This is a genomic window from Burkholderia sp. NFPP32, assembly GCF_900119325.1.
GTDB lineage: Bacteria > Pseudomonadota > Gammaproteobacteria > Burkholderiales > Burkholderiaceae > Burkholderia > Burkholderia pyrrocinia_C.
In genome coordinates this window covers 280056-337116 of record NZ_FPJP01000005.1, presented here as the reverse complement: position 1 = coordinate 337116, position 57061 = coordinate 280056, and the positions used below count along the sequence as shown (strand labels likewise).

Genomic DNA, 57061 nt, shown 5'->3' with positions numbered 1-57061 from the left:
GCTCCGAGGTCGCCGCGACCACCGTGCCGCCAGGGCACATGCAGAAGCTGTAGACGGCCCGCCCGTTGCTGCAGTGGTGGACCACCTTGTAGTCGGCCGCGCCGAGCTGCTTGTGGCCCGCAAACTTGCCGAAGCGGCTGCGATCGATCAGCCCCTGCGGATGTTCGATGCGAAAACCCAGCGAAAACGGCTTGGCTTCGATATACACGCCGCGATCGTGCAGCATCTGGAAGGTGTCGCGCGCGCTGTGGCCCACGGCCAGCACCACGTGGTCGCACCGGAGCGTTTCCCCGTTCGAGAGCTTGAGCGAGCGCACCTTGCCCTGATCGATTTCGATGTCGTCGACCCGGGTTTCGAAGCGCACTTCACCGCCCAGTTCGTGGATGGAAGCGCGCATTTTTTCCACCATGCTGACGAGGCGGAACGTACCGATGTGCGGCCGGCTCAGATACAGGATGTCTTCCGGCGCGCCCGCCTTGACGAATTCGTCGAGCACCTTGCGGCCATAGTGGTTGGGATCCTTGATCTGGCTGTACAGCTTGCCGTCCGAAAACGTTCCGGCGCCGCCTTCGCCGAACTGCACGTTGGATTCGGGATTGAGTACGCTCTTGCGCCACAGGCCGAAGGTGTCCTTGGTGCGCTCGCGCACGGCCTTGCCGCGCTCGAGGATGATGGGGCGGAATCCCATTTGCGCGAGGATCAATCCTGCAAACAGGCCGCACGGCCCCATGCCGATGACGACCGGGCGCAGGAAAGCGGTGTGCTCGGGGGCCTTCGCGACAAAGTGGTACGCCATGTCGGGCGTGACGCCGCAATGCGGCTTGCCGGCGAGTCGCTTGAGCGCGGCCGCTTCGTCCTTGACTTCGACATCGACGATATACGTCAGCTTGATGTCGGAGCGCTTGCGTGCATCGTGCGCACGGCGGAACACGGTGTATCGGACGAGCCCGTCTGCCGCCACGCCAAGCTCCTCGAGGCGCGCGCGAATCGCGGCTTCGAGAGCGCTTTCGGGATGGTCGAGGGGGAGTTTAATTTCGCTTAGCCGTAACATGGGTACTCGGATGCTGTCGCCACGACGTCGTGGCGGTGTTGAAACAGGCGGGGCAGGCATGCGGGTGGGGGCGTTGTTCGCCACGCGGGCATCCCGGATGCAAATCATTCATCGCTGGAAAACGCGGTACGACGGGCTGCATACTGACCAGGCCGGACAACTCGGGCAACTTCAGGACGGGAGCGTGAAGCGCGGGGAAGATTTTTTCGTCCCCGAACCATCGGAAGGCGAAAGTCGCTCCATCATCACGGTGCTGGCGAGTAGTTTGTCGAAAGCACGCCAGGCGGGCGTAGCGCCCTTGTCGTTCATGCCGGCCAACATAGCACATCGATATAGATGCCACGCAAAAATGCGGCCGCCAGAGCGAAAAGGGCGGTAGCGACGCACGCGACATCGCTTTGCCGACGGCCCGTGCCGCGTGAAGCGGGCCCGGGCCGTTGAAGCGCACCGCACCGGCGGGCGCAGCCGGGGCTTATTCGGCTGCCGGATGCACGCGGGTGTAGCGGTTCAGGATCGGGATCATCTGCGCGTAGATCTTCGGGTTCGCGGCGACGATCTCATGACGATGCAGGAAATCGGCATCGCCCGTGTAGTTGCCGACGAGGCCGCCGGCCTCGGTGATCAGCAGGCTGCCCGCCGCCATGTCCCACACGTTGATGCCCTGTTCGAAGAACGCGTCGAGGCGGCCGGCCGCGACGTTCGCGAGGTCGAGTGCCGCCGCGCCCGGGCGGCGCAGGCCCGTGCACGCCTGCGTCATTTCGGTGAAGAGGCGCGCATACGCGTCGAGGCCGTCCTTCTCGCGGAACGGGAAACCCGTGCCGACCAGTGCGTCGGACAGGCGGTCGCGGCGGCCGACGCGGATGCGGCGATCGTTCAGGTACGCGCCGCGGCCACGCGTGGCCGTGAACAGGTCGTTCTTGTTCGGATCGTAGACGACGGCCTGCGTGACGACGCCCTTGTGCTCGAGCGCGATCGATACGCAGTAGTACGGGAAGCCGTGGATGAAGTTGGTCGTGCCGTCGAGCGGATCGATGATCCACTTGAATTCGGATTCGTTCTCCGATTCGCCCGATTCCTCCGCGAGGATCGCGTGGTCGGGGTAGGCGGTCTTCAGCGTCTCGATGATCGCCTCTTCGGCGGCCTTGTCCACTTCGGTGACGAAGTCGTTCTGCTGCTTCCTGCGGATCTCGATCAGGTCGAGATCGAGGGACGCGCGATTGATGATCTGTCCGGCGCGGCGCGCAGCCTTGACAGCAATGTTGAGCATGGGATGCATGAGCCTGGATCCTGTAGCCGGCGGCACGGGCCGCCACGAAGTGGAACAACCGCCCGGGACGGCGCAAGCGTGCCGGGCGAGGTGAGACGCGAATTGACAAAGAGCGGGGTACGACCCGCGTCGCACGGAGCGCGACGCGTAAAGTCATGATTTTACCCGATTTTTGGCGGGTTCAGGCGACCGGAATGCGGGGAAACCCCCGCTGGCCGTCCGGACGAGTGGGTTTGCCGGAGCGATAGCGCTACCATACGGCCATTCTGATGAACCGAGTCGTATCGTAGTGGAAACCCCGCAGAACACCGCCGCGCCGTCCGAGTCGGGCGCGGACACGTCCCGGCCGCCGTCCGGCGGCTTCACGTCCACCCGTTTCGTGCTCGTCGAGCCGAGCCATCCCGGCAATGTCGGGGCGGCCGCCCGCGCGCTGAAGACGATGGGCTTCTCGCGTCTCGTGCTGGTTGCGCCGCGCGTGCCGCACGTGCAGAGCGACCCCGAGGCGATCGCGATGGCCAGCGGCGCGGACGACGTCCTCGCGTCCGCGCATGTCGTGCCGACGCTTGGCGACGCGCTGTCCGGCGTCCACTGGTCGATCGCGCTGACCGCGCGCACACGCGAATACGGGCCGCCGCGCCTTGCGCCGCGCGCGGCCGCCGCGCAGGCATGCGCGCAGGTCGGCGCGGGCGACATCGCGCTCGTGTTCGGCAACGAGCGCACGGGCCTCGCGAACGAGCATGTCGAGCAGTGCAGCGCGCTTGCGCACATTCCGGCGAACCCTGCATACAGCTCGCTGAACCTCGCACAGGCCGTGCAGGTGCTCGCGTACGAGCTGCGCGTCGCGTTTCTCGAGCAGGCGAGCGAGCCTTCGCCGCAACCGCCGGCCGAGGCCGGCACGCTCGCGCAGAGCGACGAGATCGAGCGGATGTACGTGCACCTTGAGAACGCGCTGATCGCGCTCGATTTCCTCGACCCGCGCAATCCGAAGAAACTGATGCCGCGGCTGCGGCGCCTGTTCGCACGCACGGGCCTCGAGCGTGAGGAGGTCAACATCCTGCGCGGCGTCGCGAAGCACATCCTGCTGAAATCGGGCAAGCCCGACGGCGACGCGTAAGCGGCCGGCGCACCGGCAACCTGGCGTTCAGGCGCGGCGTCACGGTCGGCCGGGCGGCGTTGCGCGGCCTCCGGAGGCGGCGGGCCCCGAGCGTTTCCGACCGGCCGCACCTCCCGCAAACACCGCGACAGCGAGCCTCCCGCCCGAATACCCGCGCCGGCGGCGGGGTGAACGCGCGACCTCGTGCGGCCGTGCGCGACTGGCCCTACAATCGCCGGACGTCATAAGCAAATTACCCGGCGCGATAACGGCCGGTCATTGCCGGCGGTGCGCGCCGGCCTTTTCCCCGATCAGATCATGTTCACGAGACTGCGCGAAGACGTTGCAACGATTCGCGAGCGGGATCCCGCCGCTCGAAGTGCCTGGGAAGTGCTGACCTGTTATCCGGGGCTGCATGCGCTCGTGCTGCACCGTTTCGCGCATGCCTGCTGGCGCGCAAAGCGCTACTGGCTTGCACGTTTCGCGTCGCAGGCCGGGCGGTTTCTGACGGGTATCGAGATCCACCCCGGTGCGACGATCGGCCGGCGCGTGTTCATCGATCACGGCATGGGTGTCGTGATCGGCGAGACGGCGATCATCGGCGACGACTGCACGATCTATCAGGGCGTGACGCTGGGCGGCACGTCGCTCACGCGCGGCGCGAAGCGCCACCCGACGCTCGAGGCCGGCGTGATCGTCGGCGCGGGCGCGAAGGTGCTGGGCGGTTTCACGGTCGGCGCGGGCGCGAAGATCGGTTCGAACGCGGTCGTCGTGAAGCCGGTGCCGGCGGGCGGCACGGCGGTCGGCAATCCGGCGCGCATCGTGATGCCGGCGCAGCCGAAGCCGCAGCCGGAACGCGCGGCGTTCTGCGCATACGGGATCACGCCGAACGCCGACGATCCGATGTCGCTCGCGATTCACGGGCTGATCGATCACGCGGCGAAGGAAAGCCGCCGCGTCGACGAGATCGTCGCGGCGCTCGAGCGGCTCGGCACGCATCTGGAAACGCTGCAGGGCGCCGATGCGGCGCGCCTCGACCTGCGCAGGCTGTCGGCGGTGCTGGAAGGAAAGGCGGTCGAGCGTCAGTCGTAATGCGATGCACGCCGACGGCTGCCAGTCGGCGAGACGGCAGCAGCGGCGTCAGTCGAGCGGCATCGCGTGAATGCCTTCCGCGTCGACGCGCAGGTAGCCGCCGCGCGGCGCACCGTGGTCGAGATCCCAGTCGGGCAGCACCCAGCGGATGCCGCCCGGTTCGGCGTGGCTCGCGGGGCGGTGCGTGTGGCCGTGAATGATCACGGTTGCGCGGCTTTTCCGGAACAGCGCGGCCACGCCTTCACGCGTGACATCGTAGATCGCCGAAGCAGGGCGCATCCGGCCCGCTTCGCTGTTCGAGCGCATGCGTTGCGCGAGCGCGCGGCGCCAGCGCAACGGCCATGCGAGAAACAGCCATTGCGCGACGCGGTTGCGTGCGAAGCGGCGGAACACCTGGTAGCCGCGGTCGGCCGTGCATTGCGCGTCGCCGTGCGCGAGCACGATGCGTTGGCCGAACGCCATGATCAGCGAAGGATCGGGCAGCAACATCGCGCCGGCTGCTTTCATGAAGCGCCGGCCGAGCAGGAAATCGCGGTTGCCGTGCATCACGTAGAGCGCGATTCCTCGTTCCGAGAGCGTGTGCATCAGCGCGGCCATGCGTGCCGCGAACGGATCGTCGTCGAGGATGTCGTCGCCGATCCAGTATTCGAAAAGATCGCCGAGGATGAACACCGAGTCGGCGCTGTCGGCGGTGTATTTCACGAAATGCTCGAACGCGGCGACCGTCTTCGGAATCGCTTCGCTCAGGTGCAGATCGGAGAGCAACAGGAACGGGCGTGCGGCTTGCGCGTATTCGCGCTCGCCCGGCACGCCCGCGGAGACGCTTCGCGGCGGACTCTCCTGCAACATCGAAGTGCCTCCGTTACCGTGCGTCAGACCACGACGGCCTTCTCGATCACGACGTCGTCGGTCGGCACGTCCTGGTGGAAACCGGCGTTGCCCGTCTTGACGCCCTTGATCTTGTCGACCACGTCCTGGCCTTCGACGACCTTGCCGAACACCGCGTAGCCCCAGCCCTGCGGCGTCGGCGACGAGTGGTTCAGGAAGTCGTTGTCGTTCACGTTGATGAAGAACTGGGCGGTGGCCGAGTGCGGATCGTTCGTGCGCGCCATCGCGACCGTGTAGTTGTCGTTCTTCAGGCCGTTGTTCGCTTCGTTGTCGATCGGCGCGTCGGTCGGCTTCTGCTTCAGGCCCGGCTCGAAGCCGCCGCCCTGGATCATGAAGCCGTTGATCACACGATGGAACACGGTGCCGTCGTAGTGGCCCTTCTTCACGTAGTTCAGGAAGTTCTCGACCGTCTTCGGTGCCTTCGCGGCGTCGAGCTCGAGCTTGATCACGCCGTGGTTCGTATGCAGTTCAACCATGATGAATTCCTTCGGTGAGGCGGTTTAAATGGCACGCGGCCGGTCGTGCGACGCGGCCGCGTGAGTCGCCGGACGTGCCGGCAGGTTCTTACTTCGAGACGATGCTGGCCGATTCGATCACGACCGGTTGCGCGGGCACGTCCTGCATCGGGCCGCGCGAGGTCGTCGCCACGCCTTCGATCTTCTTCACGACGTCGAGGCCCGACACGACCTTGCCGAACACCGCATAGCCGTTGCCGTCCGGGTTCGGGTAGTCGAGGCCGCTGTTGTCGACCGTGTTGATGAAGAACTGCGCGGTGGCCGAGTTCGGATCGCTCGTGCGCGCCATCGCGATCGTGCCCGTCAGGTTCTTCAGACCATTGCGGCTCTCCAGCGGAATCGGCGCGCGGGTCGGCTTCTCTTCGAAGCTGGTCTTGTAGCCGCCGCCCTGGATCATGAAGCCCTTGATCACGCGATGGAAGATCGTGCCGTTGTACTGGCCGGCCTTCACGTAATCGAGGAAGTTGGCGACCGACTTCGGCGCCTTCTCCGGGTAGAGCTCGACACGGATGTCGCCCTGCGAGGTCTTGAGCTGCACGACCGGGTGCGCGGTGGCCGTTTGCGCGAAAGCGGGCGCGGTCGCGAGAAGGGCGGCGCCGCCAAGCGCCAGCAACAGACGTTTCATTGCGATCCTCAGGTTGGGAGGGAAAGGGGGCCGCGCCGCTTATTTCGACGGCGGCGCGACATACGGCGCCGCCAGTGCGCCCGACGGACCGCTGAACTGGAACGTCGGCGACATCGGCAGCGTGGTGGTGCTCACGTTCGCGGCTGCGCGGTCGGAGTAGTCGCGGGTGGACGGCGCGACCGCGCGGGCATTCGGTGCGACCTTCGGCGGCGACACGATCTTCTGCAGGTCGGCGAGGCGCTGTGCGGTCGCGCCGCTCGTGCGGCCGAGCGATTGCGCACGCTTGTACGATTCGGCCGCGAGGCGCAGGTACAGGTCGCCGAGGTTCTCGTACGCGAGCGAGTAGCTCGGGTTCGATTGCGTCGCCGTGACGAGCGCGGTGCGCGCTTCGTCGTAGCGGCCGTGCTTCGCGTAGAGCGCCGCGAGGTTGTTGTACGGCTCGGGCAGTTCGGGGTACGCCTGCGTGATCGCGACGAACTGCTGGATCGCATCGTCGTCGCGGTTCAGGCGGGCCAGCACGGTGCCGCGCTTGAACTGCGCCTGCACGTCGCGCGGGCTCGACGCGATGCGCGCGTCGAGCTGCGCGAGCGCCTGCTTCCACTGCTTGCCGGCGATCGACGCGTCGATTTCGGGGGTGCCGTCGGCGGTGGCCGGGGCTTTCTGCGCATGCGCCGCGGGGGCCGCGAACAGCGTCAGCGCGACGCCCATGACGGTGGTCGCAACGAGGGTCGCAGCGCTCGGCGCGCGGCCGCGATGAGGTTTCATAGGCGTAAATCGGAATGTTATACTCCGAGCCATTCTAACAAAACGTCTGCGCGTTCCGGCGAGCCGCAGGCAGTCTTTCTTAGCCTCTCGTGGCCGTCACCGCTGTGCTTGCAGCCTGACCGCCCCATGTGATAGCGAGGACGCTCGGCCTGACGCCGCAGCAGATGGTCCGTCCGCTTCGCATGCTGGGCGAGCTTCGCCAGGGCGGTCTCCTTCGGCTCACGGTTCATCTCTATGGAATCACTGCGCATCTACAACACGCTCGCGCGTGACAAGCAAGTTTTCGTGCCGCGCCAGTCCGGCGAAGTGCGGATGTACGTATGCGGAATCACCGTCTACGACTATTGTCACGTGGGCCACGCGCGCATGCTGGTCGTGTTCGACCTCGTCCAGCGCTGGCTGCGTGCGATCGGCTACCGGGTCACGTATGTGCGCAACATTACAGACATCGACGACAAGATCATCCGCCGCGCGGTCGAGAACGGCGAGACGATCAAGTCGCTGACCGACCGGTTCATCGGCGCGATGCACGAGGATGAAGGCGCGCTCGGCATCCAGCGGCCCGACATCGAGCCGCGTGCGACGCAATTCATTCCGCAGATGCTCGGCATGATCGAGACGCTCGAGACGAACGGTTACGCGTACCAGGCGGCCGACGGCGACGTCAATTACTCGGTGCGCAAGTTCGCGAACTACGGGAAGCTGTCGGGCAAGTCGCTCGACGATCTTCGCGCAGGCGAGCGCGTCGCCGCGAACGACGCGAAGGAAGATCCGCTCGATTTCGTGCTGTGGAAGCGCGCGAAGCCGGAAGATCCAGAAGGCGCGTCGTGGGCGTCGAAGTACGGGATGGGCCGTCCGGGCTGGCACATCGAGTGCTCGGCGATGGGCTGCACGCTGCTCGGCGATCATTTCGACATCCATGGCGGCGGGCAGGATCTGCAATTCCCGCACCACGAGAACGAGATCGCGCAGAGCGAAGGCGCGACCGGCCAGACGTTCGTCAACTACTGGATGCACAACGGCTTCGTGCAGGTCGACAACGAGAAGATGTCGAAATCGCTCGGCAACTTCTTCACGATCCGCGAAGTGCTCGAGCGGTACGACGCCGAAGTCGTGCGCTTCTTCATCGTGCGCACGCACTACCGGTCGCCGCTCAACTACAGCGACGTGCATCTCGACGATGCGCGCGCGTCGCTCACGCGTCTCTATACCGCGCTGAAGGATGTCGAGGCCGACACGCTCGCGCTCGACTGGAACGAGCCGCATGCGCAGCGTTTCGCGGCCGCGATGAACGACGACTTCAACACGCCCGTCGCGGTGGCAACGCTGTTCGAACTGGCGGGCGAGGTGAATCGCACGCGCGACGCGGCGCTCGCGCGGCAACTGAAACAACTGGCAGGCCTGCTCGGCCTGCTGGGCCGCGAACCGCGCGCGTTCCTGCAGCAGGCGTCCGGCGCCGCGCAGGCGGGCGCGCTCGCCGCCGACGAGATCGAAGCGAAGATCGCCGCGCGCGTCGCGGCGAAGCAGGCGAAGGACTATGCCGAAGCGGACCGGATCCGGGCAGAACTGCTCGAGGCCGGCGTCGCACTTGAAGACAAACCGGGCGGATCGACCGAATGGCGTCGCGTATGAGCGCGGTGCGTTCCACTGACCGATCCGTCAGGTAGGAGGCAGGATGCCAACGGCCAGAAAAGCGCCGGTCAGGCGCGCGACCCCGGTCGCCGCGCGTCCGGCAGCCAAGCGCGTGCCGTCGAAGGCGGACGCGACGCGCGCCGCGCCGAACGGCGCGCTCAACGGTCATGCGCAGCCGGCGGCTGCGCTGCCGGCCGCCGACGCGGCCCGCAAGACGCGTGTGTCCGAAGCGGACGGCGAGGAGGTTGTCGTGCGTCCTGCATACTGGGACAAGGCATGCGCCGACCTCGTCAAGCGCGACCGGATCCTGAAGAAACTGATCCCGAAGTTCGGTCCCGCGCATCTCGTGAAGCGCGGCGACCCGTTCGTCACGCTCGCGCGCTCGGTCGTCGGCCAGCAGATTTCGGTGCCGTCCGCACAGTCGCTGTGGGCGCATATCGAGGACGCCTGTCCGAAACTCGCCCCGCAGCCGGTGATCCGGCTCGGCGCGGACAAGCTGATCGCTTGCGGGTTGTCGAAGCGCAAGACCGAATACATCCTCGATCTCGCGCAGCATTTCGTGTCGGGCGCGCTGCACGTCGACAAATGGACGTCGATGGACGACGAGGACGTGATCGCGGAACTCACGCAGATCCGCGGCATCAGCCGCTGGACGGCCGAGATGTTCCTGATCTTCAACCTGTCGCGGCCGGATGTGCTGCCGCTCGACGACCCGGGCCTGATCCGCGCGATCAGCGTCAATTACTTCAGCGGGGAACCCGTCACGCGTAGCGAGGCGCGCGAGGTCGCGGCCAACTGGGAACCGTGGCGCACCGTCGCGACCTGGTACATGTGGCGCAGCCTCGATGCATCCGACACCGACGCCTGAATGTTGGCTATCGGGTTTTAAACATCAATAGTTGAGAGCCGGTTTTGAGCGTCGCCCGCGCGGGTAGAATACGCGCTGCCGCAAGACCCAAGGATTCGAACACATGAAGACCACGTTTCTGGATTTCGAACAGCCGATCGCCGAACTCGAGGCCAAGATCGAAGAACTGCGATTCGTGCAGGATGACTCGGCTGTCGATATTTCGGAAGAAATCGAGCGGCTGTCGAAGAAAAGCCAGCAACTGACGAAGGACCTCTACGCGAACCTGTCGCCGTGGCAGGTTTCGCAGATCGCGCGGCACCCGCAGCGTCCGTACACGCTCGATTACGTTGCGGAACTGTTTACCGATTTTCACGAGCTGCACGGCGACCGCGCATTCGCGGACGATCTGTCGATCGTCGGCGGTCTCGCGCGCTTCGGCGGCCATCCGTGCATGGTGATCGGTCACCAGAAGGGCCGCGACACGAAGGAGCGCGCCGCGCGCAACTTCGGGATGCCGCGTCCGGAAGGCTATCGCAAGGCCGAACGCCTGATGCGTCTCGCCGAGAAGTTCGGGTTGCCGATCTTCACGTTCGTCGACACGCCGGGCGCGTACCCGGGCATCGGCGCGGAAGAGCGCGGCCAGTCGGAAGCGATCGGCCGCAACCTGTATGTGATGGCCGAGCTGAAGACGCCGATCATCACGACGGTGATCGGCGAGGGCGGTTCGGGCGGCGCACTCGCGATCGCCGTGGCCGACACCGTGATGATGCTGCAGTTCTCGACCTACTCGGTGATCTCGCCGGAAGGCTGCGCGTCGATCCTGTGGAAGAGCGCCGCGAAGGCGCCGGAAGCCGCGGAAGCGCTGGGCCTGACCGCGCACCGCCTGAAGGCGCTCGGCCTGATCGACAAGATCATCAACGAGCCGCTCGGCGGCGCGCATCGCGATCCGAAGGGCATGGCTGCGCTGCTGCGCCGCGCGCTCGCCGATTCGCTGCGCCAGTTCCAGGGCATGAGCATCGATGCGCTGCGCGAGCGCCGCTTCGAGCGCCTGATGGCCTACGGCAAGTTCAAGGAAACCACGCCGGGCGCCTGACCGGCCGCGTGCTCGATACGCGCGCCGCTGAGCGCGCGTCCCTCTCGTGATCCCACCGACCGAATTCTCCGCCGACCGCGTCGTACTCGACGCGGTCGGCGTTGCGCTTTCCGGCATGCCGTCCGATGCACGCATCGCGATCGCCTACAGCGGCGGCCTCGATTCGACGGTGCTGCTCGACGCGGCCGTGCGTGTCGCGGGCGCGTCGCGCTGCGTCGCGCTGCACGTGCATCACGGCCTGAGCGCGAACGCCGACGCGTGGGTCGCGCATGCCGAGGCGGTTGCGGCGCGGCTCGGCGTCGAATTCGAATCGATGCGCGTCGACGTGCCGCGCGACAGCGGTCTCGGTATCGAGGCGACCGCGCGCGAGCGTCGTTATGCCGCGCTCGACGCGATGTGCGAGCGCCATGGCGCGGCCGCGCTGTGGCTCGCGCAGCATGCGGACGACCAGGCCGAGACGGTGCTGCTGCAACTGCTGCGCGGCGCGGGGATCGCGGGGCTCGCCGCCATGGCGCCGCGCTACCGTCCCGACGGCGCGAGCGTCGAGCGCGTGCGCCCATTGCTGCGATTGTTGCGCGCGCAACTTGAGCGCTATGCGACGCAGCACGAACTCGAATGGATCGACGACGAATCGAACAGCGACACGCGCTACGCGCGCAATGCGCTGCGCATCGATGTGCTGCCGGCACTGGCCGTGCATTTCCCGGGCTTTCGCGACGCGCTCGGTCGCGCGGCCCAGCATGCGGCCGCCGCGCAGCGGCTGCTCGACGATCTGGCCGAACTGGATTTCGCCGTCGCCGCGCGCGACGACGGTCATGCGCTGTCGCGCGAGTCGCTGGTCGCGTTCGACGACACGCGCGGCGCGAACCTGCTGCGCTTCTGGATGCGCCGGCTCGGTTTGCCGGGCGCATCGGCCGCCCGGCTCGCCAACATGATGCGGCAGTTGCGCGCCGCGCACGACGCGCATGCGCTGCGCGTCGATCACGCGGGGCAGTGCCTGCGGCTCTATCGCGACGTCGTCTACTGGGAAGCGGGCGACAGCGCCGAACCGGCCGACGACGGCACCGGCACGCCGCACCCGGAATCGGCGCTCGCGTGGGACGGTCAGGAAGTCTGGCACCTGCCGGGATGGCGCGGCACGTACGTGTTCGCGCCGGCCGACGCGGGAAGTGCCGGCGCGGTGCCGGAGGCGCTGCTGCGCGCCGCGCCGCTCGCCGCGCGCGCCCGGGCGGGCGGCGAGCGGATGCGCACGTCGCCGGGCGGCCCGGGCCGGACGCTGAAGAACCTGTTCCAGGAGCGCGGCGTGCCGGCATGGCAGCGCGACGTGCCGCTGCTGTTCGCGGGCGACCGGCTGATCTACGTGCCGCTGCTTGGCGTGAACCGCGATGGCGAATTGTCCGACAACGGGCCGTCTGGCGGCGGCGCGTGGCGCCGGATCGAATGGCGTCCCGACCTGCTGATCGCGTAACGGCGGGCGGGCTTCCGGCAGTGCGATGGCGCGCCCATTTTCACCATTTGGTAAACAGCGCCGGAACGGCTGCGGACACGGCGAGCGGCTTGTCAAGCGGGCTTCTATCGGGTACGCTCGGACGTTTGCTCGGCTCGATTTTTGAGCGATTTGTGCAGGTTTCCCGCGTGACGTACCCGGTTTGCGCGGCCTGATCGGCCTTCCGGGCAAAATCCGTCACGCTTGCGTGTTGCGTCCCAGCCGTCCCCCTCGTCGTCCGTCCACAGCCACAAGCCGCGTGACCGAACGGCAACGCGGCCTGCCCAGCGCGCCCGTGCGGTCTCTCCTCCAGTTCAGAACGACAATGGCACTCATCGTACACAAATACGGCGGCACTTCGATGGGCTCGGTCGAGCGCATCAAGAACGTCGCGAAACGCGTCGCAAAATGGCATCAGGCCGGGCACCAGATGGTGGTCGTGCCTTCGGCGATGTCCGGCGAAACCAACCGTCTGCTCGGTCTTGCGAAAGAGATTTCGAGCCAGCCGAGCCCGCGTGAGCTCGACATGATCGCGTCGACCGGCGAGCAGGTCAGCGTCGGCCTGCTGTCGATCGCGCTGCAGGAAATCGGCGTCGAGGCCGTGAGCTACGCCGGCTGGCAAGTACCGATCAAGACCGACAGCGCGTTCACGAAAGCGCGCATCCACTCGATCGACGACGAGCGCGTGAAGGCCGATCTGAACGCCGGCAAGGTCGTGATCATCACGGGCTTCCAGGGCGTCGATCCGGACGGCCACATCACGACGCTGGGCCGTGGCGGCTCGGACACGTCGGCGGTGGCGGTCGCGGCTGCGCTGGATGCCGAAGAGTGCCTGATCTACACGGACGTCGATGGCGTCTACACGACCGATCCGCGTGTCGTCGAAGAGGCGCGACGCCTCGATCGCGTGACGTTCGAGGAGATGCTGGAAATGGCCAGCCTCGGCTCGAAGGTTCTGCAGATCCGCTCGGTCGAATTCGCCGGCAAATACCAGGTGAAGACGCGCGTGCTGTCGAGCCTGACCGATCCGCTGATTGCGCTCGACGAAGAAATGCGCTCGGGCACCCTGATTACTTTTGAAGAAGACGAGACCATGGAAAAGGCAGTCATTTCCGGCATCGCGTTCCAGCGCGACGAAGCACGCATTGCTGTGATGGGCGTGCCTGACAAGCCGGGCATCGCGTATCAGATCCTCGGCCCGGTCGCCGATGCGAACGTCGACGTCGACATGATCATCCAGAACCAGAGCGTCGAAGGCAAAACAGACTTCACGTTCACGGTCGGCCGCGGCGACTACCAGAAGGCGATGGACATCCTCACCAACCAGGTGAAGGGCCATGTGAACGCCGAGCAGGTGCAGGGCGACCCGAAGGTGTCGAAGGTGTCGGTCGTCGGCGTCGGCATGCGTTCGCACGTGGGCGTCGCGAGCAAGATGTTCCGCACGCTGTCGGAAGAGGGCATCAACATCCAGATGATCTCGACGTCCGAAATCAAGATTTCGGTGCTGATCGACGAGAAATACATGGAGTTGGCCGTCCGCGCGTTGCACAAGGCATTCGAACTCGACCAGGCATGATGAAATTTTCGTGATGCGTTGACGAAAATGCATCACGGAAATTGACGCGCGGTTCGAAACCCTATATTATTTCGTTCTCGTCGCACTGCCTCCCTAGTGCGAGCGAAAGTTTGGGAGACGTGGCCGAGAGGTCGAAGGCACTCCCCTGCTAAGGGAGCATCTGGGCCAAAACCTGGATCGAGGGTTCGAATCCCTCCGTCTCCGCCAAAAGCGGTGACAAAGCCCCGCAAGTTCTCGGACTTGCGGGGCTTTTTCTATTGTGGCTCGCGTTCAACCTATACCTACACCCACACCTACTAGTGCGCGCTAACAGCGCCACTGCCGCCGATCACGAACGATCGGGCGTCGTTGCCGGGCCAATCCTGTTGATCGCGACGCTTCCACCACCCAGCCTCTACGTTGCGAACGGGCAGTGCTTTAAGGACGCTTTCAAAGTGACTCTTGCGTCTTGCGAGGCTATCCGGAACGAACACGTGAACAACTTCTGGATCGCTATCGTACGAGACGAAGGCGAATGCAACGCCGTCAATTTCCACCAAGAGGGCGCGAGCGTCCCCTTCCCGGCGGATTTTGCCGTGAAGGCTGTGCGCCAGTGTGGGCAGTTTGGTCCGCAACGCCACCGCGGGCTGCAGTTCCGCAGGCGATTCTAAGTGCTCCGGACTCAAGGGGCGGATATTCATGGGAACACTCCCGTGACGCTAATTGGTACGGCTACGACATCATCGCCGGTGGGAAGAGTGAACGTCCGTGTGCCGGGTGTGCCGTCTGGCCACATAACAGCAGTCGAACCATGCCACGGGGCCACGCGCGGCGGGGCTACATTCGATACAAACTCCACTGCGCTGACCGTCTGGTTGACTTTGCTGGGGACGTGCGGCCCCGCAAAAGCCCTAGCGGACAGGCCACCAATACCAAAGGGGCCTGCTGTCTTACCCCACAATTCGCTAGATAGGACAATACTAGCTGCTGCCTGAGGCTTCGTGTAATGGTGGTACATTTTTCTTATCTTACAAAAAGTAAATTGCAGCAACCGTTGAGAGCAGCATACACGGGAGCCCGGCAACTCAAAAATGCGCCTGATTAATGTTGCGCCTAAGAGCTCTCGTCCGGCAACGTAGGGCTAGTCCCGTGTTTGACCGAGCTACTTGCGGGGCGTACCAGTCCAGCTCGGGTTTTAGCGAGTGCGGCAACAAGGTCGATGCCGCCTTCGGCAAGCGCTTGGGCGCGTTTCGCCTCACAAGAGGCCGCCCATTCCGCAGCAAGCCGATCAACCTCGGAACAGGTTTCGGCTCCGATCTTCACCTGGTCGAACTTATCGCGTGAACCGGACCTGAATGCGAGGATGCGGCGTGCATTTCGCAGCGATATTGGGCCGCGGTGCCAAGCCTCGACATGTGGAATCCAACGGGGGTAGTGTGCGCCACCGCTCGGGGGATGGTATAGCGGTGGCATCCAGCCCTTTCCGGGCTGAAGGATCAACGCTGCTTCCTCTAACCGATCTCGTGCGATCTCGAATACGATCGTCAGCGGGTGACAATGCGACAAGAATTGATGCCAATGTTGCGCTGCCCAATAAACGTCATCGAGTGCGGGCGAGTGGAAGTCGAACAGACACACGCCACCGAAGCGATAGCCTGCGTGGCCGATGTCCTCTGAAGTCGTGTATCGCGAGGGGAGCGTGCCGTCATTGGGGCGAATTGCCCCGTCAGCTAGGATCGATTTAAGCCCTGCAATGTCGGTTCGGTGCCATAGCGTACCGGGTTGCCGCAGTACCGGCATTAGGTGCGCGACGCGCTCACGCCCCTCGGCCACCGAGCTCCTATATTGGGCGTCGCTCATCATTGTCCCGTGACAGCCGATGCTGCCGCCGGCGCAGATGCTGACGCGGCCGGTTGCGCCGTAGTCGTTGCGTATCCACATTGCTTTGAAGATCGCAGGCTGTCGAGCGCTTGACGCCGATCGCTGGCGCTCTTCATCGCGGCGTTCTTCTCCATCACGTTTCCAATTCCGAAATCGCCAAGGAAGGACAGGACCGAGCGACCATCAAACTCACTTTCCTTGTCGACATGCGACGCGAATCCGTCGACGCGAGCGATCTCCAAATCGATCTCCCGACAGCTCATGGTGTTGCGTTCGTAGTCGGTCAGGCTGCCCATCCGCCCATAGTTCTTCGTCGCGCACCCCGCCAGTACAAGCACGGCCGCTACCGCAGCCAATCCCGTTGTTCTCATTCTTGATCCCCGAAAGTTATCGTTATTTGCCGTGTGTCGCAGCGAGCTCTGGCTGGCGGGACGTTCGCATGCCGGAAACGTACAGTCAACGCGCGCTGTCCCGAACGCCAGTCGTGTTTGACTGTAGATGCTCTCGTTCGAATGCCTCGAGCTCGGCAAGTGGGTACAAAACTTTCCGGCCCATCTTTATAAATTTGGGCCCGTGCCCCTGGACGCGCCAGTTTGAAAGGGTGTTCTTCGACACCCGTAGGCGCTCGGCGGCTTCCTCGGGCAGCAGATTAAGCGGTCGTTCCATTTCCCATCCCCTAAAGTGAAGCGCCGCGCAAGCCACAAAGCCAGCGCGGCGCGGTTGCGCAGGTGATTCCTACACCTGGACGCACGAACGGTCTGAAGCCTTGCCCGTCCTGATGCGCGATCGGTCGGGCTCAACCTTGGCAGCCTTGACGTGAACTCCCGTGCGGTCGCTGAAGGCATCGTCGGCGGCTTGGAACATCAACCCGAAAAATTCGTGGTCGCGCGGGACGTCGTACCGGAACCAGTCACCGGCGCGGATCTGCTCCATCTCGATCCGAGTCCACAAGCCGCCCGCCAACACCTCGTTCGAATAGAACTCGTCAGACGAATCATTGGTTTCTTCCCATTGCTCGCGCTTCATGATCAACCCCCGATTGGCCTATCCGGTCTGTCTAGTGACCGTGAAGTAATCATAGGTGTTGAGCGGTATTTGAGCAATAAAATTCTAACATACGTAGATTGTGTGGAATTTGTTGCTACATTCGCAACGTGTTGCGAATGTAGCAACACGGAACGCTAATTCGGACAGGTGACTGAACGAAAGCCACTGCCGAAGCCCAACACCAGGCATGTGCACGCCCACCTCGGATTCCCCGCTCCTGTGGCGGTGGAGATCGCGTGAGCCGTTAATGCATTGTCGAGAACGGCCAGTGCTTGGCGCCAGCGCCCGCTCACGGTAATTGATCGATGACGATCTGCACCTGCGGCGCTGAGCTGGACAGCGCGACAGCGCTACCGCTGTTCTGGAACGCCTTGCACGCCACCGTGTTGCCTGATGTCAGCGATAGCGTGGCGTTGGCCTGCACTGCATTGTTCGAAGTGGATGCCGCAGCCGGAGCATAGCCAGCACTGTCCGGCGTTCCGGCTGCGCCGATGAAAAGTCCCGCTGCGAGGACGTTGGAAGATGACACCGTCATCGCTCCCCACATAAGCTGACAACTGACGCGGTAATACGCGGTGGCCGGCGCCGTGAACACGCCGGTCGACGCATTGAAATTGCTGTTCGCGTCGTAGACCAATGTCCATGTCGTGACCGTCGTATAGGCCGAGTTGGGAATGCTCTGCGCGCTCGTATTGTTGTATTTCAGGTGCGCGAGCGAGCTGCCTTTCAACGTGGTGAAGGCCCCCGCGTTGGTGCCGCCCGTGAGCGCGGTCTGCACGTATGCCGTCGTCGCCACTTGCGTCGTGTTCGTGCCGGCGGTGGCTGTGGCGGCCGTGGCCGCGCCAAGGGCCGGCGCGCTCAAGCTCGTGATGTCGGTGTTCGCGCCACTGGCCGCTGCGCCGAGCGCGGTTCGTGCCGCGGCTGCTGTCGTTGAACCAGTGCCGCCGTTTGCCACCGGCAGCGGATCGGCCACGAAAGCGTACGCCCCGGCGCCCGTGCGCTTCAGGAATCCGGTCGACGCGAAACCCGTGATGTTGTCGAGGCATGTGCCGGATGCTGCGGTGCAGCCAGTTCCGCCCTTCGCGACGGTCACGACAGGTAGGTCCGACCCCACGAGCGCTCGGAACGTCGGTGCGCCAGATGCGGCGGCCGGCCCGGCGAAAACGGTGCCGGCCGACACCGAGGGCCAGGTCGGAACGGAAATCCAGTTGATGAGCGTCGACGGAACCATCGTGGCCGCATTCGCGGCCGCGGTCAGCGCGAGCAACGCGCCGATGAGAATCTTATTCATTGTGTGCCCTTCGTCAGGTGGGAAATGGTCAGCGCGTCGTAGTCATGCGGCCGAGTCTGCCGCCCAGCACAGCGTGACAACCGCGAAATCGGTCGGGATGCCTGCTGCGTTGACGGCGACAACATTCACTTGGGAGGCCGATTCGGTCGGTACCTGCGGGAGTCCGAACCCTCCGGTCACGCTACCGAAATACGCCCGCGATCCGGGCGACGGCTGGGCTTGCGCCAACGTTACGGTATAGGCCCCGGTCCCCGTCTTCGTTACGGAAAGCACTCCGAACGACTTCGCAATTTCACACGTGAGGCCGTTGAAGCGCACCCAACCGCCGAGATTCGATTCCGCACAAACCACCGACGCCGGCATACCGCCTGCGCCCGCGTAATTCGGCGCTTCGATTGAGCTCTGGTAGAAATTTGCCAAATCCACCACGGAAACCTTATCGGCCGGGTTGTACACCTTCACGTACGGTCGAGACGGTGACGCGCCGGGATAGCCGCCCATAGGGGGCGCGCTATGCCCGTTCCCTTCGAGCACAACCTTATGCCGCCGACCGCCGACCGTATCGATCAGGATCTGATTGGTACCGAACGTGGTGCCGCGATTGAATGTGCAGCCTTTGACTACAAGCGTCGATTCCGTTGCGTAATTCGCATACCAGAGATCGGCTTTGCCGATGCCATCCGTCGCACTGCCGTTACGTTCGAAGTAGGTGCCAACAAAGGTACCGCTCGCGGTGCCTTCGTTCACGGCGTTGCTATCCGTCAGCAGCCGACAGCCCCATACCGGGTTGTACGTGGACCCCGTGAGGTCGTTGTTTGATTCGATCGACCCACCGATATACGTGAACGTGTTGACGTTGATCGCATCGATACCGGCTTGCTTGTTATTGCCATACGTGCAGTTGTAGAACGACAGCGCATTCGGCAATGAGAAGTTCAGCCGCGCCGCATGCAAACCGGTCACGTTGTATTGCGCGTCGACGTTGGTCTGGATCGATTCCTGCACATCCTCGTAATCAATGCCCGTGCTCCAGCCGAGGATCCAAATGTTTTCCAACAGCAGATGCGCGTGCGACTTGAAAAACATTCCAATGGACTGCCCGTCATCCTTGATAACACTGAAATCCCGAAACGTTTGCATAGACGTCGCGGCGATTCCCGTGATTGAGCCGACGATTGAAAGACCGCCTTGCGGGCCGTTGTCCCAATGCAGGACAGAATTCTGCGGCCCCTCGCCGCGCACCGAGATTCGAAGCTGCGGGAATGTGGACTGGCCCGAGTTGTCGATATTGATTGCGTCAGTGAGACGGTAAGTGCCCGCCGGGATGAACAGCTCTTTGCCGCGCTCATTAGCCTCGTTGAACGCGGCCTGCATCGCGGCCGTGTCGTCGTGCACACCGTCCCCGACACACCCTAAATCCTTCGCGCTGATGTAATCGTGCACGCGGTTATACAGACCCGAACCGACTGCCGTCATAGCGTCCGTAACCGAGCCGATCGACGGCGCCCCGAGCGAAACAGTCGTGCCGGACGTCACGTAGACCTTCTGCACGCCTACCGGAATGGGGGCGGTGAAAGTCAGGACCGCGCCATTCAACGACGATACCTGATCCGGGCCTTGCCACGAAGCATCGAAGTGAATGCTGATGTTGTTGACCGTGCCGGGCGCCCGCGACAACGTAACGCTGGCCGACACGCCAGACGTAAAGTCCACGCCGGCGGTGAAAACGTCCGTGCGCAGATCGCCGGCGCCGACGCTCGAGGGCACCGGCAGGTATGTTGCGTTTCCGTTCGCGTCGAACCCTAGCATCGTGCTTGCACGAATGGACGCAGGCGGGACAGTTGCCTGCGGGGTTTCGTAGGTGGGGAACGACAGCGCGTGCGTGGCTACTTCATTGATCTGCTGCACTTCCATCGTCAGCTGATCCAGCGCTTGTTCGTGCGTGGCGGCCGGAAACGGATCGTTCGGAACGTAATGGGTCAGCTGCGTGAACGGGACATTGCGCAGGATCGTGATGCGCTGACCTGCAGTTGGTGCTATCGCGGTGATGATTGATCCGCCCTGTTGCACGCCCGCGCCGGACACGGTGTAGTCGGAATTGAGAACCAGCAGTGCCGTGGTCGGGGGCGTGGTGCTGAAATCCGTTCGCTGAACCTTGATGTGGGTCGGGTCGAGGAAATAGAACGGCACGGGGAACAGTGTGGTGGCACCGTTGCCGTTGTAATCGGCCCGCGAAGTGGAAGACGAGACAGTCATGTCGTGTCCTATACGTGCTGCGGGCCTTATCCATTGGGGGCTCCAGGTTGAGGAAAAACTATCGTTGCGATGAGTTCGGTTGGAGTGCTTTGCCAACCGTAGTAGCCGTCCCTACAGTTGCTGCACTTTGTGCAAGCGATCGTACGGCAGGCGCTGATTGCGCTAATGCACTTCCAACGGCCCCCGTAGCGGCGCCAGCGGCAGCGCCTGTTATATAGGACTTCAGAGTTTCGCCAAGAATGGGCTCAAACCGATCCCAAAAATCAGAAGGTGACTTAAAGTCGCCTTTCACATAAGCATCCATCAAGGTCATTCGCAATGCTGTAGGTAGGGCGAATGCTCCGGCCATAGCTGTAACCGCCGCACCAGGGCCGGTTTCCGAACCACCCAGAGCACCGCCAGCGGCGCCGATTACGGCTGCTGGCGCGTCTCCGGCGAACTGCGCGACATTGGCGGCGAAGCGCTTATACCAAGGCTGCCCCGGTTGCATCGAAACGTCCGGCGCTTTGCCACGGGCTACAAGTCCAGTAACAGAGCTTTGCCAACCCGCCTCAACAGCTTGCCCCACACTCATTTCGCTATTCCCCGTCGATTCTGCTGGCCACGTGTCTCGCGGGGCGTTCACTCCGAAATGGGCCGCAATCTCATCCATTGAAAATCCCGCGGTGTACAACTGCCTCATTTGCTTCGTTTGCCACTCGTCGATTTCATCGGAGCTAAAACCGGCGGCTCGAAATTGCTTGATCTGAGCGAGGCCCGACGGAATATCCTGACCTGGCATGTTGTCTTGGTCACTCATCGAATCCTCCGATTAACCGATGCCTGCCAACGATGCATTGACTGATACGCCGGTGCCGCCGCTGACGGCAGCGCGCACCACACATGCAGGCAGCGGGATGGGCGTCGCGACGTAAGGGAGCGTGGCCGTCGTCTGAATCGCAGCGCCACCGAACGCTGCCACGGCCCCCCAGGTTCCATCGGGCAACTGTGCCTGCAGGGAAACGGTGGCGCCGCCGGCAGTACCGTCCGCGACGAACGCGTAATAGCCTCCGCGGATCGGGATGCCGGCACCGGTCGCGGATAGTGCGGCGCCGAGTGAGTAGACTTGACTGTCTGCGCGCATATACGCCCCTTAACTGAAGATGTCGTAGTCGGTACCGCGAGCAACCCTCTCGCGGTTCTCTCGTTCATTTCGGTACGTTTCGCGCGACGGCTCGCCCCAACGCACACCAACTTTCATCGGATTGCGCTCGGGCGGGCGATCGTCACCAAGGAGGGGGTAGTCGACGTCGGTAGCCTGGCGGACGCGCGAACCCTGTCGGCGCTCCTTCCCGACTGCCAGTTCCGCGCCGCCCAGTCCAAGCACGCCGTACTGCAGCGCGTCTTGAATGTGGCTGTACATGTTCTTCGTCGGCGTATCGTGGAAGTGCGTACCGTTACCCGACTGCACCGGCTGGAAGCAATACTTCCCATTGAACCCACCGCGCAGCGTCTTGCACTTAGGCGATAGCTGGAAGCCTGGGTATCCGTCCACCGCCTTTTCCAGGAAGAACGTCACGGCTTCCGTGCGCAGCGTAATCTCGTTCGTCCTCGCCGGGCGCCACCGCCACGGTGTATTGGCGTTTAGGACGTCGAACGCGGTGCGCTCCGTGTCCGTGCTGCGCGCGCTGCCTGCGGGGTCACCGTATGCGCCAATCACGGTCAGGTGCGAGTAGTGCTGCTTCCAGTACGTGTCGAGCGTCTTGGCGAACCGGCTGATACCGGCGTCGGTCGCCACCAATTCATCGAAGACGACCACGCGGCCATCGGCCTGCTGCTGAAGGAAGGCCACGGCGGGCGTCAGTCCGAAGTCGATACCAAGGACCACGCCAAGATTCAGTGCCGGCATGATGTCGTTCTGTGGAACGTGGAAGGTGTCCCGAAACGCCGGGTAGACCACCTTACCGATCCGCTGCGCAACAAACTGCGCATGCACGAAGCGGCGGCACCAATCCTCGTCGTTGGAGTCGAGCAGGCGCTGGTAATAGCCGCGCGGGAGGTTATTCACGTTCTCCGCGTCGGGCTCCATACCACCGGGCTGGATGAAGAACTCCCACGACTTCGGGCAGCTCATCAGCTTCTCGTGCACCCAGTGGTCCGGGTCGGTCATGTTCGACGTGAGAAGCAGCCCCGACCAGTAACACCCGCCGTCGCGCACGCTCGGATAGCGGCCGACACGCCCGAGTGCTGCCTGGATGATCTCGAAGGGAACCTCTGATACCTCGTCGAACCATACACCCGTGAACTCAAACGAGCGCAGCTTCTCCGCATCTTCGGGCCGATCGAGCGGGAAGAACAGCACTTCGATTTCCAGATCCGACGTGCTGATGTTGTGGACGATCGGTGAGCCCATAGTCACGCGGCCGAAGTCGTGCGGCTGCCATGACTGCCACGTCTTGATGGTTGCGCCCACCAGGTCCCGATACGTCGGGCGGATCACTGCCCAGCGCGAGCGGCGCTTACCATCCGGCCCGATCGGTTGCAGGGATGACAACATCAGGATCGTCATTACTGCGGTGGAGGACTTGGCAGAGCCGACGGGGCCCATCAGCACACGCACGTCGGCCATGCTTTCCATGAAAGCGCGGGCTTTCGGGCCAGGGGGGGCGAACGAGATGACGCGGTTATTCATTGTCTGCAATCTCCGCGCGGGGCGCCTGCGGTGTAACTCCGTTGATGACGAACGTCACATTTCCGGCGCCGGCATTCGGGTCTTTGTCCTTCAGAAGGCCCGCTAGCTTCATGCGCAGTTCGGCCACGCGGGTGAGTGCGGTTGCGTTCTTCGTCTGCACCGCGAACGCCGCCGCCGTTTCAAGTTCTTTCATCGCTGCGTCGAAGTCGTAGCCTGCCTTCTCGCGCAGCTCGGCGCGGCGCCGGTCGAGTTCGGCCACGATCAACGGATTGCGCGCAAGGTCACTGGCGCGGCTTTCACAGAACCCCGCTTCCCGCGCCGCCACTGGGCCGGACTTGCCCGCGAGTCGGCCATCGATGTACTTGAGATGGCGATCGTTCAGCTTTACAAGGCGCGGCATCGTCAAACCTCAACGCGCTCGACAACACGCGCTGACATCGCAACCCAGACGCGCGCATGGTGGAGACTGCAATACGACGAACAGGGAACCGACGGCGCACCGCAGAAAGCCAGCAGGCCGGTACGTTCAAGCCGTCCGCCGTGGAACTGGCAACGCGGGTAGAACCGGTTCATGCGCGCCCCCGAGCCTTCGCCAAGTTGAAGATGGTCGTGATGAGCCACGGATTCGAGCCGAGTCCGCTCACTTCGAGCATGTCGTGGAGGTTCGGATTGGCTCTCGACATGCGTTGAACCTCCTGCTGCGCCGCCTTCAAATTCGCCTCGTAGTCGTTTCCCCACTGGCGCTGCAGCACGAGCTCCGCCTGCTGTGTGGCGACGTTGCGTTCTTCAGTAGTCGGCGGATTGGCGGCGGCGGCGTTCCACAATTGCCCGATGTGGTTCCCGATGCTGGCCGGCACGCCTTCGCTCACAAATAACTGGCGCACGGCCATGTCTTGGGCCTGGTCGACCTGGACACTGGGGTCTACGGCGCCGAAGTTATACGCAGCCGCATTGTCAGGGCCGGTGAATACGGCAGCGTCGATCGGGTCGACACCTTGCGGCGGGGCGGTGGGTTTGGATGCTGCAACGAGCGGATCGAAACCCTGATCGGGGCCGGCTACCGCATCGGCGGCGAGCATCGCGTCGGCCTGTTCCCGCGTCCACACGCCGCGGTCGACAAGCGCCGCGGCCATCGTCTGCTCGACGCTCTCTGCGCCAGTCGTTTGGATGTCGTCCATCATGCGGCTCCCAGAGTCGTCTGCAGCCACGCACCGATGCGTTTTGCCTTCACATCCAGCGACTCAACAAGGCGCGGTTCCGGAACCAGCGCCGCCCACGAACAGCCAAGACGCGCGAGCTCGGTTCGCACGTCGCCTGCCAGCTGCGACTCGCCCAAGTGGGCTGCCTCCATGTCGATACTTGCGGCACCATCGAGTGCGACGCGTAGATCGGTGTTCGCCTGCATGAGGTCACTGTATGCATCTGCAAGCGCGGCTGCCGCTGCAGCAACCGTGGCCATCTTGTCGGCCCGAACTGCAGCGAGGCGCGCGGCATCCTTCCGACGGCTTTTCCGCGCGGCCGCCTGCTCGGCGGCAACGGCTTCGTCGTAACGCTGCTGTGCCACCGAAAGCGCGCCGCGCAGTGCGTCCGCACGTTCACGGGCGTCGCCGGCCTCACGCAGCAAGGCCGCGACCCGAGGCGAGCCTACGCCGTCCTCAAGCAGAGCATCGGCATAGGCGCCTCGCGCTGCGGTGGCGGACTGCTCGGCAACCTGCTGCTCGTGCGACAACGCAGCGATTGTCTGCTCGAGCCTTTCCGGGGTTTGCTTTCCGAACATCGGCGGTTTCCTTGGTTGTTACGATTTTCGTAACACATTGAAAATAAACAACTTTCCGTGAATTCATTATGCCGATTTGCAGCCCCGTAAACAAGAAAAATTTTGTAGTCCTTGACAAGTTGTTTTCGCCGTCAGGATGAAATCTAAAATCGCGCGGGGACTTGCCCCCGACAATGCACGCGGCCGGCCGAATTCCGGCCCCACCCGGCACCGGCGCCCCCCGGAGGGTCGACGGGTCCCATCTGCGCTCCCTGGGTCGCCTCGACGTCGACGCAGCGCACAGCGCTGCAGGGCCTCGTAACACGAACGTGCAGGGCGTTTGATTGAGCATCAGAAGGCCGTAGGCTGGGCAGGCTTGTGCATCAAGGCTGCGGCCAGGGTAGGGCGCTCGCTGGTCGCACACTGGTCGCGTTCGGCGCGCTGGTGTGTAGGTACAGGTGCAGGTAACGGGGCCAGCGGCGCGGCGAGCCTTGCCGATCGGCCACGGCTTGCGGAAGGCCGTTCCGTCGTACCGGTCGAGAGCGTTGCACCGAGCGCCTCGCGCACGGCGATGCCATTGCGGGCGCAATGCCAGTCTCACCCACGTGGGGCGGCAGGAGCTCAAGCGTGCGCCGGATGATGTCATCCCAGATTTATGGGCAACATGGGCAACACGACACACACACTCTCTCTAACCCCTATGTGGTGGTGTGTTTACGTGTTGCCCATGGCTGACGAGAGGGTGGGCAAGTTCACGGGCAACACGAAAATGGTGGGCAACTCGTGGCTGTCAACTTGCCCATGGTCCGCTGATCGTGTTGCCCAGGATGGTCAACACGTGGATGTCAATGCCCGCAAGGGTTTGCGGTCAAGTTGCCCAACTTGCCCGTGCGTCGGGTGTATGGGCATCACGAGTGTGGAAAAGCCGCCCGAAGGCGGCCTGTGCATCGACGCGTCGATACTCAGCTGAAGATGTCGCCGGCTGTCTTTGCGCCGGCTAAATCAGCGGTTGAGCCCGGCAAAATCCACATCCATTCGCCGTTTTTCGAGCCTTCGGCTTTCTTTGTGATGACGCCCAGGGCTTCACGTGCGCGGCGCAGCGTCTTATCGCTGATACCCGCATCTTTCGCGGCGGACTGCACTTCCTTGCCCGGCTTCGGCCCGCCTTGCAGTTGCTCGTGAACGAAGCGTGCCGCGCGTCCCACGGCGGTATCCGTGTCGCGTGTCTTTTTCTTATCGAGTGCTTCATCTGCGCTGCGTTCTTCGGTGCGTTCTTGCCACACTGCCTTCGACGTGGCGATGCCGCTGTCGAGTGTCACGCCTTCGACCGTGAAAAAAAACGACGTGCGATCATCGCCCACGTTGTTCTTTGCCGGGCTCATGGTGCGCATAGTGTCATCGTCCGAATCACGGGCCACGATGTAGACGGCCCGCGCTTGCGCCGCGAACGCACCAGAGCCGGTCACGCGGTTCAGTGCATTCGATTCAGACGACTTGTTCAAGTGGCTGATAGACAACAGTGCGGCGCGGCGTGATTCGGCCAGCTTCGAGATCATCGAGAGTGCGGCGCGCACGTCGGCGTTCTTGTGGCTGTCCGTTTCGCCCATGAAGGCGCTAATCGGATCGACGACGATCAGACGCAAGTCCGACAGCTTGTCGGCTAATTGACCGAGCAGATGGACGTCGCGCGTCAGGTCGAAGGCGCGCATCCCATCCTGTCCGTTTTTCAGCTTCTCGGGCACGCCGTCGAGCACGTAGACGCGATTCAGGTCAGCGCCTGCAGCTTCCAGGCGCGGCCGAATGGTGTCCGCGATGTCATCCTCCATCGTGAGCATCACTACGTCACCCTGCGGGCATTTCGAGCCGTCAGGCAACGTGCCCCCAACGCTCACCGCCGCAGCCAGATAAATCGACAGCTGCGACTTGCCGAGCCCAGGCTGCCCGGCGATGATGCTGTGCTTGCCGAGCGCGAATACGTTGGGCCACAGCCACTCGATAGGGCGTGCCTGCACATCCGCCACGCGCGTCACATAGAGGGGCGGCAGGGTCGGTTTCACCGGCTGTTCGACTTTCTCGAACACGGCTTCGGCTGCCATGCTGCCCGGCGGCTCCTGCCCGTACTTGAACGCGTGCGCCACCTTGACCGAAAGTTCATCGGCGTCCCACGGCGGATTGCAGCGTTCGTTCCAGTGCTCAACCATGAGCTCTACCGCCTGCTGCTGTGTACAGCCGACGTCCTTCAGCTTGGCTGCCACCTTGTAGGTTATGGTGTCGCCACCTTCGCCCTCGATTGCCGCCGGGGCCGTCGACAAGTATGTAATGGCGCGCTGCTGCGCGCGATCAGCATCGACCCCCCTGGAGTGGCGCGCGATCGGCCGGCGTTGCTTCTGCGGTTGCCCCAGCGCCGCGTACGAGCCTATACAGCCACTCGGGCGCGCGCTGAATTCGTTTGTGAGGGTCGATGAACCGATAGGTGTGGCCGTCGACGGTTGAGCCCGGCGCCACGATATAGCCGTTGTGTCCGCGCACGTCGATGTGGTTGCCAACCTTCGACACCGAGCTGCCAACTGGGCCAGCTGCGTAGAAGATCATGTGCCGGCCGCGGCGCGTCTGACTTTCGAGTGTTGCTGGGAGGGGCTTATTCGCGGCGACGAGATCGGCTAGCGCGGCTTCACCTTCAGGCCCATCAATGTCGAGCACGAAGATGTTCGTGTCGTTGCACACATCGCATCGGATGCCGATATTGAAATTGTCCGTGCTGAACGCTTGGCGGATGCGGTGCGCGTCACGCGTCGCGTCCTTGAATCCGTTACTTCCGTGCGGCGGCTTCTTGGACCCGGGCGCGAGCGGAAACACGTTGAACCCGCGGTGCTGCGCGAGTGAAAGGGCTTGTTCACGCAAGCTCATGTAGCCTCCTTCACATCGTCACGGAAACGGCACGCGTCGATGAAAATTTCCGCTGTCGGCGGGACGGCACGCATCCAGTTGCGAGGATCGCTCAGCAGCTTGTGCACACGCTCGTAGGCGACGTGGACGCCCTCGGCATCGCCACATTGCGCGGCGTCGGCGAGTTCGTCCAGTGCCGTCAAGGTCAGCGTCGCGTCGACCAGCGGTCGCCAGCCCAAGATGAACACGTCGAGGCGGAACAGATGCGGCTTACCGATGAACACGCTGAGCTGGCAGCGGTTGCCCTCCGTCTCGACGTCGATGACGTCGACCTCAGGCGGCGCGCCATGCACCATCCATTGATTCAGATGGGTGCGCAACGATCGATCGTCATCCGTGATACGGACAGAATCTGAATCGCCGTACGCTGTGTTTTGCTGGGGCCGCGATGCGTATGGAACATCGCGGCCTGTTTCTTTCTCAGGCATGCTGCGCCCCCTTTGCGTCGCGTTCGGCAACGCGGGCGCGCATCCATTCTTCCACTTCAGTTTCGATCCATGCGGAGCGGGAGCCGAATTTTACGGGCCTCGGAAATGCGTTGCGACTGATGAGCAGATAGATGTAAGGCCGGCTCGCGCGGGTCTTGCTCATCACCTGCTTGAGGTCGAGAAAGTTCACGGACGTTCCTTTGAACGAGTGCGATCGTTCGAAGGCCGTAAACGAGAAACGCCCCGAACGATCACAATGTGATCATTTCGGAGCGTCCGTTGCTCGAGCTTATCCTAAAATTCGACGCGGCTACCACGCATCGGCACTCAGGGGGCCCGGCGTCAATCGCTGTATCCGTCCTGGTAGCGTGCGCCGACTATAGCAAGCCAAGAAAATCCAGCGCAAACTATTTTTGCTCGTTGTAGCGATTTTCGTAACGTCAGCCGACTGCACGGATTGCATGCACGTTGTCCGTCGACGCCGGCGCCTTGACTTCGCAGTACGCGGCCCACTCGTCCATCAGCCGTCGGCGTTTCTCGAAGAGGTCGCCGCGGCGGTAGGCCGCTTCCACTTTGTTGTCGATTGTGTGCGCCAGTGCCATCTCGCGCAGATCGCGTGGCCACGCCGTCATTTCCGCCGCCCAGTCGCTGAACGTCGACCGGAAGCCGTGCACTACGATCGGCCGGTTGTCCTGCTTAGGATCGGCCCAGACGGGTGGGGGCGGGTCCTTCAGTTTTTCGCCGTTCATGCGCTTGATGACCGCTAGCAAGGTAGCGTCCGACATCTCTTCGTCTGGCTCGGTGCCTGGGAACACGTACGGGCCGGCCTTATGCCGTGCCAGATCGCGGACGATCTCAACCGCCCGCTCTGGCAGGGGCACTTTGAATTCTGTGCGCTTCGACTTCTTTCCTTTCATGTGATCGGTGGGAATCGTCCACACCGCGCGCTCGAGGTCGAATTCATCCCAGGTGGCGGCGCGCAGGGAGCCGCTTCGAACGGCAGTGAGGATCAGCAATTCCAGTGCACGAGCAGCGAGCCCGGGGCGCTGTCGCAATGCGACCACGAATTCGTTGATACGGGGGTAGGGCAGCGCCGGCTGCGGCTTCTCTTGCTGGACGTCGGCGGGAGCAGGCAGCACCAGGGCGAGGTGGTTCCTCCAACGGGCCGGATTGTCGCCCTTGCGGTAACCGTGCACCGTGGCGTACCCGAGGATTGCTTCCACCCGGCTGCGAACACGAGAGGCCGTCTCGTTGAGCTCCCACCATATCGGCTTCAACACCTTGAGCACGTGGGGCGTGTCGATGCTGGCGACCGGCAGTTGCCCAATCACGGGACTGACGTGGGTGGCGAGGGTGTTCTGCCACGCGGTTCCGTTCTTCGGGTTGTCGGCAAGAAATTCGGCTGCGCACTGGTCGAAAGTTCGGTCTGCCGCCGCGGCCAGTTCGGTCTGCCGCTTGGCCGCGTCTCTGGCCCGCAGCGGATCGACGCCCTGATCAAGCAGCTTGCGGAACTCGTGCGCCTTGTCGCGTGCCGCCTTAAGAGGCACCTTGGATAGCGGCCCCAGGCCAACGGTTCGCAGCTTGCCTTTACCGTCTTTCCCCATAACCACCCGGTCGCGGTATCGGAACACCCAGGCTTTAGACCAGTTGCCGTCTGCTTGCTCGCGCAACTGCAAGTACAGGCCCCCACCGTCGCCCAGAAGGCCGGGCTTCGTGGGAATCTTCGAAATTTGCCCTACGGTTAGATTCATCTGGCGCCCCGTAAACATACACCGGTACCTATACCTTATCAGGCGACTTGGGGAGATTCAAGTAGCCTTCCAAAGCTAAATTGGAACGGAAATGTCTTTAAATTCAAGTGGATGTAGACGTCCTTGGATCCCGGTAGCTTCGGGTCGGTCGGACTCCGTCTCCGCCAAAAGCGGTGACAAAGCCCCGCAAGTTCTCGGACTTGCGGGGCTTTTTCTTTTTCCGCTGCATCCACGCACAACTCATTCGATGCAGCCGGATCTCATCCGCAGGCGGAATTGGCCGAGGCAGCCAGTCAGGCAATGAGTGCTCGACTTGAGCGGCGGTAACGCGCTACATATTGCGTATCGATTGGCGCGACTCAAGGTGACGCTCTTGGCCAGCCCGCATTCCGTTCTGACAGTCCTCTCTCATTGACCTGTCGACGAACTTGTCGAAAACCACGAGCGTTACGCGCGGCTGCACGGCTACCGGCATGCGATGGTCGACGGCATGCACGTGTATGGCGAGCGCCAGCAGGTCCTGCACAAGTACCACGCGATCATCGCGCAGCTCGTCGCGATGGAGCCGGGCGCATTTCTGTTCGTGCTCGATCCGTTCTCCGTCGTGTCCGACCAGCACGCGCTGCCGGATGTCGCACGCGGTTACGATGCGATCGTCACAACGCAGACGTCGAAGTCGTCGCTGCCCGCCGCAAGCGGCATGATCGATTCGCACCATATCGTCGATGCGACGACGCTCGCGTCATCGCCGGTCTATGCAACGCGCGACAGCCGCTTCGTCCATTTTCTCGCACAACACAACCTGACGATGCGCGTACGGGACCGCCTGAGTCATCAACGCTAGCGGCCGGGAACATGAACGATGCGATGCCTGAACGGCGCCGAACGGTGGAGCGGCCATGCGCGCCCGATCTGCATCGGGCAACGCCGAATGAAATAAAAATGAAAGTGGTCATGTAAGGCAGGAAGCGCTGTGCGATCACTGCCCGACGCGACGTCACCCAGCGCGCCCCGGCCCTCCGAAACGATGCGTTGACGCCAAAATTGCGGCGCTGCGTCGATTTCCACGACATCCCTCGTCGAGCAATACAAAAAATTACTCATAAAAATCAGCATTCTGCGCCGACGCTGAAAATCGATGCGCTGCTGCGCTGCAAAAAATAATCGATCGCCTTATGCTGGTTAACCCGATTGCGCTTGAGCGGCATCAAGTTTTCCCGTGATACCGCTTTACATTTTGCCAACATTGGCGATTCACGAAATCTATCTGTCGATTTGATTTCGTTCCTTTCGTTTCGCCTGTCCCCGATGCAGTGCGCGACCTCATCAAGGCCTTGTTGACATGCATGATTTTCCCTTCCTGAGCCTGGCCATCTGGGTTCCGATCCTGTTTGGCGCGTGCGTGCTGCGCGCCGGTTCCGACCATCATCCGCGCCGGACACGACTGATTGCGCTCGCCGGTGCGCTGGCGGGGCTGGTCGCCGTCGTCCCGCTGGTCGCCGGTTTCGATGCGCATTCGGCCGCGATGCAGTTCGCCGAAAGCCGCAACTGGCTGGCGGCGTTCAATTCGGGCTGGCGGGTCGGCATCGACGGCGCGTCGCTGTGGCTCGTCGTGCTGACCGCATTCACGACGCTCGTGGTGGTGATCGCGTCGTGGGAGTCGGTCACGGTGCGTATCGCGCAGTACTACGCGTCGTTCCTGATCCTGTCGGGGTTGATGGTCGGCGTGTTCGCCGCACAGGACGGGCTGCTGTTCTTCATCTTCTTCGAGGCGACGCTGATTCCGCTTTACCTGTTGATCGGCACGTGGGGGCGCGAGCGCCGCGTGTATGCGGCCGTGAAGTTCTTCTTCATCTCGTTCGCCGGCTCGCTGCTGCTGCTGATGGCGATGCTGTACCTGTACGCGCAGTCGCATACGTTCGACCTGGCCGTGTGGCGCACGCTGCAGCTCGGTTTCGCACCGCAGTTGCTGGTATTCCTCGGCTTCTTTGCCGCGTTCGCGGTCAAGGTGCCGATGTGGCCGGTTCATACGTGGCTGAGCGACGTGTATACGGACGGCCCGACGGGTGCCGCGCTGATGCTCGCGATGCTCAAGCTCGGCGGGTACGGGTTCCTGCGCTTCGCGCTGCCGATCACGCCCGACGCGAGCCACTTCTTCGCACCGGCCGTGATCGCGCTGTCGCTGTTCGCGATCGTCTATGCGAGCCTGATCGCGCTCGCGCAGACCGATCTCGGCAAGCTGCTCGCGTACTCGACGGTCGCGCACATGGGCATCGTCACGCTCGGGCTGTTCCTGTTCAACCGGATCGGCGTCGAAGGCGCGATCGTGCAGCTCGTGTCGTACGGCTTCGTCGCGGGCGCGATGCTGCTGTGCGTGAACGTGCTCGTCGATCGCACGAAGCAGCGCGAGATCGCCGCGTACGGCGGTGTGGCGGGCGTGATGCCGCGGTTCGCGACCTTCGCGCTGCTGTTCGCGATGGCCAACGTCGGCCTGCCGGGCACGTCGGGGTTCGTCGGCGAGTTCATGGTCATCATGGGCGCGATCCGTTTCAACTTCTGGATCGGCGCGATCGCGGCGCTGACGCTGATCCTCAGCGCGTCGTACACGCTGTGGATGCTCAAGCGCGTCGTGTTCGGCAAGGTCGCGAGCCAGCGGATCGCGAAGCTCGCCGACCTGAACCGTCGCGAGATCGCGATGTTCGCGTCGCTCGCGCTGGTCGTGCTGGCGGTCGGCATCGATCCGAAACCATTCACCGACGCGATCGATCCGACCGTCGGCAAGCTGATCGACGAAGCCAGTCGTTCGAAGGTGCCTGCAGCGGACGGCCCCGTGCGGGCGCAGCCGGCGTACATGGCATCGACGCACGGCTGATCGCGATACGCCGCGAGGGCGGGGGCGCACCGCACGGCGATGCGGTCGTTGCGCATACATCGATTGCGGTCCGGCGCATGCGGCGCCGGGCCAGCTTCCGGCTGCGTGAAATTGCCCCGCGACAATGTGTCTCACGGCAGATTTTGCAATGATGATTTGTCGCACCCACCGGTTTTTCATCGCACCCGCGCGACGTATGATTCGGCCACTTTCGTGAATCGAATGCGCATCGGGCATACGCAAAACGGATTCAATGACCCTCGGGCTGTGTGATGAAAACAAGAGCTTCAAGAGGCTGGTCGGCGCTGATGTCAATCGGCGCGGCGCTGAGCCTGTCAGGCTGTAATTTAGATGTACTAAATCCGAAAGGAAGCGTGGGTGCAGCCGAAAAGGCGCTGATCGCGACGTCCACCTGGGCGATGCTGATCGTCGTCGTGCCGGTGATCCTGCTGACGCTGTGGTTCGCGTGGCGTTACCGCGCATCGAACCGCAACGCAACGTACGCGCCGAACTGGTCGCACTCGACCGCGATCGAAGTCGTGATCTGGGCGGTGCCGACGCTGATCATCCTGTTCCTCGGCGTGCTCACGTGGAAGACCACGCACGAGCTCGACCCGTACAAGCCGCTCGAGTCGTCGGTGAAGCCGATCGACGTCGAGGTCGTCGCGCTCGACTGGAAGTGGCTGTTCATCTATCCGGAACTCGGCATCGCGTCGGTGAACCAGCTCGCGATTCCGGTGGGCACGCCGGTGAACTTCCGCATCACGTCGGATTCGGTGATGAACTCGTTCTTCATTCCACAGCTCGGCGGCCAGGTCTACGCGATGGCCGGCATGCAGACGCGCCTGCACCTGATCGCCGACGAGCCCGGCAACTACGCGGGCACGTCCGCCAACTTCAGCGGCCGCGGCTTCTCCGACATGAAATTCCGCACGCTCGCCGAGCCGCGCGAACAGTTCGACGCATGGGTGCAGAAGGTGAAGGCATCGCCGGAGCGACTCGACGCGACCGTGTACGGCACCGTCGCGCAGCCGAGCGAGAAGGCGCCCGTGCGCTACTTCTCGTCGGTCGATCCGCGGCTCTTCCACAACATCATCGCGAAATACAACGATGGCCACGTCCTCGACCTGAAGGACGCCGCCTGCGGCACGAAGGGGTAACGCATGTTCGGCAAACTCACACTATCGGCGATCCCGTTCGATCAGCCCATCATCATGGTGGCCGGCGCCTTCATGGGGCTGGCCGTGCTGGGCATACTCGCCGCGCTGACGATCACCGGCCGGTGGAAATGGCTGTGGACGGAATGGCTGACGACAGTCGACCACAAGAAACTCGGCGTGATGTACATCATCGTCGCGCTGATCATGCTGCTGCGCGGCTTCGCCGACGCGATCATGATGCGCATGCAGCTCGCGCTCGCGTACAACGCGCCCGGCTACCTGCCGCCGCACCACTATGACCAGATCTTCACGGCACACGGCGTGATCATGATCTTCTTCATGGCGATGGTGTTCATGGTCGGCCTGATGAACCTGATCGTGCCGCTGCAGATCGGCGCGCGCGACGTCGCATTCCCGTTCATCAACTCGCTGAGCTTCTGGATGACGGCGGTCAGCGCGATCCTGATCAACATCTCGCTCGTGATCGGCGAATTCGCGCAGACGGGCTGGCTCGCGTACCCGCCGCTGTCGGAGCTGCAGTTCAGCCCGGGAGTAGGCGTCGATTACTACCTGTGGGCGCTGCAGATCTCGGGCGTCGGCACGCTGCTGACCGGCGTGAACTTCTTCGTGACGATCATCAAGATGCGCGCGCCGGGCATGACGCTGCTGAAGATGCCGGTGTTCACGTGGACCGCGCTCTGCACCAACGTGCTGATCATGGCGTCGTTCCCGATCCTGACTGCGACGCTCGCGCTGCTCGGCCTCGACCGTTACCTCGGCATGCACTTCTTCACGAACGAAGCCGGCGGCAACGCGATGCTGTACCTGAACCTGATCTGGGCCTGGGGCCATCCGGAGGTGTACATCCTGATCCTGCCGGCGTTCGGCATCTTCTCGGAGGTCATCGCGACGTTCGCGAAGAAGCCGCTGTTCGGCTACAAGACGATGGTGTACGCGACCTGCGCGATCATGGTGCTGTCGTTCCTCGTGTGGCTGCATCACTTCTTCACGATGGGCTCGGGTGCGAACGTGAACGCGTTCTTCGGCATCATGACCATGATCATCGCGATCCCGACCGGCGTGAAGGTGTTCAACTGGCTGTTTACGATGTATCGCGGCCGGATCGAATTCACGACGCCGGTGCTGTGGACGATCGGCTTCATGGTCACGTTCACGCTCGGCGGCATGACCGGCGTGATGATGGCGATTCCCGGCGCGGACTTCGTGCTGCACAACAGCCTGTTCCTGATCGCGCACTTCCATAACGTGATCATCGGCGGCGTGCTGTTCGGCTATCTCGCGGGCTTCAACTACTGGTTCCCGAAGGCGTTCGGCTTCAAGCTGAACGAGAAGCTCGGCAAGGCCGCGTTCTGGTTCTGGCAGGTCGGCTTCTACGTCGCTTTCGTGCCGCTCTACGTGCTCGGCTTCATGGGCATGACGCGCCGGCTCAACCACTACGACAACCCGGCCTGGCATCCGTGGCTGCTGGTCGCCGCGTTCGGCGCCGTGCTGATCGCGATCGGCATTGCATGCCAGCTGCTGCAACTGGTGGTCAGCATCCGCAACCGCAACCTGCCCGAATACCGCGACACGACGGGCGACCCATGGGGCGGCCGCACGCTGGAGTGGGCGACCTCGTCGCCGCCGGCCGACTACAACTTCGCGGTGATCCCGCAGGTGCGCACGCTCGACGCGTACGCGGACCTGAAGGCGCGCGGCGAAGGCCGGCCGAACCCGGCGTCGATCCGCGATATCCATATGCCGTCGAATACCTGCGCGGGCCTCGTGGTCGCGATTTTCAGCCTGGTGCTCGGCTTCGCGCTGGTGTGGCACATCTGGTGGCTCGCGATCGCCGGACTCGTCGGGATCGTCGCGACGCTGGTGATCTACAGCTCGCGCGATAACGACGGCTATTACATCCCCGCGTCGACGGTGCGGAAGATCGAAGACAAGCAGCCGACCAAGCGCGTGCCTGCGCGTGTCGACGACGTGGAACTGGAGGCCAACTGATGTTGCAGAAAACCTTGAGCGCAACCCTGCTCGAGCACGACGACCATCCGCCGTCGCATTCGGTGTTCGGTTTCTGGCTGTACCTGATGACGGACTGCGTGATCTTCGCGGCGCTGTTCGCGACGTTCGCGGTGCTCGGCCACCAGTATGCGGGCGGGCCGGCCGCGAAAGACCTGTTCGACATTCCGGGCGTCGCGGTGGAAACCGCCGCGCTGCTGCTGTCGAGCATCACGTACGGTTTCGCGATGCTCGCCGCCTACAAGCAGAGGCGCGGCGCGCTGCTCGCGTGGCTCGCGGTGACGTTCGTGCTCGGCGCGGCGTTTCTCGCGATGGAACTGCGCGAGTTCTCGCACCTGATCGCGGAAGGCGCAGGCCCGCAGCGCAGCGCGTTCCTGTCGGCGTTCTTCACGCTGGTCGGCACGCACGGGCTGCACGTGACGGCCGGCCTGCTGTGGATGATCGTGCTCGCCGGGCAGATCGTGTTCCGCGGCGGCGACCTGACCGATCGCGACCTGCGGCGCCTGACGTGCCTGAGCCTCTTCTGGCACTTCCTCGACATCGTGTGGATCTGCGTGTTTTCCTTTGTCTATCTCGCGAGCGTGATCTAAATGGCCCATTCGCATTCGTCTCAACTCGAAGAAGGGCACGGCAGTGTCGGCGGCTACGTCGCCGGCTTCATCCTGTCGGTGCTGCTCACGGCCGCGTCGTTCGGCCTCGTGATGGGCGGCGTGCTGTCGCCGCATGCGTCGCTGATCGCGTTGGCCGTGCTGGCATTCGTGCAGATCGTCGTGCACCTCGTGTACTTCCTGCACATGAACGGTTCGTCGGGCCAGCGCTGGAACGTGATGGCATTCAGCTATACGGTGCTGACCGCGGCGATCCTGATCGTCGGCACGCTGTGGGTGATGCACAACGTCAGCATGAACATGATGTCGCGCTGAGCGGCGTCGCGGCGCAGTGGTCGATATCCATGTGCGTTCATGAAGAAAAGGCGGCACGTGAGTGCCGCCTTTTTTATTCCCGCCGCGTTGCGCGAGCCTGTCAGTGCGAGCCCGCGTCCGCCGTCAGCGCATGCGTGCAGTCCGTACGGTACTCGGCGGCGAGCCGATGCTTCGCGCCGTCGAGATCGTCGGGATAGTAGGGGCTCGCGTGCGCCGGATCGTAACCGACCTGTTCGAGTTCGGTCAGCTCGCGCACGAGGTCCGCGCGCGTGACTTCATGGCCCGTGTGAACGAACGGATAGGCATTGCATTCCTGAGGCGTCAGATGTGGCGCCGCGAACGCGGCGGTGCTCGCGCATGCGAGCAGCATGCAGGCGACGATAGTCGATAGTTTCATTCGGTGGCTCCTGTGTTCGCGGCCCGATGCCGCATGACGTCAGCGTAGGCGGAGCGCACGACGGGGTGGGCGACGCACGGATGAAACATGTTTCACGAGCGCGCGCCCGGCGCCGGATGAAGCTATCTTCATGTAGCGCCGGACGGCGACCGCGTCGTCTACGATAGCCGCGGGCGCATGGCGTGCGCCCGTCATGAAGTTCATTGCGAGGACAGGCATGCGAGTACTGACGGTCGAGGACGATGTGGTGACCGCGAACGAAATCGTCGGCGAACTGACCGCGCGCGGGTTCGAGGTCGACTGGATCGACAACGGCCGCGAAGGGATGATGCGCGCGATGAGCGCATCGTACGACGCGATCACGCTTGACCGGATGCTGCCGGGCGCTGACGGCCTCGCGATTCTGACCGCGATGCGCACGGTCGGCATCGATACGCCGGTGCTGATGCTGAGCGCGCTCGGCGACGTCGACGAGCGCATCCGCGGGCTGCGCGCGGGCGGCGACGATTACCTGACGAAGCCATTCGATTCCGGCGAGCTGAGCGCACGCATCGAGGTGCTGCTGCGCCGCCGGCAGGCGTCGGGCGTGCCGCAGCAGACGCTGTTGAAGGTCGGTGCGCTCGAGCTCGACCTCATTTCGCGCTGCGCGCGCCGCGGCGCCGACGAGATTCCGCTGCTGCCGACCGAGTTTCGCGTGCTCGAATTCATGATGCGCAACGCCGGCCAGACGATCACGCGCACGATGCTGTTCGAGGCCGTATGGGGCTATCACTTCGATCCCGGTACCAACCTGATCGACGTTCACATGGGCCGGCTGCGCAAGAAGATCGATCCGCCCGGCGCGAACCCGATGATCCAGACGGTGCGCGGTTCGGGCTACATGCTCGCGTAACGGAGGCACGGATGGATGCGGCTCGCGCGGCGAACTTCACACGCCGCTGGCATACGACGACGTTTCGCTGGCTGTGCGCGTATGCGGCGATCTTCTCGGTTTCGCTGCTGCTGCTCGCGGGCGTGATCAGCTTCGCCGCGACACATACGATGACGCGCGACACTGACGAGGTGCTCGCGTGGCAACTGATCTATTTCGATTCGATTCCCGATGCCGAGTTGCCGCTCGCGATCCATCGGCGGCTCGAGCACGAACACATGCATACGAGTTTTTACGGGCTGTTCGACGCGGCCGGGCGCCGCGTTGCCGGCGACATCGCGACGCTGCCCGCGCTGCGTACGGATCGCGGCGGACGCACGCTGAACCGCACGCTCGTACCACTCGACGGTCAGCCCGCACGGATCACGCGCGCGATGGCCGTGCGCCGCGACAACGGAATGACGCTGGTCGTCGCGCGCGACCTGTCGCATTTCATCCAGATCCGCGATGTCGCGATTCGCGGGCTCGTGATCGGCGGCGTGATGATCCTGATCGCGGGCATCGCGGGCGGCAGCATGCTCGGCATGCGGCAGATGCGCCGCGTCGCCGCGATCCGGCGCGCCACGCGGCAGATTGCCGAGGGCGATCTCGGCAAGCGGTTGCCGGTCGGCCGCCACGACGAGCTCGACCTGCTCGCGCACCTCGTGAATCACATGCTCGACGAAGTCGAGCGACTGATGGGCGAGGTGCGTCATACCTGCGACGGCATCGCGCACGATCTGCGCACGCCGCTCGCGCGCGTGCATACGATGCTGGCGCGACTCGCCGAGCAGCCGTTTTGTGCGGACGATCCCGCGTCGGCGGTACTCCTGGCGTCGGCGCGCGACGAGACCGACCGGTTGCTCGAGCGCTTTCGCGCGATGCTGCGCATCTCCGAGATCGGTACGCTGAGCCGGCGTGGCGGCTTTGCCGCGGTCGACGTCGCGGCATTGCTGCGCGACGTGTGCGAGCTCTACGAGCCGCTGGCCGAAGCCGTCGACGTGTCGTTCGAGCTCGACGCGGCACCGGTCGACGGTATTCATGGCGACCGCGCATTGCTGTTCGAGGCGTTCAGCAATCTCGCGGACAACGCAATCAAGTTCACGCCGCCGGGCGGTCGCGTGCGCGCCATACTCCGCGCGACGCCGAGCGGCCCGCTCGTCCGGCTCGAGGACAGTGGGCCGGGCATCCCGCCCGGCGAGCGTGACGCGGTGCTCGAACGCTTCTATCGCGGCGAGCGCACGCGTCATGTGAAAGGCTCGGGGCTCGGGTTGAGCATCGTATCGGCGGTGATGCACGTGCACGGTTTCGCGCTGCGGATCGGCGATGCGGAGTCGGCCGGCGCGGCGATTACGGTCGAATGCTGGCCACGCTCGCTTGCATGACGGCACTGGGAAACGGTCGATGCGCATCCTGCTGATTTCTCCGCCGAGTCCGGAGGCCGCGCGGCTCGACAAGGCCTTTCGCGAGAGCACGCACGGCGTCGAGCGCGTCGAGGAATGGCGTGACGGCTGCTTCGCGGCGACGCAGGACCGGTTCGATGCAATAGTGATCGTTGCGCCCGACGCGGCTGCCGGTCCGGCGGTCCTCGATGCATTGCCGCGACTTGCCGTATCGGCCGCAGGCGCGACGATCGCCGCGATCGTCGCCGGTGCAACACCCGCACAGCGCGCGCGGATGCTGCAGGCCGGCTGTGATGTGTGCGTTGCCCATCCGTGTTCGTTCGTGGAATTGCACGAGCGTTTGCGCGCGCTGTGGCGCCGCGCGGGCGTCATCGAGATGCGTGAGTCGGTCAGGCTCGATACGGCAACACGCGCACTCGAAGAGCGTGGGCGGAGGCTGGCGCTCAGCGCGCGGGAATTCCGTCTCGTCGAATGCCTGCTGCGCGCCGCGGGGCGGCCGGTCGGGCGCGATGCCGTGCTGCGTTACGCGTGGGGCGATGCCGACATCGAACCCGAAACGGTCAATGCGCTGGTCGTCCGGTTGCGGCGCAAGCTGGCCGCGCACGCCTTTTCCGCGCGCATCGAAACGGTCGCGCGATTCGGGTTCAGGTTCGACGCGGGCGCATGACGGTGCGGTAGTGCGCGATGGCGGCGGACGGCAGGCGTGCCGCGCGCCGCGCGGCACGCCCGGTTGCATGCGGTCAGTGCGAATAGAGTTCGCGATTGAGTTGCGCGAGTTGCCCGTCGCGTTCGGCGCGGACGAGTTCGTGATAGACCTGCGCACGCGTCAGCGGCGTTGTCTGCGGTGCATTCCATGCAGCGGGCGGCGACGACGGTGCGGGTGCAGCCGATGCGAGCGTCTGCGGCGCGGTGGCCGCCCCGGGTTGCGTTGCGCTGGCCCGAACGGGCAGCGCGACGCAGAAGGCGGTGAGGAGGATGGTGAACATCGATGTCTTCATGGCGTGGTCCTTTTCGTGTGGCGGTGGCCGGTGCCGCGTGTGCGATGGCGGCCGGAAACACGTTATCGGGTGCGGACGTTCAGAAGCCCGGCGCGCCGATGAAGAAACGTTCATGAACGCGCGTCGCGCCAGCCGCCGCCGAGCGCGCGCACGAGCCCGACGGATGCCTGCAGCCGTCGGGCATCGGCATCGAGCGACTCAATCTGCGTATCGAGCTCGGTCGTTTGAGCGGTGACCACGTCGAGATAGCTGACGGCACCGTCGCGATAGCGCGACATCGCAAGCGCAAGCGAATGCCGGGCCGCGACGAGCGCCGCGTCGTCCTGGCCGGATTCGTCGCCGAGGCGGTGCAGCAGCGCGAGATCGTCCTCGACTTCGCGAAACGCCTGCAGCACGACGGCGCGGTAGCGCGCGCCCTGTTCGGCAAACTGCGCACGGGCCTTGCGTACGCCGGCGGCACGCAGGCCGCCGTCGAACAACGTCATCGCGAGACGCGGCCCGATCGACCAGATCTCGTTCGGCGCGGCGAGCCACGGCGAAAACGTATCGCTCTGGAAACCGGCGTCGAGGCCGAGCGACAGGTCCGGGAACCAGGCGGCGCGCGCGACGCCGATCCTTGCGTTAGCGGCCGCAACGCGGCGTTCCGCGGCGGCGATGTCCGGGCGGCGTTCGAGCAGCGTCGACGCGAATCCGGTCGGAATCGACGGAACGCGCGGCAGCGCGGCGACGGGTGGCAGCGAGAACGTCGACGCGGATGCGCCCACGAGCGCTGCGATCGCGTGCTCGTCGAGCGCGCGGCGCGCGGCGATGTCGGACGCGCGCGCCTGTGCGAGCGCGAGCTGCGTTTGCGCACGCGATACGTCGAGCCCCGATGCGAGGCCGCCGAGATGGCGGCTGACCGTCAGTCGCCATGCGCGACGGTACGTGTCGATCGTTTGCGCGAGCGTGTCCGCTTCGCGGTCTCGTCCCGCGAGATCGAAGTAGGTGCTGGCGACGGCGGCCTGCAGGCTGAGCCGGACGGAGGCGAGGTCGTCGCCGGCCGCCTGCGCGTCGTCACGGCCGGCCGCGACCGTGTTGCGGACCTTGCCCCACAGATCGATGTCGTAGCCGACTCCAGCTTCGAGCGTGTTCGACTCGTAGATGTCGGGCTGGCCGCTGCCGCGCAGCGGCCGGCGCGCCGATTGCCGGTCGCGGTCGGTCTCGGCATCGATGCCCAGGGTCGGCAGCAACGCCGCATGTGCTTCGTCGAACAGCGCAGCGGCTTCGTCGTGCCGCGCGACGGCGGCGGCGAGGTCGGGATTCGCGCGCGCGACGAGCGGCTCGAGCCGGTCGAGCGTCGCGTCGCCGTACACGCGCCACCAGCCGTCGCGCGGCAGGCGGTCGGCCGGCGCGGCATCGACCCACGAGCCCGTTTCGCGAAAGGCGGCCGGAAGCGGAACGGTCGGCGCGCGATAGGCCGGTGCCAACGAACAGCCGGCGAGCAGGGCGACGCTGGCCAGCAACCCGGCGAGCAGACGGTCAGCCATGCGTACGCTCCGTCGTTGCGGCGCCTGCGATGCGCACGGGGTCGCCGTCCGCGAGCGAATCGGGCGGATTGTCGATCACGCGGTCGCGGGCCGCGAGCCCCGACGCGATCTCGACGCGCGTACCGAGGTCGGTCGCGATCGATACGTTGCGCAGCCGCGCATGCCCGTTCGCGTCGAGCACGGCGACTTGCAACCCGTCATGGCGAAAGATCAGCGTGCTGGCCGGAACCGTCAGTGCATGCGCGGCATCGGCCACCGCGATGCGTACCTGCGCATATTCGCCCGGGAACAGCGTGCCTTCGGGGTTGGCGATCGAGAACTGCGCGAGCAGCGTGCCGGAAGCAGGATCGATCGACTGCGCGGAATCCGCGAGCGTGGCGTCGAACGTCGTGCCCGGGCGCTCGGGCACGGTCAGCGCGACGTGCATGCCCGCCCGGATCGCGCCCGCATCGTCTTGCGGCACGTGTACGTAGAGCCGCAGCCGCCGCGCGTCCGAGACGGTGAACAGTTCGGCGCCGTTGCCGCTGCCCGCGTCGATCAGTGCGCCGACGTCGGTCTTGCGGGCGGTCACGACACCGTCGAACGGCGCGGTGAGCCGCTTGAACGATTCGAGCGCCTGGAGCCGACGCACGTTGGCGGTGCTTGCCGCGACGGCCGCGCGTTTGGCGTCGAGGTCGCTGCGCTTCTCGTCAGCCTCCTGCCGCGAGACGGAGTCCTGCGCGAGCATCTCGGCCCAGCGTGCGGCCGTGACGGCCGCAAGGCGCTCGTTCGCGCTCGCGCTCTGCAGGTCGGCGCGTGCCTGCTGCAACTGCTGGTCGAGATCGGGCGTGTCGATCGACGCGAGCAGCTGGCCGGCCTTGACGTGCGCGCCGATGTCGGCGTACCACGCGTGCAGGTAGCCGGGCACGCGCGCGTAGATCGGTGCGTCGACATATGCATCGAGGCGGCCGGGCAGCACGAGCGCGTCGGCGGCGGCAGGCTGCGGCGCAACCGTCGCGACGGTCGGGATCGCCTGCTGCGCGGTCCACGCGGCGACCGCGCGCGCATCGTGTGCGCGTGCGACGAGGCCGGCTGCCGCGGCGGCGAGCGCGGCGATCACGCCCGCGATCGCGAGCGGCTTCAGGTAGCGCGGCGTGCCGGAAGGACGGATTTCGAATTCAGTGGACATGTTGCTCTCCCGGAGTGAGGGACAAGGATTCGGAGCGGGGCGCGCGATCGCGCCGGTGGACGAGGCTGAACACGACGGGCACGAACACCAGCGTCGCGACGGTCGCGCAAAGCAGGCCGCCGATTACCGCACGGCCGAGCGGGGCGTTCTGTTCTCCGCCGTCGCCGAGACCGAGAGCCATCGGCGCCATGCCGATGATCATGGCGAGCGCCGTCATCATCACGGGCCGAAAGCGCGTGAAACCGGCCTCGAGCGCTGCGACGGCCGCGTCGGTCGTGTGTGCGAGCCGTTCGCGCGCGAAGGTCACGACGAGGATGCTGTTCGCGGTCGCGACACCCATGCACAGGATCGCGCCCGTCAACGCCGGCACCGACAACGGCGTGCGTGTGACGAACAGCATCCATACGATGCCGGCGAGCGCCGCGGGAAGTCCGCTCACGATCACGAACGCGTCTCGCCACGAGTGGAAGTTCACGACGATCAGCAGATAGATCAGCAGGACCGCACCGGCGAGGCCGGCGAGCAGCCCGCCGAATGCGCTGTTCATCGTCTGCACCTGGCCACGCACGGTTACGCGCGCTCCGTTAGGCAGATCGGCGGCGCTCGCCCGCAGCACGCGGTCGATGTCCGTGCTGACCGCACCGAGATCGCGGCCCTGCGTCGTCGCGAATATGTCGAACAGCGGCGCGATGTCGTAGTGCGACACGACCGCGTCGGTCTGGCCGCGCACGATCGTCGCGAGGCCGCCGAGCAGTTGCGGGGCGCCCGAGCGGCCCGTGACGGGCAGCGCGCGCAGGTCCGACAGCGACGTCATCCGGTACTGCGGCGTCTGCGCGACGATCGGATAGGACACGCCGTTGTGCGGATCGAGCCAGTAGGTCGGCGACACCTGGCTCGTGCCGGACAGGCTCGCCACCACGGCATTGGTGACATCCTGCTCGGTGATGCCGAGCTGCGCGGCGCGTGCGCGGTCGACCGATACCGTGAACTGCGGATAGGTCGACGCCTGTTGCACGCGCGCGTCGGCGACTCCCGGCACCGTCCGGATGCGCCGCAACAGCTCGGTCGCATAGGCGCGGTTGGCGGCACGGTCGGGGCCTGTCACCTGCACGTCGATCGGCGCGGGCGCGCCGAAATTGAGGATCTGGCTCACGATGTCGGCGGGCAGGAACGCAAACGTCACGCCCGGGAACGCGTGCGGCAGCACGGTGCGCAACCGCTTCACGTAGTCGGCCGTCGGCGCGTGGTCGCCCGTGAGCGACACGAGGATGTCGCCGTCCTGCGGGCCGATCGTGCCGCTGTTGCTGTACGTGAGGTTGATCCCGCTGTTCGGCAAACCCATGTTGTCGACGATGCTCGCGAGGGAGTGCGGCGGCACGACGCCGCGCACCGTGCGCTCGACGCGGTCGAACAGCGCGGCCGTCTCCTCGATGCGCGTGCCGATCGGTGCGCGCACGTGGATCGCGATTTCGCCCGCGTCGACCGACGGGAAGAAATTGCGGCCGAGCCACGGCACCAGTACGAACGACAACGCGACCGCGGCGAGGAACAGCATGACGAAGCGTGTGCGGTGGGCGAGTGCGAGGCCGAGCACGACGCGGTAGCCTGCACGCAGTGCCGCGAAGCGGCGTTCGAATCCCTGCTGGAACGCAACCAGCGGATTGCGCGCGCGTGACGGCGGGAACGGTGCGCCGTGCGGCGCAAGCACAGCCGCCGGATGCGCGGCATGCGGTCTCAGCAGGTAACGGGCCATCATCGGCACGAACGTGCGGGACAGCACGAACGACGCGATCATCGCGAAGATCACGGCTTCGGCCATCGGCACGAACAGGAAGCGGGCCACGCCGTCGAGCAGCAGCATCGGTACGAACACGATGCAGATGCACAGCAGCGACACGAAAGCCGGCGCGACGATCTGCGACGCGCCGTCGAGGATCGCGCTGCGCACGTCCTTGCCCTGTTCGAGATGCCAGTTGACGTTCTCGATCGTGACGGTCGCATCGTCGACGAGAATACCGACGGCGAGCGCGAGCCCGCCGAGCGTCATCACGTTGAGCGTCTCGCCCGCGGCGGCGAGCGCGGCGATCGCCGCCAGCACTGCGAGCGGAATGGACGCGGCGATGATCAGCGTCGAGCGCCAGCTGCCGAGGAACAGCAGGATCATCGCGGAGGTGAGCGCGGCGGCGATCAGGCCTTCGCGCGCCACGCCGCTCACGGCGCCCTTGACGAACACGGACTGATCGCCCATCACGACGAGCCTGAGCGACGGCGGCAGCGTCGCCTCGATGCGCGGCAACTGCGCCTTGACGCCTGCGATGATGTCGAGCGTCGACGCCGAGCCGCTTTTCAGCACGCTCATCAGCACCGCGCGGCGGCCGTCGACGCGCACGATGTTGCCCTGCGGCGGAAAACCGTCGCGGACGTGCGCGACGTCGCGCATGAAGATCACCGCGCCGTTCACGGTCCGGATCGGCAGCGCATTGAGTTCGTCGATCGTCAGCGGACTGTCGTTGAGCCGGATGTTGTATTCGAAGCGGCCGATCTTCTGTGTGCCGGCCGGGATGATCTGGTTCTGCTGCGCGAGCGCGGTCGCGACGTCCTGCGCGGACAGCCCCTTCGCCTGCAGCGCTCGCGGATCGAGGTCGATCTGCACCTGGCGCACCTTGCCGCCGTACGGCGACGGAATTGCGACGCCCGCGACCGACAGCAGCTGTGGCCGGATCACGTTGGTCGCGTAGTCGCCGAGCTGCTGCTCGTTGAGCGTGTCGCTCGTCAGCGCGAGCTGCAGCACGGGCACGGTCGATGCGTTGTAGTTGAGGATCTGCGGCGGCGTGGTGCCGGGCGGCATCTGCTTGAGCACGGTCTGCGAGATCGACGTGACCTGTGCCGTGGCCGTGCGGATGTCGACGCTCGGCTGGAAGAAGATCTTGACGATCCCGAAGCTGCGGAACGATTGCGACTCGATGTGCGCGACGTCGTTGACCGTGGTGCCGAGCGTGCGTTCGTAATACGTGACGACGCGCCCCGACATGTCGGCCGGCTGCAGGCCCGCGTAGTTCCACACGACGCTGATGACCGGAATCCGGATGTCGGGAAAAATGTCGGTCGGCGTGCGCAGCGCCGAGAGTGGTCCCGCGATCAGGATCAGTAGCGCGAGGACGATGAATGTGTAGGGGCGCGCGAGCGCGAGTCGGACGAGTTTCAGCATCGGCGAGGTCTCCGCCGGCGCGGGGCGCCGGCCTGTCAGCGAGGTGCCGAAGCGTGGCGGGAACCCGGTTCGGCTCGCGCAGTGTGCGTGGCGCCGCTTAACGCCGGGCGCGGACCAGGATGAAAGATGTTTTAGGAAAGCCCGCGGTGAGGGCGGGGCAGGCGCCGATTGTTACAAGACGTTAGCGCACGCATTCCGTTGCGATGCCGCGCATCAGTTCTTACAAACTTGAAATATGCGGAGACGGCCCTGGCAGTTATAGTCGAATCACACATGACACAACCAGAAGAGGAATCCATGAAGACCTTGCGTGTTGCCTCGCTCTTGACCGGTATGACGGCCTTGCTCGTGTCGGGCGCAGCAATGGCGGGAGTCAATGTCGGGATCAACGTCGGCGTGCCGGCACCGGTTTATGTCGCGCCCGCGCCCGTGTATGCGCCGCCGCCGCCGGTCATCTATCAGCCGGCGCCCGTGTATGCACCTGCGCCCGTCTATGCGCCGGCGCCGGCGATCGTGATCGGCTGGCACGGCGATCGCTACTGGGACGGCCGCCGCTACTGGGGCCGCGACGAGTGGTATCGCCACCATGGCCGCGGCTGGGGCGGCGATCGCGATCGTGGTCACTGGGATCATGGTCGCCACAACGGCTGGCGCTGATCGACACGCTGCGCCCCGTGACGCGGGCGCGCTGTCCGTTCATGAAGAAACCGCCCGCGTGGCGGTTTTCTTTTGGCTCGAAGGATTGAATGGGTAGAATCGTCCCACGTTACTACCCTCATTCGACCGACAGGGCCTCTATGACGAAGGGTTCGCCCCGGGCCGCCATCGCGCGCGTCCGCTTCGGCGCGCTGCATGCCGCACGGGCCGCCGGCCGCGTTGCCGCGGTGTTTGCGATGCAGGCGGCGCTGGCCGCGACGGCCGCGCACGCAGCCTACGCGATTGCACAGTACGGCGAGCCGAAATATCCGCCGGGCTTCAAGCATTTCGACTACGTCAATCCCGATGCGCCGAAGGGTGGCACGCTCGTGCTCGCGAACCCGAGCCGGCTGACGTCGTTCGACAAGTTCAATCCGTTCACGATGCGCGGCAACCCCGCGCCGGGCATCGACAACCTGTTCGAGAGCCTGGCGACGGGCAGCTCGGACGAACCGGCATCCGCGTACGGGCTGCTTGCCGACGATATCGACATCGCGCCCGATCGCCGTTCGGTCACGTTCCACCTGAATCCTCGCGCACGCTTCTCGAACGGCGACGCCGTCACGGCCGACGACGTCAAGTTTTCGTTCGACACGCTGAAGAGCAAGCTGGCCGCGCCGCAGTTCGGCGCGTATTTCGCGGAGATCGCGAAGGCCGTGGTCGTCGACCCGGCCACCGTGCGCTTCGAGTTCCGCAGCGCGAATCGCGAGCTGCCGCTGATCGCCGGCGGCGTGCCCGTGTTCTCGCGCAAGTGGGGATTGCGCGCGGACGGCTCGCGCATCCCGTTCGACCAGCTCGCGTTCGAGCAGCCGATCGGCAGCGGCCCGTACCTGATCGAGCGCTACGACAACGGCCGCACGATCACCTACCGGCGCAACCCCGCGTACTGGGGCGCCGACCTGCCGGTGCGGGTCGGCACCCACAACTTCGAGCGGATCGTCTACAAGCTGTACGGCGACGGCGTCGCGAGGCTCGAGGCGTTCAAGGCCGGCGAATACGATGTGCTCGTCGAGTACATCGCGCGCAACTGGGCGCGGCGCGACGTCGGCAAGCGTTTCGACAGCGGCGAGCTCGTCAAGCGCGAATTCCGCCAGCACAACGGCGCGGGCATGCAGGGTTTCTTCATGAACTTGCGCCGGCCGCTGTTTCGCGACGTACGGGTGCGTCAGGCGCTCGATCTCGCGTTCGACTTCGAATGGCTGAACCGGCAGCTGTTCTACAGTGCCTACACGCGTCTCGACAGCTATTTCGCCGACACCGACCTGCAGGCGACCGGCACGCCGGGCGCAGGCGAGCTGAAGCTGCTGGAGCCGCTGCGTGCGCAGCTCGACCCGGCCGTGTTCGGCCCGATGGTCACGCAGCCGGACACGAACCCGCCGGGCTCGCTGCGCGCGAACCTGCTGAAGGCGCGCGCGCTGCTCGCGCAGGCCGGCTGGACCTATCGCGACGGCGCGTTGCGCAACGCGAACGGCGAGCCGTTCACGTTCGAGATTCTCGACGATGCGGGCGCGGCGATGGAAGGTATTGTGACGGCCTACCAGCGCAATCTGGCGAAGCTCGGCATCGACGCACGCTTTCGCACGGCCGACTACGCACTGCTGCAAAAGCGCCTCGATGCGTTCGACTACGACATGACGACGGTCCGCCTGCCGGGCGTGCAGGTGCCGGGCGCCGAGCAGTTCTCGCGTTACGGCAGCAAGTTCGCCGACGAACCGGGCTCCGACAACATCATCGGGCTGAAGTCGCCAGCCGTCGACGCGCTGCTGCACGCGCTCGGCACCGCGCAGTCGCGCGACGAGCTGCTCGACGCGACGCACGCGCTCGACCGCGTGCTGATGCACGGCTACTACGCGGTCCCGCAGTGGTACAGCACGACGCACCGGATCGCGTACAAGCGCACGCTCGCCTATCCGCAGACGCTGCCGCTGTACTATTCGGCCGAGGGCTGGGTCGTGTCGACCTGGTGGGCGAAGCCCGCTCACTGACCCGCGCCGGCCCTTCGTCCAACCCAGCCTACCGATCACGAGTCGACGCCCTATGTGGAGCTACATCCTCAAACGCCTGCTGCTGATGATCCCGACGCTCGTCGGCGTGCTGACCCTCACGTTCGCGGTGACCCAGTTCGTGCCGGGCGGCCCGGTCGAGCAGGCCGTGCAGGAGTTGCGCAAGGGCGCGACGGAGCAGGGCGCGGTGCCGTTCGGGATGCGTGCGCACACCGGCGTCGACGCGCAGCAGCTCGCGCAGCTCAAGGCGCTGTACGGTTTCGACAAGCCGCCGCTCGAGCGCTACTGGCTGATGCTGAAGCGCTTCGCGCGCTTCGATCTCGGCGACAGCTACTTCCGCCATCAGAGCGTGTGGTCGCTGATCGTGCAGAAGCTGCCCGTGTCGATCAGCATCGGGCTGTGGACGTTCTTCCTCACGTATCTCATATCGGTGCCGCTCGGCATCGCGAAGGCCGTGCGCAACGGTTCGCCGTTCGACGTCGCGACGAGCCTCGTCGTGCTCGTCGGCTATGCGATCCCGGGCTTCGTGCTCGGCGTGCTGCTGCTCGTGCTGTTCGGCGGCGGCTCGTTCTGGCAGCTCTTTCCGCTGCGCGGCCTCACGTCGGACAACTTCGCCGAGCTGTCGCTCGTCGGCAAGGTGCTCGACTACCTGTGGCACATCGCGCTGCCGATCACGGCGTCGGTCGTCGGCAGCTTCGCGGTCGTCACGATGCTCACGAAGAATGCGTTTCTCGACCAGATCCGCCGGCAATATGTGCTGACCGCACGCGCGAAGGGACTCTCCGAGCGCAGCGTGCTGTGGAAGCACGTGTTCCGCAATGCGATGCTGCCGCTGATCGTCGGTTTCCCGGCCGCGTTCATCGGCGCGTTCTTCACCGGCAGCCTGCTGATCGAGACGCTGTTCTCGCTCGACGGCCTGGGGCTGCTGTCGTACGAGTCGGTGGTGCGCCGCGATTACCCGGTCGTGCTAGGCACGCTGTACCTGTTCACGCTGATCGGGCTCGCGACCAAGCTGATTTCCGACCTCTGCTATGTGTGGGTCGATCCACGCATTCAATTCGACAACCTGGAGCGCTGACATGAAACCGTCCGTCTGCATGCCCGGCGTCACCGGGCGAGGCGCGCGATGAACCGGGCCGTCGTGTCGTCCCGCATCGACGTGGCGCGCGCGCACGTGTCGCCGTCGCCGGCGCGCCGCGTGTGGCAGCGCTTCCGGCGGCAGCGCCTCGGCTACTGGAGCTTCGTGATCTTCGTCGTCGCGTTCGCCGCGAGCCTTGCGGCGCCGCTTTGGTCGAACGACAAGCCGCTCGTCGTGCGCTACGACGGCCAATACTATTTCCCGCTGTTCCATGCGTACCCGGAGACGGCCTTCGGCGGCGATTTCCCGGCGCCGGCCGACTATCTCGATCCGTATGTGCGCAAGCGGCTCGAAGCGCCCGGCAACTTCGTCGTCTACCCGCCGAACCGCTATTACTACGACACGCTGAACTACTTCTCGAACGTGCCGAACCCGGCGCCGCCGTCGCGCCAGAACTGGCTCGGCACCGACGCGCAGGGGCGCGACCTGCTCGCGCGGCTCGTGTACGGGTTCCGCGTGTCGGTCGAGTTCGGGCTGATCCTGACCGTGATCGGCACGCTGCTCGGGATCGCCGCCGGCGCCGTGCAGGGCTTCTTCGGCGGACGCATCGACATCGTCGGGCAGCGGCTGATCGAGATCTGGAGTTCGCTGCCCGAGCTGTACCTGCTGATCATCTTCGCGTCGATCTTCGAGCCGAGCTTCCTGCTGCTGATCGTGCTGCTGTCGCTGTTCGGCTGGATCGGGCTGGCCGACTACGTGCGCGCGGAATTCCTGCGCAACCGCACGCAGGACTACGTGCGCGCGGCGCGCGCGATGGGGCTCACGAACTGGCAGATCATCTGGCGCCACGTGCTGCCGAACAGTCTCACGCCGGTGATCACGTTCCTGCCGTTCCGGATGAGCGGGGCGATCCTAGCGCTGACGAGCCTCGATTTCCTCGGGCTCGGCGTGCCGCCGCCGACGCCGAGCCTCGGCGAGCTGCTCGCGCAGGGCAAGGGCAACCTCGACGCATGGTGGATCTCGCTGTCGACGTTCGGCGTGCTGGTCGCGACGCTGCTGCTGCTGACCTTCATGGGCGACGCGCTGCGCAACGCGCTCGACACGCGGATCGCCGATTCGATACGTGCGGCGGGAGGCCAGCGATGAGCGAAACGGTCGTATCGAGGCACGACGAGCCGCTGCTGTCGCTCGAACGTCTGCATGTGCGCTTCGGCGACACGGTCGCGGTGGACGACGTGACGCTCGCGATCGGCCGCGGCGAGCGCGTCGCGCTCGTCGGCGAGTCGGGTTCGGGCAAGAGCGTGACCGCGCTGTCGATCCTGCGGCTGCTGCACGACGCCGACGTGAGCGGCGCGATCCGCTTCGCGGGGCAGGATCTTTCGGCCAAGAGCGAGCGCGAGATGCGCGGGCTGCGCGGCTCGGACATCGCGATGATCTTCCAGGAGCCGATGACGGCGCTCAACCCGCTGTATACGATCGGCGTGCAGATCGGCGAGACGATCGTGCTGCACGACGGCGTATCGACCGTCGAGGCGCGCAAGCGCGCGATCGCGCTGCTTGCGCGCACGGGCATCGCGGAACCCGACAAGCGCGTCGACAGCTACCCGCACCAGTTGTCGGGCGGCCAGCGGCAGCGCGCGATGATCGCGATGGCGCTCGCGTGCCGGCCGCGCCTGTTGCTCGCCGACGAGCCGACCACCGCGCTCGACGTGACGATCCGTGCGCAGATCGTCGACCTGCTGCTGGAACTGCAGCGCGAGGAGGCGGAAAAGCGCGGGATGGCGATCCTGCTGATCACGCACGACCTGAATCTGGTGCGCCACTTCGCCGACCGCGTCGCGGTGATGGAGCACGGCAGGCTCGTCGAGAGCGGGCCCGTCGAGCGGATCTTCGCGGAACCTGAGCATCCTTATACGCAGCGGCTGCTGAACAGCCGGCCGCAACGCACGGTCGCGCCGGTCATGCCGATCGCGCCCGTCGTGCTCGACGCGCGCCATGTGAGCGTGCAGTTCGCACGCAAGCGGCCCGGCTTCGCGGGCTGGTTCGGTACGGTGCCCGTGACGGCCGTCGCGGACGTGTCGGTGTCGGTGCGACAGGGCGAAACGCTCGGCATCGTCGGCGAATCGGGTTCCGGGAAATCGACGCTCGCGATGGCGCTGCTCGGGCTGCAGAAGACGGCCGGCGGCGAGATCGAATTCCAGGGGCGCGCGCTGTCGACCTATCGCGGCCGCGAACAGACCGCGCTGCGCTCGAACATGCAGGTCGTCTTTCAGGATCCGTTCAGTTCGCTTTCGCCGCGTCACACGATCGAACGGATCGTCGGCGAGGGGCTCGAACTGCATCGCCCGGAAATGACGCCCGATGCGCGCCGCGCGAAGTCGCTCGCGGTGCTGCGCGAAGTCGGCCTCGACCGCACGGTATTGCACCGCTATCCGCACGAATTCTCGGGCGGGCAGCGCCAGCGGATCGCGATCGCGCGAGCGCTGGTGCTGGAGCCGCGCATCCTGATCCTCGACGAGCCGACTTCCGCGCTCGACGTGTCGATCCAGCAGCAGGTGCTGAAACTGCTCGCGAATTTGCAACAGAAATACAACCTCGGCTATGTATTCATCAGCCACGACCTGGAGGTGATCGGCGCGATGGCGCACCGCGTCGCGGTGATGCAGGACGGCGCCGTCGTCGAGTCGGGAGACGTCGCCGACATCTTCACCAGACCGTCACATCCTTACACACAAAAGCTGTTGAAAGCGGTCTGGAAAGCGTGATAGGCGTCCAATGGTCTGATCATCTCGATTGTATTTTTTAATTTGTTTTGACAAACGATTACGCGCTGGCTAGTATCGACCGAAATTTTCCGCCAATCAGCTGATTTTTAAGCACATTCCATCGACCAATGCAGCATCGATCCCTGACCCAGGCATGCGCGCGCACCATCGCCGGGCTGTTCATCGGCGCCCTGTTCGCAGCAGCTTCCGGCGCGTTCGCCGACGAAGTCAGCAGTTTTAACCAGAATGTCACGAATTCGACTCAAATCGGGTCGGGTTCTTCCCCCCAGCAGACCAGTGCCCAGCCGTCGGGCGGCGGCGCGAAGTCGTTCCTTGCCGGCATGGCGGGCAAGGCAGGCGATGTCGTCGTCGGCGCGCTGAACATGATCGGCGTGCGTTATCGCTGGGGCGGCAACTCGCCGGATTCGGGCCTCGACTGCAGCGGCTTCGTCCGCTACGTGTTCCAGGACACGCTCGGCATGTCGCTGCCGCGTCGCGCGGAAGAGATGAGCCGGGTCGGCGAGAAGGTGAGCATGAGCAACCTCAAGCCGGGCGATCTCGTGTTCTTCAACACGATGCGCCGCACGTTCTCGCACGTCGGCATCTATATCGGCGACAACAAGTTCGTGCATTCGCCGTCGACGGGCAGCACCGTTCGCGTCGACGATCTCGATAGCGGCTACTGGGAAAAGCGTTTCACCGGCGCGCGCCGGCTCGAGTCGGAGTTCCCGATGAAGGCCGAAGATCTGCGCCAGCGCGTGCGCGCGACGATCGGCGACGATTCGGCGAGCGGCAACAACTGACGTTCGCCGGTCAGCCGGACCGGATCGAAAAAACCCTGTCACCGAAAGGCGGCAGGGTTTTTTGTTTTGGGGCCGGCGCAGGCGACGACGCGGAAGTCGTTCCGCCGGTCGCGGGGCGGCGGCGCGTCCCGCGACCGGCGTGCTTCTTACGCGGCGGCCACGCCGCGCGCCGCCGCGAGCTTGCGCTGCAGTTCCGGCATGATGCGCGCGACCGCTTCCTCGCCTGCGAGAATCGCCGCGTTGCGCTGGTTGAAGTCGCTGCCGCCCATGGCCGCGAGGTTCGGGCGGACCACGACGTCCGCGTATTTGTCGAGCTCGTAGGTCTTGATCGTCTGGCCCATGATCGTGAAGGTCTGCAGCAGCATCTCGATCGGGTTGTTGGTCGCCGCGCCGTCCGGCCGGGCCGAGATGTCGACCGCGATCACGAAGCTCGCGCCCATCTTGCGCGCGTATGACGCGGGCACCGGGCTCACGAGGCCCCCGTCGACATATTCGCGGCTGCCGATCTTCACCGGTTCGAACACCGATGGCACGCTGCACGACGCACGCACCGCGAGCCCCGTGTTGCCTTGCTGGAACAGGATCGGCTGGCCGCTCTGCAGATCCGTCGCGACGATGCCGAGCGGCTTCGCCATCTTCTCGATCGGCCGGTTGTTGAGCGTCTTGTTCAGGAAGTTCTGCAGGGCGACACCCTGCAAGAGGCCGCGCGAGCGGAACGGCAGCGCCCAGTCGCTGATCGCCGCCTGGTCCATGTCGAGCGCGATCTTGTTGATCTGCAGCGCGCTCATGCCCGACGCATAGAGTGCGCCGACCACCGAGCCCGCGCTCGTGCCCGCGACGATCTCGATCGGGATGCCGCGCGCCTCGAGCGCCTTCAGCACGCCGATGTGCGAGAAGCCGCGCGCGGCGCCGCCGCCGAGCGCGATGCCGATCTTCACGGGCTTTTCGTTGGATGCGTTGTCGGGACGGGACTTGCCGCCGAACGACGTACAGGCGGCGAGGCTGGCGGACGCGCACGCGATCGTGAAATGGCGGCGCGACAGGCGAGGGGACGACATCGAATGGTTCTCCGGCGGCTTGGCGGCGGGTTACACGGCCCGCGGCGGCGATAGGTTCCGAGCGGCCGCGCGGCAGGTTCCGTGCGGCCGGCGCCGCGCCGGCTGGCGGCCGCGGCGCGCACATCATAAAGCAAGCGGTGCGCTTGGCGCGATGTCCGGCGCGAGTATAATTCCGGCTTCTTTCCCGTTCCGGGCGTCGCCGGCCCCGTTGTTGTCCGGGCTGCCGCCGTCGATCCCGCGTCGAATCATTCATGCGCCCCAGGCGTTCGAGTTACCGTTTATGACCCGTCCTGTCCGTACCCGCTTCGCGCCGAGTCCCACCGGCTTCATCCACCTCGGCAACATCCGCTCCGCACTCTATCCGTGGGCGTTCGCCCGCAAGATGAAGGGCACGTTCGTGCTGCGCATCGAGGATACCGACGTCGAGCGCTCGTCGCAGGAAGCGGTCGATGCGATCCTCGAGGGGATGCAATGGCTCGGCCTGGATTTCGATGAAGGCCCGATCTACCAGATGCAGCGGATGGACCGCTATCGCGAGGTGCTCGCGCAGATGCTTGAGAAGGGCCTCGCGTACCCGTGCTACATGTCGGCCGAGGAACTCGACGCGCTGCGCGAACGCCAGCGCGAGGCCGGCCTGAAGCCGCGCTACGACGGCACGTGGCGTCCGGAGCCCGGCAAGGTGCTGCCCGAGCCGCCGGCAGGCGTGAAGCCCGTGCTGCGCTTCCGCAATCCGCTGACCGGCACGGTCGTGTGGGACGACGCCGTGAAGGGGCGCGTCGAGATCTCGAACGAAGAACTCGACGACCTCGTGATCGCGCGCCCGGACGGCACGCCGATCTACAACTTCTGCGTGGTGGTGGACGACATGGACATGGGCATCACGCACGTGATCCGTGGCGACGACCACGTGAACAACACGCCGCGCCAGATCAACATCCTGAATGCGCTCGGCGGCGAGGCGCCCGTCTATGCGCACCTGCCGACCGTGCTGAACGAGCAGGGCGAGAAGATGAGCAAGCGGCATGGCGCGATGAGCGTGATGGCGTATCGCGACGCAGGCTTCCTGCCCGAAGCGGTCGTCAACTATCTCGCGCGCCTCGGCTGGTCGCACGGCGACGCGGAGATCTTCTCGCGCGAGCAGTTCGTCGAATGGTTCGATCTCGAGCATCTCGGCAAGTCGCCCGCGCAGTACGACCACAGCAAGCTGAGCTGGCTGAACGCGCATTACATCAAGGAAGCCGACAACGCGCGCCTCGCCGCGCTCGCGAAGCCGTTCCTCGACGCGCTCGGCATCGACGACGCGGCGCTCGCGACGGGCCCGGCGCTCGACGCCGTGGTCGGCCTGATGAAGGATCGCGCGACGACGGTCAAGGAGATCGCGGAAGGCGCCGCGATGTTCTACCGCGTGCCGGCACCGGAGGCCGATGCGATCGCGCAGCACGTGACCGATGCGGTGCGGCCGGCACTGGCCGATCTCGTCGTCGCGCTGAAGGCGGCCGACTGGACGAAAGAAGCGGTGTCTGCCGCGCTGAAGGCGACGCTCGGCACGCACAAGCTGAAGATGCCGCAACTCGCGATGCCGGTGCGCCTGCTGGTGGCGGGTACGACGCACACGCCGTCGATCGATGCGGTGCTTGTGCTGTTCGGTCGCGACGTCGTGGTGTCGCGCATCGAGGCCGCGCTGGCCTGAGCTTCGTGCGTGAGCGAAGCTGTCTGCGCGTGAGATCGCGGCGGCTTCGCAAAAAATTTCGCTCGAATCGCAAAAAGGGTATTTACAAGTTCAAAGTCGGTCCATATAATCTCATTTCTGTTCTGCAAGGGGGTATAGCTCAGCTGGGAGAGCGCTTGCATGGCATGCAAGAGGTCAGCGGTTCGATCCCGCTTACCTCCACCAACAGAACAAATTGGATTGGTTTGCGAAGCAGTAGTGGTAGTAATAAATGCTTCACAGAATGATCTAAAGCAGTTAGAATTCCGGCCTTCGCTGTTGATGAGAAGTGAATAGCGAAAGTCAGACAGATCTGAAAAGATTTTGTCCCCTTCGTCTAGAGGCCTAGGACATCACCCTTTCACGGTGAGTACAGGGGTTCGAATCCCCTAGGGGACGCCAGATTCAGCGGCGTTTC

At 64.8% G+C, this 57061-nt stretch carries 51 protein-coding genes and 3 tRNA genes (1 of these 54 running past the window's edge); 26 read left to right on the top strand and 28 right to left on the bottom strand.

From position 1 onward, the window contains the following. Both BT264_RS13275 and BT264_RS13270 read right to left on the bottom strand, forming a co-directional pair. On the bottom strand, positions 1 to 1051 hold the 5' portion of the coding sequence (locus tag BT264_RS13275; RefSeq protein ID WP_072437021.1) for an NAD(P)/FAD-dependent oxidoreductase. The gene continues 572 nt to the left of window position 1, outside the view; 1051 of the gene's 1623 nt are visible here — the first part of the coding sequence; its start codon is at positions 1049 to 1051; its stop codon lies off the left edge, out of view. A 472-nt stretch (positions 1052 to 1523) separates the two neighbouring features. Next, on the bottom strand, positions 1524 to 2327 hold the full coding sequence (locus BT264_RS13270) for an inositol monophosphatase family protein (RefSeq protein ID WP_072437022.1): 804 nt from the start codon (positions 2325 to 2327) through the stop codon (positions 1524 to 1526). A 280-nt stretch (positions 2328 to 2607) separates the two neighbouring features. Here BT264_RS13270 and BT264_RS13265 point away from each other — a divergent pair, with 280 nt between their 5' ends. Then, the gene (locus tag BT264_RS13265) at positions 2608 to 3432 is read left to right on the top strand and encodes an RNA methyltransferase (RefSeq protein WP_072437023.1); all 825 of its coding nucleotides are present in this window, start codon (positions 2608 to 2610) and stop codon (positions 3430 to 3432) included. 297 nt (positions 3433 to 3729) lie between these two features. Continuing rightward, the gene (cysE, locus tag BT264_RS13260) at positions 3730 to 4503 is read left to right on the top strand and encodes a serine O-acetyltransferase (protein WP_072437251.1); all 774 of its coding nucleotides are present in this window, start codon (positions 3730 to 3732) and stop codon (positions 4501 to 4503) included. 48 nt (positions 4504 to 4551) lie between these two features. Here cysE and BT264_RS13255 read toward each other — a convergent pair whose 3' ends face one another. The 4 genes from BT264_RS13255 to BT264_RS13240 form a co-directional block, all read right to left on the bottom strand. After that, positions 4552 to 5352 (bottom strand): UDP-2,3-diacylglucosamine diphosphatase, encoded by an 801-nt coding sequence (locus BT264_RS13255; RefSeq protein WP_072437024.1) that lies wholly within the window; start codon positions 5350 to 5352, stop codon positions 4552 to 4554. Positions 5353 to 5375: 23 nt separating this feature from the next. Next, positions 5376 to 5867, bottom strand: a complete 492-nt coding sequence (locus BT264_RS13250; protein WP_006478428.1) for a peptidylprolyl isomerase — start codon at positions 5865 to 5867, stop codon at positions 5376 to 5378. Positions 5868 to 5955: 88 nt separating this feature from the next. Continuing rightward, positions 5956 to 6531, bottom strand: coding sequence for a peptidylprolyl isomerase (locus BT264_RS13245; RefSeq protein ID WP_034183593.1), 576 nt, complete (start codon positions 6529 to 6531; stop codon positions 5956 to 5958). Between the two features lie 39 nt (positions 6532 to 6570). Further along, positions 6571 to 7296, bottom strand: coding sequence for a tetratricopeptide repeat protein (locus BT264_RS13240; RefSeq protein WP_072437025.1), 726 nt, complete (start codon positions 7294 to 7296; stop codon positions 6571 to 6573). 234 nt (positions 7297 to 7530) lie between these two features. Here BT264_RS13240 and cysS point away from each other — a divergent pair, with 234 nt between their 5' ends. The 6 genes from cysS (at position 7531) to BT264_RS13205 (ending at position 14140) form a co-directional block, all read left to right on the top strand. Continuing rightward, positions 7531 to 8928: a cysteine--tRNA ligase gene (gene cysS / locus BT264_RS13230; protein ID WP_072437027.1), complete on the top strand. Its 1398-nt coding sequence runs from the start codon at positions 7531 to 7533 to the stop codon at positions 8926 to 8928. Between the two features lie 43 nt (positions 8929 to 8971). After that, the gene (locus BT264_RS13225; protein WP_072437028.1) at positions 8972 to 9796 is read left to right on the top strand and encodes a DNA-3-methyladenine glycosylase family protein; all 825 of its coding nucleotides are present in this window, start codon (positions 8972 to 8974) and stop codon (positions 9794 to 9796) included. A 103-nt stretch (positions 9797 to 9899) separates the two neighbouring features. Beyond that, positions 9900 to 10871 carry an acetyl-CoA carboxylase carboxyltransferase subunit alpha gene (locus tag BT264_RS13220; protein ID WP_006478433.1) on the top strand — a complete coding sequence of 324 codons (972 nt, stop codon included), beginning with the start codon at positions 9900 to 9902 and terminating at the stop codon, positions 10869 to 10871. 46 nt (positions 10872 to 10917) lie between these two features. Next, the gene (gene tilS, locus BT264_RS13215) at positions 10918 to 12339 is read left to right on the top strand and encodes a tRNA lysidine(34) synthetase TilS (RefSeq protein ID WP_072437029.1); all 1422 of its coding nucleotides are present in this window, start codon (positions 10918 to 10920) and stop codon (positions 12337 to 12339) included. 343 nt (positions 12340 to 12682) lie between these two features. Further along, positions 12683 to 13933: an aspartate kinase gene (locus BT264_RS13210; protein ID WP_034184693.1), complete on the top strand. Its 1251-nt coding sequence runs from the start codon at positions 12683 to 12685 to the stop codon at positions 13931 to 13933. A gap of 113 nt (positions 13934 to 14046) precedes the next feature. Continuing rightward, positions 14047 to 14140: transfer RNA gene (locus tag BT264_RS13205), tRNA-Ser, on the top strand. 89 nt (positions 14141 to 14229) lie between these two features. Here BT264_RS13205 and BT264_RS38130 read toward each other — a convergent pair. From BT264_RS38130 to BT264_RS13125, 16 genes are all read right to left on the bottom strand, one after another. Continuing rightward, positions 14230 to 14613 (bottom strand): hypothetical protein, encoded by a 384-nt coding sequence (locus tag BT264_RS38130; protein WP_133059156.1) that lies wholly within the window; start codon positions 14611 to 14613, stop codon positions 14230 to 14232. Positions 14614 to 15771: 1158 nt separating this feature from the next. Then, positions 15772 to 16164 carry a hypothetical protein gene (locus tag BT264_RS13195; RefSeq protein ID WP_072437031.1) on the bottom strand — a complete coding sequence of 131 codons (393 nt, stop codon included), beginning with the start codon at positions 16162 to 16164 and terminating at the stop codon, positions 15772 to 15774. A gap of 85 nt (positions 16165 to 16249) precedes the next feature. Next, entirely contained in the window at positions 16250 to 16459 is a 210-nt protein-coding gene (locus BT264_RS13190; protein WP_072437032.1) for a helix-turn-helix domain-containing protein, read from the bottom strand. Positions 16460 to 16528: 69 nt separating this feature from the next. Then, on the bottom strand, positions 16529 to 16819 hold the full coding sequence (locus BT264_RS13185; protein WP_072437033.1) for a hypothetical protein: 291 nt from the start codon (positions 16817 to 16819) through the stop codon (positions 16529 to 16531). 310 nt (positions 16820 to 17129) lie between these two features. Further along, a complete protein-coding gene (locus BT264_RS39895) occupies positions 17130 to 18131 on the bottom strand; it encodes a hypothetical protein (RefSeq protein ID WP_256260624.1) in 1002 nt (333 codons plus the stop codon). A 42-nt stretch (positions 18132 to 18173) separates the two neighbouring features. Continuing rightward, on the bottom strand, positions 18174 to 20387 hold the full coding sequence (locus BT264_RS13175; protein WP_072437034.1) for a glycosyl hydrolase family 28-related protein: 2214 nt from the start codon (positions 20385 to 20387) through the stop codon (positions 18174 to 18176). Positions 20388 to 20445: 58 nt separating this feature from the next. Continuing rightward, the gene (locus BT264_RS38125) at positions 20446 to 21186 is read right to left on the bottom strand and encodes a hypothetical protein (protein WP_143155687.1); all 741 of its coding nucleotides are present in this window, start codon (positions 21184 to 21186) and stop codon (positions 20446 to 20448) included. 333 nt (positions 21187 to 21519) lie between these two features. Then, complete coding sequence (locus BT264_RS13165) at positions 21520 to 23058, bottom strand: hypothetical protein (RefSeq protein ID WP_143155688.1); 1539 nt, start codon at positions 23056 to 23058, stop codon at positions 21520 to 21522. Then, positions 23051 to 23458, bottom strand: coding sequence for a hypothetical protein (locus BT264_RS13160; protein WP_072437037.1), 408 nt, complete (start codon positions 23456 to 23458; stop codon positions 23051 to 23053). Before BT264_RS13160 ends, BT264_RS13165 begins: the two co-directional genes overlap by 8 nt. A 169-nt stretch (positions 23459 to 23627) precedes the next feature. Beyond that, a complete protein-coding gene (locus BT264_RS39170; RefSeq protein ID WP_072437038.1) occupies positions 23628 to 24239 on the bottom strand; it encodes a hypothetical protein in 612 nt (203 codons plus the stop codon). After that, on the bottom strand, positions 24236 to 24835 hold the full coding sequence (locus tag BT264_RS39165; RefSeq protein WP_072437039.1) for a hypothetical protein: 600 nt from the start codon (positions 24833 to 24835) through the stop codon (positions 24236 to 24238). The genes BT264_RS39170 and BT264_RS39165 overlap by 4 nt, the downstream gene beginning before the upstream one ends. 941 nt (positions 24836 to 25776) lie before the next feature. Then, the gene (locus tag BT264_RS13145; protein WP_143155689.1) at positions 25777 to 27126 is read right to left on the bottom strand and encodes an AAA family ATPase; all 1350 of its coding nucleotides are present in this window, start codon (positions 27124 to 27126) and stop codon (positions 25777 to 25779) included. A gap of 28 nt (positions 27127 to 27154) precedes the next feature. Next, positions 27155 to 27721, bottom strand: coding sequence for a bifunctional DNA primase/polymerase (locus BT264_RS13140; RefSeq protein WP_072437041.1), 567 nt, complete (start codon positions 27719 to 27721; stop codon positions 27155 to 27157). After that, entirely contained in the window at positions 27718 to 28188 is a 471-nt protein-coding gene (locus BT264_RS13135) for a hypothetical protein (protein ID WP_218173340.1), read from the bottom strand. Before BT264_RS13135 ends, BT264_RS13140 begins: the two co-directional genes overlap by 4 nt. Then, a complete protein-coding gene (locus BT264_RS13130; RefSeq protein ID WP_072437043.1) occupies positions 28181 to 28378 on the bottom strand; it encodes a helix-turn-helix transcriptional regulator in 198 nt (65 codons plus the stop codon). Before BT264_RS13130 ends, BT264_RS13135 begins: the two co-directional genes overlap by 8 nt. A 250-nt stretch (positions 28379 to 28628) precedes the next feature. Further along, a complete protein-coding gene (locus BT264_RS13125; RefSeq protein ID WP_218173339.1) occupies positions 28629 to 29939 on the bottom strand; it encodes a tyrosine-type recombinase/integrase in 1311 nt (436 codons plus the stop codon). 478 nt (positions 29940 to 30417) lie between these two features. Here BT264_RS13125 and BT264_RS39890 point away from each other — a divergent pair, with 478 nt between their 5' ends. From BT264_RS39890 to cyoD, 6 genes are all read left to right on the top strand, one after another. Further along, positions 30418 to 30783, top strand: coding sequence for a hypothetical protein (locus BT264_RS39890; protein ID WP_256260622.1), 366 nt, complete (start codon positions 30418 to 30420; stop codon positions 30781 to 30783). A gap of 498 nt (positions 30784 to 31281) precedes the next feature. Continuing rightward, entirely contained in the window at positions 31282 to 32811 is a 1530-nt protein-coding gene (locus tag BT264_RS13115) for a complex I subunit 4 family protein (protein ID WP_072437045.1), read from the top strand. Positions 32812 to 33083: 272 nt separating this feature from the next. Further along, a complete protein-coding gene (cyoA, locus tag BT264_RS13110; protein ID WP_072437046.1) occupies positions 33084 to 33971 on the top strand; it encodes a ubiquinol oxidase subunit II in 888 nt (295 codons plus the stop codon). A gap of 3 nt (positions 33972 to 33974) precedes the next feature. Further along, positions 33975 to 35981 carry a cytochrome o ubiquinol oxidase subunit I gene (gene cyoB, locus BT264_RS13105; RefSeq protein ID WP_034184696.1) on the top strand — a complete coding sequence of 669 codons (2007 nt, stop codon included), beginning with the start codon at positions 33975 to 33977 and terminating at the stop codon, positions 35979 to 35981. After that, positions 35981 to 36589, top strand: a complete 609-nt coding sequence (cyoC, locus tag BT264_RS13100) for a cytochrome o ubiquinol oxidase subunit III (protein ID WP_072437047.1) — start codon at positions 35981 to 35983, stop codon at positions 36587 to 36589. Before cyoB ends, cyoC begins: the two co-directional genes overlap by 1 nt. After that, complete coding sequence (cyoD, locus tag BT264_RS13095; RefSeq protein WP_011352504.1) at positions 36590 to 36922, top strand: cytochrome o ubiquinol oxidase subunit IV; 333 nt, start codon at positions 36590 to 36592, stop codon at positions 36920 to 36922. 100 nt (positions 36923 to 37022) lie between these two features. Here the strand turns inward: cyoD and BT264_RS13090 are convergent, their stop codons facing one another. Beyond that, positions 37023 to 37319 carry a DUF4148 domain-containing protein gene (locus BT264_RS13090; protein ID WP_072437048.1) on the bottom strand — a complete coding sequence of 99 codons (297 nt, stop codon included), beginning with the start codon at positions 37317 to 37319 and terminating at the stop codon, positions 37023 to 37025. 217 nt (positions 37320 to 37536) lie between these two features. Here BT264_RS13090 and BT264_RS13085 point away from each other — a divergent pair, with 217 nt between their 5' ends. From BT264_RS13085 to BT264_RS13075, 3 genes are read left to right on the top strand one after another with little or no spacing between them, the layout of a single operon-like run. Then, positions 37537 to 38211, top strand: a complete 675-nt coding sequence (locus tag BT264_RS13085) for a response regulator transcription factor (RefSeq protein ID WP_072437049.1) — start codon at positions 37537 to 37539, stop codon at positions 38209 to 38211. An 11-nt stretch (positions 38212 to 38222) separates the two neighbouring features. Next, positions 38223 to 39614: a sensor histidine kinase gene (locus tag BT264_RS13080; RefSeq protein ID WP_072437050.1), complete on the top strand. Its 1392-nt coding sequence runs from the start codon at positions 38223 to 38225 to the stop codon at positions 39612 to 39614. A 19-nt stretch (positions 39615 to 39633) separates the two neighbouring features. Beyond that, complete coding sequence (locus BT264_RS13075) at positions 39634 to 40299, top strand: response regulator transcription factor (RefSeq protein ID WP_072437051.1); 666 nt, start codon at positions 39634 to 39636, stop codon at positions 40297 to 40299. A 73-nt stretch (positions 40300 to 40372) separates the two neighbouring features. On the opposite strand, the gene BT264_RS13070 is transcribed toward BT264_RS13075, so the two are convergent. The 4 genes from BT264_RS13070 to BT264_RS13055 all read right to left on the bottom strand — a co-directional run bounded on the left by BT264_RS13070 (position 40373) and on the right by BT264_RS13055 (position 46532). Then, complete coding sequence (locus BT264_RS13070; RefSeq protein ID WP_072437052.1) at positions 40373 to 40630, bottom strand: DUF4148 domain-containing protein; 258 nt, start codon at positions 40628 to 40630, stop codon at positions 40373 to 40375. A 110-nt stretch (positions 40631 to 40740) separates the two neighbouring features. Beyond that, positions 40741 to 42156 (bottom strand): efflux transporter outer membrane subunit, encoded by a 1416-nt coding sequence (locus tag BT264_RS13065; RefSeq protein ID WP_072437053.1) that lies wholly within the window; start codon positions 42154 to 42156, stop codon positions 40741 to 40743. Beyond that, positions 42149 to 43324, bottom strand: coding sequence for an efflux RND transporter periplasmic adaptor subunit (locus tag BT264_RS13060; protein ID WP_072437054.1), 1176 nt, complete (start codon positions 43322 to 43324; stop codon positions 42149 to 42151). Before BT264_RS13060 ends, BT264_RS13065 begins: the two co-directional genes overlap by 8 nt. Continuing rightward, complete coding sequence (locus tag BT264_RS13055; protein WP_072437055.1) at positions 43314 to 46532, bottom strand: efflux RND transporter permease subunit; 3219 nt, start codon at positions 46530 to 46532, stop codon at positions 43314 to 43316. The genes BT264_RS13060 and BT264_RS13055 overlap by 11 nt, the downstream gene beginning before the upstream one ends. A gap of 297 nt (positions 46533 to 46829) precedes the next feature. On the opposite strand from BT264_RS13055, the gene BT264_RS13050 reads away from it, so the two are divergent. The 6 genes from BT264_RS13050 (at position 46830) to BT264_RS13025 (ending at position 53877) form a co-directional block, all read left to right on the top strand. Continuing rightward, positions 46830 to 47189 (top strand): hypothetical protein, encoded by a 360-nt coding sequence (locus BT264_RS13050; protein WP_072437056.1) that lies wholly within the window; start codon positions 46830 to 46832, stop codon positions 47187 to 47189. Between the two features lie 140 nt (positions 47190 to 47329). Then, positions 47330 to 49213 (top strand): extracellular solute-binding protein, encoded by a 1884-nt coding sequence (locus BT264_RS13045; protein WP_072437057.1) that lies wholly within the window; start codon positions 47330 to 47332, stop codon positions 49211 to 49213. 52 nt (positions 49214 to 49265) lie between these two features. Continuing rightward, positions 49266 to 50309 (top strand): microcin C ABC transporter permease YejB, encoded by a 1044-nt coding sequence (locus BT264_RS13040; RefSeq protein WP_072437058.1) that lies wholly within the window; start codon positions 49266 to 49268, stop codon positions 50307 to 50309. 48 nt (positions 50310 to 50357) lie between these two features. After that, a complete protein-coding gene (locus BT264_RS13035) occupies positions 50358 to 51455 on the top strand; it encodes an ABC transporter permease (RefSeq protein ID WP_072437059.1) in 1098 nt (365 codons plus the stop codon). Continuing rightward, positions 51452 to 53074 carry an ABC transporter ATP-binding protein gene (locus BT264_RS13030; protein ID WP_072437060.1) on the top strand — a complete coding sequence of 541 codons (1623 nt, stop codon included), beginning with the start codon at positions 51452 to 51454 and terminating at the stop codon, positions 53072 to 53074. Before BT264_RS13035 ends, BT264_RS13030 begins: the two co-directional genes overlap by 4 nt. A 128-nt stretch (positions 53075 to 53202) precedes the next feature. Beyond that, complete coding sequence (locus BT264_RS13025; RefSeq protein ID WP_072437061.1) at positions 53203 to 53877, top strand: C40 family peptidase; 675 nt, start codon at positions 53203 to 53205, stop codon at positions 53875 to 53877. 146 nt (positions 53878 to 54023) lie between these two features. Here BT264_RS13025 and BT264_RS13020 read toward each other — a convergent pair whose 3' ends face one another. Continuing rightward, positions 54024 to 54935 carry a patatin-like phospholipase family protein gene (locus BT264_RS13020; protein ID WP_072437062.1) on the bottom strand — a complete coding sequence of 304 codons (912 nt, stop codon included), beginning with the start codon at positions 54933 to 54935 and terminating at the stop codon, positions 54024 to 54026. A 280-nt stretch (positions 54936 to 55215) separates the two neighbouring features. Between BT264_RS13020 and gltX the strand changes: the two genes are divergently transcribed. The 3 genes from gltX (at position 55216) to BT264_RS13005 (ending at position 57045) form a co-directional block, all read left to right on the top strand. Continuing rightward, positions 55216 to 56625 (top strand): glutamate--tRNA ligase, encoded by a 1410-nt coding sequence (gltX, locus tag BT264_RS13015; protein ID WP_072437063.1) that lies wholly within the window; start codon positions 55216 to 55218, stop codon positions 56623 to 56625. A 128-nt stretch (positions 56626 to 56753) separates the two neighbouring features. Further along, positions 56754 to 56829 (top strand) — tRNA-Ala (locus BT264_RS13010). A gap of 140 nt (positions 56830 to 56969) precedes the next feature. Continuing rightward, positions 56970 to 57045, top strand: a tRNA-Glu gene (locus BT264_RS13005). Positions 57046 to 57061: the final 16 nt, after the last annotated feature.

Bases quoted from the DNA above. Each gene is read 5' to 3' on its own strand.
- BT264_RS13270 (WP_072437022.1), bottom strand. From the start codon at position 2,327: ATGCATCCCATGCTCAACATTGCTGTCAAGGCTGCGCGCCGCGCCGGA.
- cysE (WP_072437251.1), top strand. From the start codon at position 3,730: ATGTTCACGAGACTGCGCGAAGACGTTGCAACGATTCGCGAGCGGGAT.
- BT264_RS13255 (WP_072437024.1), bottom strand. From the start codon at position 5,352: ATGTTGCAGGAGAGTCCGCCGCGAAGCGTCTCCGCGGGCGTGCCGGGC.
- BT264_RS13250 (WP_006478428.1), bottom strand. From the start codon at position 5,867: ATGGTTGAACTGCATACGAACCACGGCGTGATCAAGCTCGAGCTCGAC.
- BT264_RS13245 (WP_034183593.1), bottom strand. From the start codon at position 6,531: ATGAAACGTCTGTTGCTGGCGCTTGGCGGCGCCGCCCTTCTCGCGACC.
- BT264_RS13240 (WP_072437025.1), bottom strand. From the start codon at position 7,296: ATGAAACCTCATCGCGGCCGCGCGCCGAGCGCTGCGACCCTCGTTGCG.
- cysS (WP_072437027.1), top strand. From the start codon at position 7,531: ATGGAATCACTGCGCATCTACAACACGCTCGCGCGTGACAAGCAAGTT.
- BT264_RS13225 (WP_072437028.1), top strand. From the start codon at position 8,972: ATGCCAACGGCCAGAAAAGCGCCGGTCAGGCGCGCGACCCCGGTCGCC.
- BT264_RS13220 (WP_006478433.1), top strand. From the start codon at position 9,900: ATGAAGACCACGTTTCTGGATTTCGAACAGCCGATCGCCGAACTCGAG.
- BT264_RS13210 (WP_034184693.1), top strand. From the start codon at position 12,683: ATGGCACTCATCGTACACAAATACGGCGGCACTTCGATGGGCTCGGTC.
- BT264_RS38130 (WP_133059156.1), bottom strand. From the start codon at position 14,613: ATGAATATCCGCCCCTTGAGTCCGGAGCACTTAGAATCGCCTGCGGAA.
- BT264_RS13195 (WP_072437031.1), bottom strand. From the start codon at position 16,164: ATGAGAACAACGGGATTGGCTGCGGTAGCGGCCGTGCTTGTACTGGCG.
- BT264_RS13190 (WP_072437032.1), bottom strand. From the start codon at position 16,459: ATGGAACGACCGCTTAATCTGCTGCCCGAGGAAGCCGCCGAGCGCCTA.
- BT264_RS13185 (WP_072437033.1), bottom strand. From the start codon at position 16,819: ATGAAGCGCGAGCAATGGGAAGAAACCAATGATTCGTCTGACGAGTTC.
- BT264_RS39895 (WP_256260624.1), bottom strand. From the start codon at position 18,131: ATGAATAAGATTCTCATCGGCGCGTTGCTCGCGCTGACCGCGGCCGCG.
- BT264_RS13175 (WP_072437034.1), bottom strand. From the start codon at position 20,387: ATGACTGTCTCGTCTTCCACTTCGCGGGCCGATTACAACGGCAACGGT.
- BT264_RS38125 (WP_143155687.1), bottom strand. From the start codon at position 21,186: ATGAGTGACCAAGACAACATGCCAGGTCAGGATATTCCGTCGGGCCTC.
- BT264_RS13165 (WP_143155688.1), bottom strand. From the start codon at position 23,058: ATGAATAACCGCGTCATCTCGTTCGCCCCCCCTGGCCCGAAAGCCCGC.
- BT264_RS13160 (WP_072437037.1), bottom strand. From the start codon at position 23,458: ATGCCGCGCCTTGTAAAGCTGAACGATCGCCATCTCAAGTACATCGAT.
- BT264_RS39170 (WP_072437038.1), bottom strand. From the start codon at position 24,239: ATGATGGACGACATCCAAACGACTGGCGCAGAGAGCGTCGAGCAGACG.
- BT264_RS39165 (WP_072437039.1), bottom strand. From the start codon at position 24,835: ATGTTCGGAAAGCAAACCCCGGAAAGGCTCGAGCAGACAATCGCTGCG.
- BT264_RS13140 (WP_072437041.1), bottom strand. From the start codon at position 27,721: ATGAGCTTGCGTGAACAAGCCCTTTCACTCGCGCAGCACCGCGGGTTC.
- BT264_RS13135 (WP_218173340.1), bottom strand. From the start codon at position 28,188: ATGCCTGAGAAAGAAACAGGCCGCGATGTTCCATACGCATCGCGGCCC.
- BT264_RS13125 (WP_218173339.1), bottom strand. From the start codon at position 29,939: ATGAATCTAACCGTAGGGCAAATTTCGAAGATTCCCACGAAGCCCGGC.
- BT264_RS39890 (WP_256260622.1), top strand. From the start codon at position 30,418: ATGGTCGACGGCATGCACGTGTATGGCGAGCGCCAGCAGGTCCTGCAC.
- BT264_RS13115 (WP_072437045.1), top strand. From the start codon at position 31,282: ATGCATGATTTTCCCTTCCTGAGCCTGGCCATCTGGGTTCCGATCCTG.
- cyoA (WP_072437046.1), top strand. From the start codon at position 33,084: ATGAAAACAAGAGCTTCAAGAGGCTGGTCGGCGCTGATGTCAATCGGC.
- cyoB (WP_034184696.1), top strand. From the start codon at position 33,975: ATGTTCGGCAAACTCACACTATCGGCGATCCCGTTCGATCAGCCCATC.
- cyoC (WP_072437047.1), top strand. From the start codon at position 35,981: ATGTTGCAGAAAACCTTGAGCGCAACCCTGCTCGAGCACGACGACCAT.
- cyoD (WP_011352504.1), top strand. From the start codon at position 36,590: ATGGCCCATTCGCATTCGTCTCAACTCGAAGAAGGGCACGGCAGTGTC.
- BT264_RS13090 (WP_072437048.1), bottom strand. From the start codon at position 37,319: ATGAAACTATCGACTATCGTCGCCTGCATGCTGCTCGCATGCGCGAGC.
- BT264_RS13085 (WP_072437049.1), top strand. From the start codon at position 37,537: ATGCGAGTACTGACGGTCGAGGACGATGTGGTGACCGCGAACGAAATC.
- BT264_RS13080 (WP_072437050.1), top strand. From the start codon at position 38,223: ATGGATGCGGCTCGCGCGGCGAACTTCACACGCCGCTGGCATACGACG.
- BT264_RS13075 (WP_072437051.1), top strand. From the start codon at position 39,634: ATGCGCATCCTGCTGATTTCTCCGCCGAGTCCGGAGGCCGCGCGGCTC.
- BT264_RS13070 (WP_072437052.1), bottom strand. From the start codon at position 40,630: ATGAAGACATCGATGTTCACCATCCTCCTCACCGCCTTCTGCGTCGCG.
- BT264_RS13065 (WP_072437053.1), bottom strand. From the start codon at position 42,156: ATGGCTGACCGTCTGCTCGCCGGGTTGCTGGCCAGCGTCGCCCTGCTC.
- BT264_RS13060 (WP_072437054.1), bottom strand. From the start codon at position 43,324: ATGTCCACTGAATTCGAAATCCGTCCTTCCGGCACGCCGCGCTACCTG.
- BT264_RS13055 (WP_072437055.1), bottom strand. From the start codon at position 46,532: ATGCTGAAACTCGTCCGACTCGCGCTCGCGCGCCCCTACACATTCATC.
- BT264_RS13050 (WP_072437056.1), top strand. From the start codon at position 46,830: ATGAAGACCTTGCGTGTTGCCTCGCTCTTGACCGGTATGACGGCCTTG.
- BT264_RS13045 (WP_072437057.1), top strand. From the start codon at position 47,330: ATGACGAAGGGTTCGCCCCGGGCCGCCATCGCGCGCGTCCGCTTCGGC.
- BT264_RS13040 (WP_072437058.1), top strand. From the start codon at position 49,266: ATGTGGAGCTACATCCTCAAACGCCTGCTGCTGATGATCCCGACGCTC.
- BT264_RS13035 (WP_072437059.1), top strand. From the start codon at position 50,358: ATGAACCGGGCCGTCGTGTCGTCCCGCATCGACGTGGCGCGCGCGCAC.
- BT264_RS13030 (WP_072437060.1), top strand. From the start codon at position 51,452: ATGAGCGAAACGGTCGTATCGAGGCACGACGAGCCGCTGCTGTCGCTC.
- BT264_RS13025 (WP_072437061.1), top strand. From the start codon at position 53,203: ATGCAGCATCGATCCCTGACCCAGGCATGCGCGCGCACCATCGCCGGG.
- BT264_RS13020 (WP_072437062.1), bottom strand. From the start codon at position 54,935: ATGTCGTCCCCTCGCCTGTCGCGCCGCCATTTCACGATCGCGTGCGCG.
- gltX (WP_072437063.1), top strand. From the start codon at position 55,216: ATGACCCGTCCTGTCCGTACCCGCTTCGCGCCGAGTCCCACCGGCTTC.